Genomic DNA, 46,704 nt, shown 5'->3' with positions numbered 1-46,704 from the left:
ATCAATTTAGGTGCAGGGTTTACCTATAGCGGTCTATTGGATGACAGGCTGACACTTGGTGGGAATTATCAATTCTCCAACTCCGCAAGCGATACCTTAATCACCTATAACGAGGTCCAGCCATACGGTGATTACTACTCCTATAACCACAGTGTCGAGCTCTATGGTCGCTACGCTCTGAGTGAGCGTATGGGGCTCAAGTTAAGTTATCAGTACGAGCGTTATTACGACACTGACTATAGCCAATCCGCAGTCAATAGCATTCCTGGGTTAATCACCCTAGGCGACTTAAACCATAACTACAACGCGCACTTGCTGATGTTTACCTTCAGCTACCTGCTGCCTTGATTGATAAGAGGTAAAGACAATGGAACGCAGAAGTTTTCTAAAAATGAGTGCAGCCATGGGCTGTGCAGCAACGGTCACTGGCTGTAACTCGGGTTCAAGTGATGTGAATGTGGTGCCACCTAAGCCACCAGTAGGCGATGAAGTACAAACTTGGTCATCTTGTTTGGTTAACTGTGGTTCAAATTGCCCCATCAAAGTATTTAGTCGTGATGGCATCATTACCCGTATTGAAGCTGATCATGAAACTAGCGATGAATACGGCAACCACCAGATCCGAGCGTGTGCCCGAGGACGTTCGCTGCGTAGCCGTACTTATGCTCCTGATCGTTTACGTACACCTATGAAGCGTGTTGGTAAGCGTGGGGAAGCGAAGTTTGTGCCAATATCATGGGATGAGGCTGCTTCAACGATTGCGAGTGAAATTCAACGTATCGCCAGTAGTTACGGTAATAAGTCGATTTTAAAGATATATGGAACAGGGGCTTATTATGGGTTTGCTAGCTCAGCGTGTTTTGATCGTGTGCTCAATCTGAACGGTGGATTTCTTCAGTTTTATAACAACTACTCTTGGGCACAACAAATTGATGCAGCAGCTGCGACAGGTTTTAGCAGTACATCGGGTTCTTCTTTAACGGCGTTATACGATAGTGACCTGTTCCTCGGTATTGGCTACAACCCAAGTGAAATGCGTCAAAGTGGGTCGGGTGAAGGATATGATTTCTTAAAAGCACTTGAGGCGAATGCTAACCTTGAAGTGATTATGGTGGACCCACGTTATACGGACTCAATGGCGGGTAAAGAAAGCCAATGGTTACCGATTAGACCAGGAACCGATGCGGCATTTGCAGAAGCGATTGCCTATGAAATGATTAGCTCTGGATGGGTTGATACGCATTCCAAGGCATTTTTAGATAAGTACTGCGTTGGATTTGACAAGGCCTCTCTTGAAAAGCTTGTCGCTGAATTTACCGCAAGTGGCGATCCTAAAAAGACTCAATATTTGCCTTATATCGACGTTGAAGACAACTATCGCAACTACATTCTTGGTGAAGGTAAGTTTGTCGATAATGGCCCAAGAACCCCCGCCTGGGCAGCTAAAATCTGCGGAATATCAGAAGCAAATATTAAATCTGTCGCTAGCAAGATTATGAATGCTAAAGCACCGTTTATTGTGACTGGTGCTGCGATAAATCGTCACGCTAATGGTGAACAAGCCATGCGTGCTTGCTATATGCTTTCATTCCTAACCGGAAAAGTAGGGCAGTCAGGCGTAAGCAACGGCGCACTACCTTATCAAGGCAGTTTAAACCGTGCAGGTATGAGCGGCGGTAGTAATCCTGTTAAAGAATCTATTTCGTGCTTTATGTGGTCAGAAGCGATTGAGCGTGGCCATGAAATGACCGCCCGTAAAGATGGACTTCGTGGTACCGCAGATCTAGATACTCCGCTTGGCGCGGATACTAAAGCAGTATTTGCGCTTAATAGTAATATTTTAATTAATCAACATTCCGACTGTAACGGTACCGCTAAAATCCTCGAAGATGACAGCAAATGTGAGCTTATTGTCGTGTGTGATTGCTGGATGACACCGAGCGCACGTTATGCAGACATCTTACTGCCCGATACCACTTGGTTAGAGTCGAATGACCTCCACAAACAGCGCAAATACCAATGCTCAACCTACCTTCCCTAATAGTTACGCTGAAGCACAAAAGATTGGTGTGTTCCGTGCGTTTAGTAAGACGCCAGTACTTGCACTCGATAGCTATATCAATGGTGGTAAAGCGGTGAGCACACCATCCGGTAAGATAGAGATTTACTCACTGTCGATGGCGCAAAAGGGTAAAGACTGGATCTTTAATCCTAATGTTAAAGGCGATTACATCACTGCAATCCCTATGTATCAACCCACATGGGATGGTTATGAGGATGAAGATACTAAGGATGATTATCCTCTGCAGCTTGCGGGTTATCACACCAAGGGGCGTACACACTCAAGTTATCATAACGTGCCGTGGCTGCGCGAAGCCGCAGAAGATGCAGTATGGATGAACCCAACTGATGCCTTAGGTCGTGGTTTAAGAAGCGGCGATAAAGTACAGATGTGGAACGAGCGTGGCACAGTTGAATTACCTGTACGCATTACCCCAAGGGTTGCTCCAGGTGTTGTGGCTTTAGGCCAGGGCGCTTGGTATCAACCTGATATCGCCCGGATTGGAAGGAGCGGACACCCAATCGATGTTGGTGGCTGTATTAATACGTTAACTCGTTACCAGCCAAGCCCTTTAGCAAAGGGAAACCCACAACACACCAATCGTGTGCAGATCGTCAAGGCATAAGGGGTAGATGAAAATGACTCAACAAACACAATATGGTTTCTATTTCGATAGCAGCAAATGTACTGGCTGTAAAACTTGTCATATTGCCTGTAAGGACCGCATGACGGGCTTGGTTCGCGCGAAAGATGATGTGATGAATAATGGTGTCGCTAATTTGCCCGGTATTATTTGGCGCCGTGTTTATGAATATGGTGGTGGCAATTGGTCGCAAAACGTCGATGGTAGTTTTGAACAAAATGTCTTTGCCTACTACATGTCTATTGGTTGTAACCATTGCAGCGAGCCTGTGTGTGTTAAAGCCTGTCCAACAGGTGCAATGCATAAGCGCCGTGAAGATGGCTTAGTCCAAGTTGCCACTGAACTTTGTATTGGTTGTGAAAGCTGCGCGAGAGCCTGCCCATATGATGCACCACAGCTGGATATCGAGCGAAAGGTGATGACCAAATGTGATGGTTGCAGCGATAGACTCGCGGAAGGTAAAAAGCCTATTTGCGTTGATTCGTGTCCTTTACGGGCACTCGACTTTGACACTATGGATAATTTACGAGCGAAATATGGAGAGGGTGATGGTCATATTGCACCCTTACCATCGCCCTCAATTACTTCACCAAATTTGATTATCAAGGCCAATCGAAATGGTCAACCAGTTGGTGGTAGTGGGCAATTATTAAACCCTGCTGAAGTGTAATAATAAGAATGGGGGGGCTTAGGCTTAGCCCCCTCATTTTTCTTCGTTTGTAAAGGAACACTATGCCAACAATCAACACGGGTGATTACCAAACTTGGGGTGCAATCGCCAAAGTGCTGCATAACATCCTGTACTCGTATCCTAACATGCCGTTACTGACACAATTTAAGCGAGATGAGTTAGCCACACAGTGGCCAGAGCTTGAACTCTCGCCAGGTGAGCAATCAGGAAAAGCTTTGCTAAGTAGCTATTTGGCTCAATGGCAGGACGATGAATCGCAATTAATCGAGCTTCAATTAGATTATGGGCAGTTATTTTTTGGCCCTGGCGATCCTAAAGCTGCCCCCTGGGGATCGGTATACACCAGTGAGGGCCAGTTATTGAATGAAGCTTCGACTCAAAATCTGGTTAGCTTTTATAACACCCATGATATCGAATTATCTCTGAAGCGAAATGAACCCGTAGACCATTTAGGTTTGATTTTATTAGTGTTGCAATACTTGTTTGATGAATTAGCGTTAAATCCCAATGACACACAAAAGGTGCGAGTCTGCACGCTATTGTTGCAACAACATACTTTACCTTGGGCGGGACGCTGTTTGGCGTTAGCTGAACTTCATGCAAATACTGATTTTTATCGTGGCATATCGATGCTTGCTCAAGTGTTTTTTGCACATTTAGGTACGAAGTTTAACGTGATACCTCAACCAGTAAAGCTCTATCGCTAAAGGTTCGCTCATGACGTTTGTGACAGCAGTGAGTCATCAATGGTTAAAAGCCCAGCTTGCCTATCGACTTCAATTGAGTTTGGCTGCTTGTGAAAATATTCACGACTTATGTTGTGGCGGTACGTCATTAGCGTCAGTCACTAATATGATGTCTGCGGTTATTTTTATTGAAGGTCAGCCACAATGGCTAGTTCTCGATAAAGCAATGAGTGAGCAGAAATTGCCTGATAATATGGTGCTGCATTGTTTTTTTGAGTGCTGTAGAGTTCTATTTATCAGAGAATTATCACATCAATCTCTAAGTCAATCTGAACAACTTATTTTTGCCTTAGCTGAGGTTTGGTGAAAAAAACACATGGATAATCAAGAGCTTAGTAATATTTCTAAATCAATTTGTTCAATGATCGAGCGTTTATCTAAACAGCTAATTATGCATCGTTTACAGTTGCGTACAAATACACGAAATATCGGTAATTAATTTATGAATTGGTAACACGCCTTGTTAATGTATCTTCATATGTTTTAAGGTTTTAACCAAGACAGATTCCGTATGTTGTTGAGACATTTGTTTTGAATAATGTTTGCACAAAAACAATACTTCTTATTCACTACAAAAAGTATAAATGATTACAGATTTCCATGACATGTTTAAGAAGTAATAAAAAAGTCATCAAGCGATATGTACATCATCAAGATAAACAAAATCTTGAACATGAAGCGCTATTATCATAACAAATGAGATGAATGTATAAAAACTCCAAAATTCTAGAGAAAAACCAAGTTGCTTTCTATGAAAACGGATTGTTTACTTTTTTGATATATTGTCTTGCTCTTTGTTTGATTCAGTAATTAAAATCAATTTGAATACATGCACTGAATAATTAAAAATTTAATCATTGCAAGTGGTTATATGTATTGCAAGCTACATGTCTTCAAGCAGAATTAGCGACGTGTATTTTAGGCTTTTAAAATAAATATTTTCTAGAAAACCATATAATTTAATATTTAACAAGGAGATATCATGAAACTTTCTGTTTCCATTCTGTTTCTATTCTGTTTTTTACAGAGTGATATGCTAATGGCTAGAACTATTGATGATTTATTTATAAAAAAACTATCACAAGCTCAATACTCCAAAAAAGGTGCACAAACTTGTGTTCAGTGTCATGAAAAGGCGATGCAAGGATTTTTAAGTTCTGTTCATGGAAATAAATCTATAATTGGCACTCCTGCTACTGGGATTGAATGTGAAGCTTGTCATGGTCCGTTAGGGTTGCATGCCGAAAACCCAAAAAACAACCCGATGTTACGTTTAGGCGACATGAAAATTGCTAATGCTAGTGCTAAGTTACAGAATCAAATGTGCTTGCGCTGCCATGGTGATCAATTCCCTCTAGAAACAACGCCTTGTGCAGCATGCCATACCAATATCCATACCGACAATGCAATCCCTGACACTCAAAAGCAAACATTGTCTTGTCTTGAATGTCATCCACAATTACAAAAACAAGTTCGGATGAAATACAATCATGGTCTTGTTGATGATAAAGGTACTGATATTCTCCAAGGATGTTCAACTTATTGTCATGCTGCTCATGGTAGTAAATGGGCTCCAGCATATAAAACACCAGCATTAAACACACCATGTTTCAAATGTCATATTGAAAAACAAGGACCATTTAAAAAAGAACATACAGGCTTTAAAGGGGATTGCATAAAATGCCATGACCCACACGGAACAGAAAGTGCAAGTTTACTTAAACCTAATATTAAAGATATTTGTGCGGAATGTCATGTTGAAAAAATGATGTTTGAAAACATTAGTTCGGAACAAGTTCACGGACATAACTGATATTTAAACTAATAAACATTATTATCTATCATAACTTTCGACATTATTAAAATTATGTTGATGGTTATGTTAGGTATAAATTAAGGTTACTGATAATGCAAAAATCGACTCGGTTTATGTTGTCCATGGTGGCAACGGCTATCGCACTATCTCAAACTAGCGCCTTTGCCGCAGAGCAAGAAGATGGCATCAATGTTGGCGGTGCCGTACGCGTCAACTATGGCTATCGCGATTATGATGAAAAATCGAAAGATAAAGGCGGTGACTTTAACTTCGATATGGCCGCGATTAAATTCGATGGTAAAAAAGGCGATTTCGGTTTAGCGGCGGAATACCGTTTTACCTCAGGCACTAACTATATCAAGTATGGTTATGGCTACTACAACATTGACCCAGATTGGCAACTGCAATTTGGTATCAACAAAGTGCCCTTTGGTAACCGCGAGTTCATCTCTAACAGTTGGTGGTTTGGCCTGCCTTACTATTTAGGCTTTGAAGATGACCATGATATCGGCTTAAAAGCGACCTATGAGAAAAACGGCTGGCACACAGATTTAGCGTTTTATAAAAACGCCGAATACGGCCCAACCGAAAACAAGCGTTATTCGACCGACTTGTATACCGGCACCATCAACGGCACGGAATACAATAACGAAGAAACCAACCAACTTAACGTACGCCAAACCTACACCGCCGAATACGAAGGTGGCGCAACCACTTTTGGTGGCTCAGTACAGGTCGGCCAAATCTACAACAGCAAAACTGGCAATAATGGCGACCGCTATGCTGTAGCACTGCATTTAGACAGCAGCTACAACGGCTGGAACCTACAAATGCAAGCCATGCAGTATGAATACAACGCTGCAGATGCTATCGACGACAACAAAATTGGCGTATCGGTAGTGAGCTGGCAGTACGAAATCGCCTCAAAAGGCCAAGCCTATAACATCAACATTGCCAAAACCGTTAACACGGATTGGGGCAGCATTAAGTTTTATAACGACTTTGGTTTAATGACGCCTGATGTTGATGACGATAGCTACGACAACAGTATGCAAAACGTCACCGGTATGGCGATTTCAGCTGGCCCAACTTACACCATGATTGACTTTGTCATGGGTAAAAACATGACCTTCTCGACCGCCAATAACGACCACGTTGGCCTACCAGAAGTCGGTAACGATTGGGATAAACGTATCAACATCAACTTTGGTTACTACTTCTAATATTTGTGCAGTTTAGGATGCTCTGTTGCAAAGTTAATGAAGTGACGGCTAGTGGTTTAGTGCCGCTTTGCAGTTACTTTGTCAGCCTCAAAAGTGAATCCACTGGCATCGAATTTGTCGATTCAACTAGCATCAAAGTGTGTCATAACTTACGTATTCATCGCCATAAAACCTTAGCGGGGTTGGCGTGCAGAGGTGGCACCATGGGTTGGTTCTATGACTTTAAGCTGCATTTGATTGTGAATCATCAAGGTGGAATAGTGGCGGCAAAAGTGGAGTGACGCTAGTGAATGTACATGACACAAAACCGGTGAACGAGATGGTGCACCGTGATATGGATAAACTCTATGCAGATGAGGCTATATCCGTCACTGTCCAGCGAATTGCTAGATTAGGCAACAACTTAAGTAAATGACACAGAAATTTGAATACTACCGTTAATCGTAGAAATTTTAATTCAACATTTACTAATTTGAGTTAAAAGTTTAACTCTGAAATACTCAAAAGTGAACAAATGAATCACTCTAGGATGACTGATTCACTTAAGCCCCTAAAACCCGTTCTATAGTCTCATTTGCAACTATTCTGGGGCGGTTTTTCTCTTAAGATGAATCAATCAAATCCCCAGAGAACGGATTGAAGTCTATGCAAAACTCTGATAATGCCTCTGAAATGCGCCTGTTCACGCCTGATGGTGACCGGTTGTATTTAACCGCGGAAGAGCGGCGGCGCTTCCTTGATGCCAGTGCCTTAGAATCGCCAAGCAATAGGATGTTTTGCCATGTGCTGCATTACAGCGGTTGCCGTCCGTCTGAAGCTTTGGCTATGACGCCCAGGCGCGTGATGATCAATGATAGTACAATTATGATCCACAGCTTAAAGAAATACAAAACCGACCAACAAAGTGGGTTGAAGCAAGCTCAGTTCCGGAGCATCCCTGTGCCCTCTTCCTTAATTGAACACTTGGATCTGGTGTTTGGTTTACGCTCACAATTGCGCCGTGATTTTGTTATAGATGTACCTTTGTGGTCAATGAGTCTGCCCACGGCCTACCGCTTGATTAAACGGGTGATGGATAGAGCGGGAATTGTGGGGGCGCAAGCGACAGATAAGGGGCTACGCCATGGTTTTGCCGTTGCGCTGGTGACAGCTAATCCTCCAGTACCATTGCATGTGATAAACCAACTGATGGGGCACAGAGACAGCAAAACCACAGAAATTTATCTGCAGGTTCTGAGTGAGTAACGACACAGCTTAATGACGAATGCCTAGACGTGATTATTTCAATAGTATGGCCGTGGCTTCATAGAGTGTAAAAAGAACTGTGTAAGTGGCATTCTATCCATGTATTTGAAAGGAATAAAAGAATGCCAGTATCAGACCAGCTTATCGATCAGTTATTAGCTGATTACGAATCCCCACAAGACCTGCTTGGTGAGCAAGGAATCCTTAGGTGTAGCAGCTTGCACACATAATCCCTTCGGCGCGATTACATCCGTCAAACTGGGCTCACATTAATTGACAATAAGCAGATCCGCCGACTCAGATTAACTGCTAATGGGCGCAGATTAACTAACAACGGGCTTGCATTTATCTTGGTGGACTCACATTAATTGCCAATAAGCCAAATTCCCCTTAATCAGAAGATTTCTATGATGACTGACAATAATAGGCGCTGCTATCGGTGTATTTCAAATTCATCGACTATGTTTTCAGCGCCATTTATATCACAAAATGCGGTTGAAGCAGTATATAGGCAATTCAGAAAGTTAACCCAAAAAAAGGGCTGTTTTGCTAACGAGAACAGATTACTCAACCTGCTTTACGAGAGTATATTGAAGGCTTCTGAGAGCTGGAGGCATCTCATCCAAAACTGGAATTTGACGCTATCACAGCTCTCAATCCATTGTGAGGGGCACTTAGAAAACCATATCGTTCTGTGAAATTAACCTGACATAGAATTATGAACAACCTAAATTGCAATGTTTCGTTTTCTTTCCTTTTATTTGACAGTAACGGAATAAGAGTAATTAGTGATGAATGTTTTCTTGAAAACGCTATTACTTGTCACTCCATAAGCGTAATCTGATGCAGCAGTGACTCCTTCTAGAAAACCTAGCCCATAAAGAGATTTAAATAGTTCCATCTTATTTATGTCTTTAAAAGCACAAATTGCAATTTCTGCATCTCTATCACCATATACAGCCCAATCACATTTTTTTGACAAAAACATTAATAAATCAGCGTTATAAGCGATTGCATCTGCTTTACTATCTTTTGGATAATGATGTAATCCAGCTAAGTAATCTTTGTGAGTGTCTGTGTTCAAAAACTCAATTGTTCCAAAAAAATTAAAGTAGTGTCCATAATATTTTTTAGGGTCAGGGGCTAGAGAGGTTATCCAAAATCCATTCTCACCAATTTTTAACGAATACTGTTGAAGATACTCAAAAAATATAGGCATTAATAATTCATCAAACGTAATAAATGAAAAGAACTTAAAAGATGGGTCGAAAACGTTATCTGGTAACGTCCTTGTTCTATTGATAACTTTCTCAATATACGTGTAAATTAAATCATAATCACTTTCATTTGTTATTGCTTTCATCTTCTAATCCTCTTCACCCAAGCGTATTTTGGCTACAGGCTCTTCCTTCTTAAATACTTCTGCAGCAGGTCCTTTGGTTGATTTGGAATAGTCTCTCGTTGAATATCTATCATCACCTTTAGTAAAATTATTTACCCTCCCATCTTTTGATGTTGATTGACTAAAACCATTATCTTTGAGATTTTTTTCAAATGCGCTTTTTGGAACATCTGTTTTAAAGTTTGGTAATTTAGATCCAGACTTTGTAATGTTCTCATACTTAGAAACATTCGTTGGCGATCCAGCAGAACCATCACTAGTTGGTACCGAGGCAGTATCCATTACAACTAGAGATGTTGCAACCAATGGAGAAACCTCAGCAGCTACAGCGGTCAATACAACAGCACCAATAATTGCGGCACCAGTGTGGGCATCTTGGTGTTGTTGGATACTTACGCCATCTGGTCTGTTCAACCAACTATCTGCAGCTTTCCCATCAGGGTCAGTGTATCTATAAGGATTATTATTCCCATAGGCATAGCGGTTAAAGTTATGGACATCCTTAAACCCCATCGGGTCATTGGCATAAAATCTACCAATCAGCGGGTCATAGTAGCGGGCCTGCATATAGGTCAGACCTAAGTCTTTATCTTGCAGATGACCGGTATAACCAATCCCTTCCTTATCACCGCCCAAGCGTTTACCAAAGGGCTCATACTGGCTGCGGCTAATAATATTGCCCGAGGCATCCGATTCCGCCACCACTGAGCCAAGCATATCCGTGTGCTGGTAACGCACCGTTGCGGCTTGAATTGAAGCACTGATAAAAAGCAATGATAAAAAGCTTAAAAGCGCCCACGTCCTCATGAGTAATCCTTTATTTCTATTCATCACATATCACTCCCACCACCAATTCCACTTGCTGTTGCCTGTACTGTTTTTTCACCGCCGCCTCCGGTGCATGTCATTGTTATTTGATAAACAGTACCATCACCTGCAAGCAATCGATTGCCACTAACTCCAGATAATGACTCACTCCCGCGATATACACCGTTCATGCTTTTCTCGACAGTTCCTGAGCATGAAGTAGCATTAGTACTACTCCAAGTCACTTGATGTACCCAAGTATCAACAACCTCAGGACACTGCATTCGAGGAGGACATGGAGTGCTCGATAATACCCATTGAACACTTAAACTAATATCCACAAGGTTGGAGTTATCCACCTCAGCCACTAACTGCTTACCAAGATAGATACCATCCGTTTTTGTGCCATTAGCCGCTAAACGGTATAACAACTGTCCCGCTTGGCTGTATACACTGTAATGCGCGCCATCGGCTTTGGTTTGTTTAACTCTACGATTATGCCCATCATACTCATAGCTCATTCCCTTCGCCGCGGTCATTTGCTGACCGAGGTTATAGTCCAAGCTATAGCGACCATTGTGGGTCACATTGCCGCGCGCATCGTATTGGTAACCATAGGCATAGGCACCGGTAAGATTGTTTAAGCGATTAAGCGCATTGTAATGGTAGTGAATGGTGGAATTATTCAGGCTACGGCTAAGCACGTTACCCAGTCCATCATAGTCGTAACGGCCAGTGCCCCACTTACCATCGGCAGACTTAAGCCGGTCTACCCCATCATAACTCAGGTTATTGATGTTATTGCTGGAATTGACGCCATCAATCAAGCGAACAAGGTTGTCGTTATAGTCATAGCTGGGGTCTAGGCTATTTTTCAATGAGCCCCATTTGCTATCCGTTAGGACATCTATTCGACCGGTGCTATCTAATGCCACATCACGAATGATGCCGTTACCATAGGTAAATCGCTTAATTTGACCATTGGGGTGGTAACTCACCCCCGTCGCATAGCTGGCGGCTTTGGTCGCTTGACCCAAAGCATTGGGCGCATAGTTAATCACTGCCCCGGATGGGTATGTGAGGGAGCTTAATCCTCCAAGATGGTTATATTCCCAGTCCAGCACAAATTGCTTACCATCAATGGCAAGGGTTTCTTTCTCAATCGTATTTAAACTATTGTACAAATAGCTCCAGTTTGCAGTCCCTGCCAGCAAGGTCGCTAAGTTACCATTAGCATCATAACTGTAAGTTTTATCTGGGGTACTATCGGGGAAGTTCTCGGTTCGTAACTGCCCTAAATTATCATAAGCAAGCAATGTCTTATGTGTTGCTGGTACGGCAGCCGCATCACAGTCTAAGGTTGAACCAACAGTCCCTTCTGCACGCCATATCTGTTGGCGCTGTCCATTGTAACCAAATGCCGAAATTCCCGTTTCAGGGCGGATTTGTTTACACAACTGCTGATAGGCATCGTAAATCCGCGTTTCGACAACACTACCTTGACGAATACGGGTTATCTGCTCAAACACGTTATAGTCAATGGCGATATCATCCGTATCCGGCGCTTCGATTAACGTCGGCTTATCATAGGCAGGCTCACCAAAGGCAAGATAGGTTGTAGTGGTGGTGTTATTTTCACCATCCGTCACCACCACTTTATTACCTGAGAGGTATTCACGCCGACTAACACTGCCATCACTGGTGCGCGTTTGGCTAATAATGCGGCCCAGCGCGTCATACTCGGTTTCCATGCCAATACGGTTGCCAGCGTCCGAACTGGGGAAGCTGGATAAGGTCTGTCTATTGTCATGGTCATAGGCCATGACTTGGTATCGTATTGTTGAAGCATTCGCGGTATCAAGTTCGCGGGTCAATATAGGTCGCAGTAAACTATCATGATAAATACGTTTTTCGTAATTACCTTGGGAAATGGTCTGGCGTAGGCTGCCCGCTGTTACGTTAGTCGCGCCGATGTCATCCCCTAGGCTGGTCACCATCGCATAACTGATGACTTTGTCAGTCCATTTGGGGTCAGCGTAATCAATCTTGGTTAGCCAACCGACAGGGTTATAACTGTATGAGGTTTTATTGCCATTAAAGTCAGTGACGCTGCCGGTTGTGCCGTCAGCATTCACCTCTAGTAATGCCACGATAGTATTGGCCGTACTGCCATTTGCGGTATTACAACCATTAGTGGTGGCACAAGGAAGGGTAATTTTACGTGCTTTACCACGGTAATAGCTTTCTTGTCGCGTATATTTGTTAGAATCAGCAAATGTAGTTAATAACACATTACCATCAGAATGATAAGTATAGCTTTTGACTAATTTTCCATAATTTAATTCATCACTTACCTGAGGTATACTTTGGGGGCCTACCTCTTTAAATATATAACTAACAATAGATTTGCTAGTGTTAGAGTCTGCAATTTTTATGTTTGAAATTTGATTGAGATGCCAATTCTTTAAATCATGGAAATAATCAGTAATCTTTACCTTTTCAAAATTAGAAGGGCCATACTCTCTTTCGTTTATTACAGCATCAAACTGATTGTATGTGTGATTTTTCACATAAGAAGATTGATTTTCAGTAACAGTTTCCGATTTTACCAATGGATAGTATTTTAACAAATCTTCATGTTTTGAATAGTCTTTTTGAACTCCTTTGAAGCTACTACGATCATAGGTGTAAAATATTGTTCTATTTGGTTCAGCTGTGTTTTTATCATACACTTCTATCGCTGAAACACTTCCAAAGAGGTAAGTTCTTGATTTTCTGCTTATAAAATATTTTAATGAACTATTATCAGGATTGTTTACTGTAACTGTTTTTGTATGTTGACGATTGACTCCACTTGGAACGGAACCAGTTAAATAACTCTCATTTGGTCCATAATTATCTTCTATATCAAAAGCACCTAATGTGTTAGAATAATCATAAGACCATACATCACTGTTGTTATCTGATGTGATCGTTTTTTTCACTAGTGCATAAGTATAATGACACCTTCTCTCATCAAGCTTTATACCTTTTGAGGTATGTATATTTGATTCATCACTCCTTATATATTTATAAGTAAGCTCCATTTTTAAACCATATGGACTTTTAATTACCATAGGTATAAGTCGAGATTCATCAGGATTAAAAGCTCTACTACAAGTGTATCGTCCACTTGAATCACCAACATGCTCAACATCTGTTGAATGTAAATCGTATGTCCAGGTTTTTCCATCAGGCTGTATCACTACTAAGTTAGTATATCTTTGCAACTCTCTATGATTTGGGTTTAAGATAGTGTTTGTATATTTCCAAATACGCCCTGCAGAGTTAATAATTGTATCGTTCCCCATTCTAGATACACTTAACTCCCTACCGTCACTACTAATAATCTTTCTTAATGATAAATAGTTATATGTGTCACGATCAATATCTGATGGCTGTGTATGGTCGTATTCATATTTTACCCAATTACCAAACTTATCCTCTATCTTACTAACAAATAGAGAGTATTCTGCATACTTCATATCGAAGGGATTTATAGGTTTACCAAAAAAATATTGGCTTGTCGTAGTTTGTCCAAGAAAATAACTCAAAAGTGGTAAGTCATCCCCTCCTTTTATTGTGCTTGGGAAACTACCTATTTGGTCAAAATAGTATATTAACCCCTCTGGTGAAATAGCTTTAAAACCATTAACACCATTTTCTGAAGAAAAACACTCAACTTTCCAATTTGATTTAGTTATATATTTTGCAGAAGAGTATAAACTGTTATTTATATCTGGAGTTAGTAGTTCATCGTCACTCACTTTTCCAGGAACACTTATTTTTTTCTGGGAGAATGCCCAACCTCTATTCAGGCCTTGAATTGATGTATCTGATGTTAAATCTGCCGATTGTTCATTCCCACTACAATATTGACCAACCTTCCATGATAGAGGTAAGTTACTATCGTTTTCATTTGTATATGGATATGATGTATATAAAGATGATGTTCTTGCATAGCCTAACCATATTCTAGGCACATCCTCTAACCACCCATGAACAATGGGAAAGTTAGTGTTATACTTAAGCCTATAGCTTACTTCTATCGGAAAATTGCCAGGGATATCACCATCATTACGGGTAAAGCTTACTGAACCTGATGAAATATCAAACTTTTCTCCCATATTTCCTTGGAGATCAATTTTTTGACTATCAAAATTTTTTACTTGATCTGTTACTGAGTATTCTTCTGCTTCGGGATGAAAACAAGTAAAAAGTATCATTGATAATGTTATTATACGTAAAATCATCCTTATACAATCTCCTTTACATTAGTTTTTTGAATTTTGATGATACGAAAAACCCTTGTTACATAAAGGTTAAATTAATACAATTTACTAACACTTTGCGAAAGTGGTTAATTTTTCGTATCACTACAAACCTATGTCAATTAACTTTTAATTTACTTTTGTTTATACATTAACTAATTTTTTATATCAATCTATAAAGTTGTGGCCAAATTTAGTTGATCATATTCAGTGTTGAATTATTCCCCCATCAAGTTCAGACAAACGACCGTTTTATTGGACAATTTCAGCCGTACTTAACCGTTCGGTTTATTCCACCCAAATTCGTTCATCAAACTGGTTGATGAAATCAAAGTTCATAACCATACTTCTTCACAGTGTTAAGTGAACTATGGGTAGGTTGTATGAAAATAGGTTACTGCCGGATCAGTACAAAGAACCAGAGCTTCCATCTGCAGGAAGATGCATTGAAAGCGGAAGGATGCGAACGGCTGTTTAAAGATATTGTCTCTGGCGTAAAATCATCACGCCCTGGATTGGACGACATGTTGGCTCAGCTTCGCCCCGGGGACGTGATTGTGGTGTACAAACTAGATCGTCTTGGTCGATCACTCAAGCACCTCGTTGAACTGATCAACGAGTTATCTCAGCGTCAGGTCGGCCTTAAAAGTTTAAACGACCCAGTGGACACCACCACGGCACAGGGACGTTTGATCACCAACGTGTTTGCCTCTATTGCTGAATTTGAGCGAGATTTGATCCGCGAACGAACTCGAGCAGGTCTGGCTGCGGCAAAGGCCCGCGGACGCCGTGGCGGACGTCCATCTGGTTTGAAAAAAGAAGCCGAAGCACTCACCATCGCGGCTGAAGCACTCTATAAACAGGACAGTCTCAGCGCACAACAGATTGCAGATAAATTAAGCATATCTAAAACAACACTCTATAAATACTTGCGTCATCGAGGCGTGGAGATAGGCAGCTACAGTAGAAGGTAACGCGTGGGCCCGGCTAAACGAACCATCGCTCAGGAAGTGTTAATCGATCTCCATCGTCGATTGGAGGGATTACCTGCGCGTTGTAAAGAACGCCGTGATGTCGTGGAACAGGCTGCTCAATTGTACGGAGTCTCCGAAAGCACGTTATATCGTTATCTGCGAACTTTGTATCAACCTAAACCTGTCAGGCGTAGCGACTTAGGCAAACCTCGGATCATGGCATCGGGTCAGATGGAGCGGTACTGTGAAATTATTGCGGCCCTGAAGATCCGTACCCTCAATAAGAACGGCAGACACATATCAACGCTAGGGGCGATCCAGTTGTTGGAAACCTCAGGCATAGACTCCGATTATGGTTTTATAAAGTTGACACCCGGGCAGTTGAATAAAGCCACAGTGAACCGCTATTTACAGCAATGGAATTTCACCCTCAAAAGTGTCTTGAAAGATTCGCCTGCGGTCAGGTTTCAGGCCAAACACAGTAATGACTGTTGGCAGTTTGATTTAAGTCCATCAGATCTCAAGCATCTGCAGGAGCCCATTTGGTACGACAAACAGCGCGGGCGGCCTCTATTGATGCTCTATAGCGTGGTAGATGACCGAAGTGGCGCATGTTATCAGGAGTATCGCAATGTGTATGGTGAGGATGCCGCCAGTGCACTGTTGTTTCTCTTTAATGCTATGACGGCTAAGGCAGATCCTGAGTTTCCATTTCGAGGATTGCCGGACATGATTTATATGGACAATGGCCCGATAGCGAAAAGCCGAGTCTTTCGAAATGTTATGGCCTACCTTGGGATTGAGATAAAAATCCATGAACCGGCGAGTAAAACCAATCGACGCAAAACCGCTCGGTCGAAAGGAAAAGTTGAACGGGCATTTCGCACCGTCAAAGAATGCCACGAAGTCCTGTATCACCTACGTGAACCCAAGAATGAAGAAGACGCGAATAACAAGCTGTTGGAATACTTGAAGCAATACAACGACCACCGACATCGGCACGAAGAACACTCCAGGATGGAAGATTGGCAACAGAACCTGTCAGCCAAGGGCATCAGGGAAATGTGTTCGTGGGAGCGTTTCTGTGCTTTTGCCAGAGAGCCGGAGCAACGTACGGTCGGAGTGGATGCCCGCATTCCGGTGGACGGTACCGTTTATGAAATTCATCCCGATTTAGCCGCTGAGCGCGTGGTGTTGTGGTGGGGCCTATTTGATGACGAGCTTTTTGTTGAACATGAATCGCAGCGCTATGGGCCTTACTACCCCGTGAGTGGGCCAGTGCCATTGTATCGCTACCGAAAGTTCAAGAAAACCCGGGCCGAAAAAACACTGGATAAGCTAGAAGCACTGGCAAAATCTTTGGCGTTAAGAGATGAAGGCGATCCTGAAGGCCAGCGCATTATTAAAGATATGATGAAAACGGTTGGGGTGCTGCCAGTGACACCCTTTGTCGATCCTGATCCCTTCAATGAACTCACCTTTCCCAGCATCCTCAAAGGAAAGGTTGCGATTGCCGCCTATCTGGGGAAGCCGTTAGCCCTGTTACCGCAAGCAGACAAAGACGTTATCGATGCCATATTGGACGAGACCCTTGATAAGACAGTTGTTATGGCCAGAGTGAAAGACTACTTCTATCCAAAAGAGGACAGCAACCATGCAACTTGAAGCAATGGAACATTACGGCCTGACAAAATCATTTAGTCACGCTGATTTTTTTGAAACCGAAAACCAACGCCGAATTTTCAGTCAACTAAAGAAAATGATCCCAGAGGGTCAGCTGATCGCGCTATCCGGCGTTGTCGGCAGTGGTAAAACAACCACGCTGTCTAGACTGCAGGAGCAATTGGTCAAAGAGAAAAAAGTGATTGTGGCTAAGTCATTGTCGGTAGAGAAAAACAAAGCCAACTTGAGCACCTTGATCACGGCACTTTTTTATGATGTCAGTAATGATAAAAACTATCGGGTACCAAAACAGGGGGAAAAACGTGAGCGAGAACTCAGAGACCTGATCCAAGATGCGAAGAAGCCGGTCGTCTTGTTTGTGGATGAAGCTCATGATCTGCATCACCGCACCTTAACGGGGCTAAAACGATTGATGGAAGTGATCCGTGATGGTGGTGGAAAGCTGTCGATTATCCTCGCTGGCCATCCAAAACTTCGAAATGATCTCAAAGGGCCGACAATGGAAGAGGTCGGATACCGAACCACCCTCATATCCCTCGATAGCCTACAAGGTAGTTTACGGGAGTATGTGTTGTGGCTGTTAGACAACTGCAGCAGTGACAAAGTGAAGCCAACCGACATTCTGGAAGAACAGGCCATTGATTACCTGGCTGAACGACTGACTACACCGCTGCAAATTGAGCAACATCTGACGATGGCACTGATGGAGGGGTTTACCACTGGCACCAAACCTATCACGGTCGAAATTTTAGAAGCCACCCTATCCAAGCGTATCGATGATATTGAGCCCCGGCTCATTCGGCACGGGTACTCAGATAAAGTGTTGGTAGAACAGTTCAATTACAAGCTTGCAGAGGTTCGGCGATTTTTCAAAGGCGAATTGGATGCCAATAGAGCGAAAGACATTACCCAGGATTTAAGAGAAGCAGGCCTACCGATATAAGGCAGAGATGTTACGTCAATGATAGAAGATGTTCATCGAAGCACATATCAACCAAGGTACTGAAGCCTGTGGCTTGAAACCACGGCAAGGCTGTTTGAGCAGAATACGATGACTAGGGATGTCCTAGCCCAGCTCAAGGTTTTTATTGGCAATTAATGTGAGTCCGGCAAGATGAATGCAAGCCCGTTGTTAGTTAATCTGCGCCCATTGGCAGTTAATCTGAGTCGGCGATCCCGCTTATTGTCAATTAATGTGAGCCCAGTTTGACGGATGTAATCGCGCCGAAGGGATTATGTGTGCAAGCTGCTACACTTAGGTAGTTGACTAAAAAACTTGCTGAGCGTGCTCTTGAAGCCGAGATGGAACTGCATCTTGGTTATGCCAAACATGATGCGGCAGGTTTTAACACCGGTAACTCCCGCAACGGTAAAAGCCGTAAATCAGTGCGCAGCATTCACGGCGACATTGAGCTTGAAACACCGCGAGACCGTAATGGCAGCTTCAAGCCAAAACTGATTAAGAAAGGCGAGAAACAGCTCGGTGGCTTTGATGAGCGAATAGTCTTGCTTTACGCCAGAGGCATGTCTACCCGTGATATCCAAGCCCACTTTGAAGAAACCTATGGTGTTGAAGTCTCGCCGACGTTTATCTCTCTGGTCACCAATGCCGTATTGGATGAGGTCAAAGCCTAGCAACTGCGGCCATTATCACCGGTATACCCGATAGTGTATTTGGACTGTTTGGTCGTGCGTAGCCGTGATTCTGGCAGCATCCAGAACAAATCCGTCTACCTTGCCCTTGGTGTGAACACCGATGGTGAGAAAGAGCTGCTGGGCTTATGGATAGCACAAACCGAAGACGCTAAGTTCTGGCTGTCGGTGATGAACGAGCTGAAAAACCGCGGTGTAGAAGATATCTTCATCGCCTGTGTTGATGGACTAAAGGGCTTCCCCGATGCGATAGAAGCGGTTTACCCTAAAACGCAGGTACAGCTATGCATTGTGCATCAAATCCGCAACAGCCTGCGGTTTGTCAGTAGGAAAGAGCGTAAAGCCGTTGCAGCAGATCTTAAAACGATTCATGGCGCAGCCACGTTGCAGCAAGCCGAACTGGCGCTGGAGCAATTTGCAAAGATGTGGGATAAGCAGCATCCAAGCATTAGCAAATCTTGGCGTGAAAACTGGACCAGGCTTAGCGTGTTCTTCAACTATCCCCCGGAAATCCGCAAGGTGATTTACACCACCAACGCCATCGAATCACTCAATGCCAGCCTACGTCAGGTGACCAAGACCAGACGGTCATTTCCGAGCGATGACGCGGTGCTGAAGTTACTGTATCTGGCTTTACACCAGATTGCTAAAAAGTGGACAATGCCATTACGAGATTGGAAGCCTGCCATGACGCAGTTTATGATCATGTACAGTGACCGTGTGTCGTTATGATCAACAGCCACTTACACAGAAAATTTTATAGTCTCAGTACTGACGATTCTTGTTCATAACTGAAAAACTGCCGTTTGGCTTTGAAATAGCCCAGTTGCAATACTAAATGGGCTGCCACAGAAAACGTTCGGGTATTGTCGAATAGTTCGCGCTCTTTAGCACTTAAGTCAAAATATAATCGACGATCATCATCTGAGAAATGAGGTAATCCAAACAGTTCATCTATTTCATCAGTTGACAAAATAGATAGCCGCCGAACGTCATTTTTCATGGTGCCCCCCTATTTCACTACATCAAATAATTTCCCGCTCCGCGAGATGTGCAAGTGGAACCATACTTTTATGTAAGATCCCAAATACAACGAATTGATGCTCATGTTGGATGTAATAGATGACATGACTTGAATAAGGGAAGCTAAACACATTCATGCGTACCTCGGGTCTATTTTTCCCAAGGGTGGGTGTTTCAGCCAGCAGCTGAATCGTTTGTCTAAGTCCGGATAAATATGTCTTCGACTGAGTCGTTCCCCATTGGGCTAACGTAAAGCGGTGAATACCTATCAGATCAGATTGTGCATCGGGCGTTAAATGATAAGTTACCGGCATTAGTCATACTGCCCTGCGGCCAGCTCATCAAAAAAGGTATTACCATCAACCAAATTGTCCATTTTGATGTCAGTCATGGCTTTCACCGCTTTGGATTGAAGCAAATGTAATTTTAGTGTCTCGATACTTTGGTATGCATCAGCTGAAATAACAACGGCCACAGGCTTGCCATTTTTATTAATTTGGATTGGAGCTTGTTGAGCTTTGAGCAACAAATCTCCAAAGTGAATTTTTGCTTCATTGGCTGAAAGAGTGTTCATTTATCACCTTTAAACGAATCGTTCGATTCGCTCAATTTACACCAGTTGGGCGATAAAAGTCAAAAATGCACATTATCAAAATGTATACTATTTGATAGCTCTGGTTATTGCCTATCAAAACTACTATCATAAGTGTATTATCAAAACCTTTAAAGAGATATGGTAATTTATGTCCAAAGTTGGTTATGCTCGAGTGAGTTCCACGGGTCAAAGCTTAGAAGTGCAACTGGGCAAGTTACATCGAGCTGAGTGCAATAAGATATATCAAGAAAAACGTAGTGGGAGGACGGCTGAACGGTCTGAATTTCAATCTTGCATGAGTTATTTACGTGAAGGGGATACCCTAGTGGTAACCCGACTCGATCGTCTTGCTCGCTCAGTCGTCCACTTAGCCCAGATTGCTTCGCGTTTTCAAAGTGAAGGTATTGATTTGCTCGTTATCGATCAGAACATCGATACGAGCACTTCGACAGGGCGACTCATGTTCAATATGTTGGCAGCTATTGCTGAGTTTGAAAATGACTTGCGGACAGAGAGACAAGCTGAAGGTATCGCAAAAGCACATGAAAATGGAGTTAAATTTGGTAGGCCTGTAAAACTTACAGACACCTTAAAACAAGCTATTTATGATAAAAGAGCTGAGGGGGCCACTATTGGTCAGCTTGCCAAGGAGTATCACCTTGGAGAAGCTTCTATTTATCGGGCTATAAATTCAGTTAAGCAATCAATTGTTTCCCCTACTCGATAGATATTAAAGAGCTGCGAGATTATGGAAAATACTAAGCGCCAAATCCCTATTGTTATAGATACCGAGCGTAATGAGCCCATTTGGGTTGAATCATTAAGTTGGATCTATGAGCAGCATGAACTACAAGAAATACGTCAAGCCAACATAAAACACCATCGTTTCGTCTGCCAAAACTGTAAACAACTGGTGTATCTTCATGCAAAACGAGATGACGATAGCCGGCACGGGCATCAATATTACTTTAGTCATCCAGAAGGGAGCGATTGCGATTGGAAGTCTGATAGTAAATCTCGTGCGGAAATTTACGCTGGAGTAAGTGAGGGAGATAAACATTGGCAAATGAAAGAGCTACTCGCTAAGACGCTTATTAACCTCCCCAATTGGGAAGTGGTGGATGTCGATACACAGTTTGTTTTTAGCCTAGACAAGCTCAAACGTGCAAAACCCGATCTCCATGCTCGTTATCTAGGTACAGATGTTGCGTTTGAAATCCAACTTCGTAGTGAATCCCCAAAAGTCATCCTTGACCGACAACATTTCTATCAGGAAAAAGAATGGCCATTGATTTGGCTAAGTGCCGAGAATGAAGATCAGATCCTTGATATTTTTGATAAAGAAAGAATTGCGGTAAAACAAGTCCAGAAGGATATTGCCTTTTGTAACCGAGGGAACTGGTTCATTTTCAATAAATTCTTAGCTTCCCAATCACTCGAAAAAAAACAGCTTACGATATTAACGAAAGTGTGGGAACCCAGCTTAGCTGGTAAAAAGATTTATTATGATTGGTGCCAATATAGTGTTACCTACGACCAACTCACCCATCACGATGGTGAAACTTTTTATAGGGACTTTTACGCTTTAGATCGTGCGCTAAAAGCTGATTTGGTTGAACAAGGGAAGTTAAGAGTTTTAGCAAATATTGACCATTTCAAAAACCAAGAATACCGCGATTGGAGCCAATTTTTAGTTGCTGCCAAGATATGCTGGCCAACTCTCGATATGAGCAGCGATGCTGATTGGCTGCATTCTGTGTTTAAAGAAGACTATTATCGACGTGTACTGCAAGTAAAAAGCACTGTGCTAACTATCATTCGATATTACTCATCAGACATGCCTAGTTCATATAAGCGTTGGGAACAATTTGCACTAAAGTTGAGTCATTTATACTTTGGTTTCCACAAAAATATGAGCTTAAGTGTGCTCGAAAAAATTATGTTAATCCTTGGGTATGATCTTTCAACTAAGCTGGGTAGAAGACAAAAATCCTATGCGCGAGCTGTTCATAACTTTTTCGACTATGAAGCATTTAAACCATACCAAGCACTTTGCTTACGTGCTATCGAACTTAGCGAACATAAAGAAGAGCTTATACATACACCTAATGTACTGGCACGATTAAACGATCCTATGAAAAAATCTATCGAAATAAATTCAAGTTTAGATGATTTTCTAGAATGGTTTGCTTCTGCTCCTATCTGTGAGCAAAGAGGGTTGTAGCGTAGTTTTGCTAACTTTACATTTTTGGCGCGTTGGGCAAATTTAGCCTATATAGGCAATTCAGGAAGTTAACCAAAACGAAGGGCGGTTTTGCTAACGAGAACAGTTTACTCAAGCTGCTTTACGCGGGTATATTGAAGGCCTCTGAGCGCTGGACCCATCCCATCCAAAACTGGAATTTGACGCTATCACAGCTCTCAATCCATTTTGAGGGGCGCTTAGAAAACCATATCGATCTGTGAAATTAACCTAACACAGAATTATGAACAGCCTCTGTCAACCAGCTCTCGGTGAACGGTCATCTAATAAATGCCTCGCCTAAAAATACTATTTATAGAATAAAAATTAATTTCAGGCTTCTGAGCTTTCAACGCTGACATAACTAATTTTTCAACTTGTTCCCAAGTCAACAAATCTGCATGCGAAGGAGAAAAAATATCATGACCAAAACCTCTAAGTTTAGGTAAATTCATCCAAATTAAATCCTCATTCGTTATCCCAAATGAATGATAAAAACGGATAAGATCAGCATCATAGCATTCATCAACTTTCCCACAAATACTACACAAGCCTTTATCTGATAGAAAATAATTATCAATGGGTATACAATTATCACAGACGTTTGGATTAAACATTTAAATCACACCCTATCCAATTTAACAGCAATTCAAGCTGTTAGTTACCATACATATAAAACACATCTATATTCCTTGATAATCAAAAAGACGACAACAGTTCTTGAACAAAAATTTAATATTTAATACCTTCACGTATCGCATGAGGAAAATTAATCATACTTTTATGTAACAAGCAAAGAGATATAAAAGCGCAATCATTTTGTAATATTTTTATATAAGTCGTTGTATTTATTCTCAATGAATGCATCAATGTTTTTCAAACTTAAAAATCAAGAATTTAATCTTTAAGTTTTGCAACACAGCCCCTTATGTGCCATTCCTGTTTTTGAATATTTTATTGAGATGACACAGCATTATGAAAACTACCATGATCATCTATGAATAACATACTTCATAATAAATATATTATTCAATATAGTAATATATTTTATTTGTATTTAAACCTGTTCCAACATTTATTGTGCCAGTATTTTCATTATTTTCATCTTTTTCACCTTTTCCAACACCAATAATATAGATATAGGGATCTTTACCCGTTTCAGGGGCTGGGATCACAATTTGCGGAGTGTCAGGAACTCTTTCTCCAAGTTCGTAATATAATTGAGAAAAAGATCTGGTTCCTTTATGTAAATCAAATGCATAAAGTTTACCAACACCAGAAACCAAACAAACGTTATCAGCAACAGAATCAGCTGGCGGTGAATAGGAGGTAAAATATACTTTTCCTTGAATAATAATTGCTGCTGCCAAACTTTTTTCTCCGATCCCAGAGAAACGATAAAACCAACCAAATTTAGTCCCAAAATTAATATTATCCGTCCTTGATATAGGTATTTTTGATGTAACATCATATAACTTATCAATAGTTATAGTAGAAGGCACATTACTTCCAGCAAAAGTCTTAGTGACGACGTTACGATCTTGAAGCATAAAAAACATATCATTAACGTTAGTGCTTAAAGGATTTGGCCTCATTCCACTGCCTATAGCGATAGCATCATAGGGAACATTTTGGGATGTTTTCGTTGTTACAGTTTTCGTTCCGGTTGTCACCGATACTTCGGACAAATTGGTAAACATTGTTTGCGCAACCACGGGTTCTGCAAAGAAGCGTCTATTATCGCTATTGGAACCGCCCAATGAAGCAAACTTAAAAGCGGTCCACGTACTTGAACTTGCTGTAGGTAAATCCATACGCCATATATTGCCAGTAACATCAGAAGCATAGATACGGTCAGTATAACCATCATTGTTACTATCTAATATAGCCACTGAATTAGGAATGCTGCCTTGGATACCAGGAAGCACTGTTGCCCCACTAGCCGAACCGCCAAAAGAATGGATCAGTGTTCCATTTTGTGCATCAACAATATAAATAGCGCGACCTCGTGGTGAAGAGCTTGGCGCCGCATCAAAGCTCACGTCATAACCACCACCAAAAATTAATACTGGTTTATCGTAACCCACGATTTTAGTCACTATAGGTTTAGACCATGTCTGACCTAGATCAGCAAAACCATCACTAGAAGGATTAATAGTCCACATAAGAGAGGGGCTATCAGGATTAGACACATCTAGAGCATAATAAGATGATCCACCACGTCGCATACCTACAAAAACCCAAGCCTTGTTTACTTTACCAGTAGAATCAGTTTCGGTATAAGCAACGGGAGATGAATCCATTCCATATACAGAGTGGACTCCTGATGGGACATTTTTTCTAAGCTCTATTAGATTTGGTAAAAGTTCATAAGGTATAAATCCCCATACTTCAGATACCGACTCACCAGCATCTTTGAACATATGTAAAACGCCTTGGTTTGTACCCAAAATAATTCGAATGTCTGTGGTTGTTTTATTGCCAAAATTTAATGCTAGAGGCTTCGAATGTAAGGGATCGCCCATTACATCACTGCGTTTGTCTGTTGTACTACCGTTTTTATTGTCATCATCAACATCAATACCTTTAAGCCAATCTAAAGTATTAGCCACTTCATCAATGTCGGTTCTCATGAAGGTCGCTAATGCTTGCTCTCCTCCAGCAGCACTTTGGGCATTTAATAATGTAAGTGGCGACAAACTACTCGTCCCCCCAAAATTACTTAAAATGGTGCGATTCAACTGACTTCTAATTTGCGCAGCTGCACCACCAACCTCAACTTTATTACCATCTTTTTGAGTTGTACAATCAGTCCAAATCGTGCAGGCAGTCTCTTTAATATTACCATTATCAGCTATGGCTGCATTACCCTGACCATCAACTAAAGTGCCATCAGCTGTTACTCTTAGTTTCTTAAGATTTCCACTCCATCGTGGCCCTTTGCCTGGTAAGAACATCGCATAATAAGCGGCATCAAAGGTCTGAGTTCTATCAAAGTTATTACTAGCAATACTGGGAGATGTAAAACTGGAGTCTATATTTAAAATATTAGATAAGGCGTCATTAAGTGCATTTTGTAGCTCTAAGCTATTCTGTGCAGCAAAATATAATCCACCGCCACGTTTAGCCGTTTCAGCTAATAATGGCGCAGCATCATCAGCACCTTTACTAAAACCAATAGTATAAGTCCGTACATTTTGCATTTGCTCAGTATTTGAACTATCAGGTTTGTTAATCAAATCATTATTAAACATATAACTTGCTAATGCAGGTAAATAACTTGGTGTATTTAATCCTTGCGAAAAATATGAATAATCTCCACTTTTATTTGCAGAGGCTGTCAAGTTAATAATACGATTATTTGCGTTTGTATCTTCTGTTGGCGAGCCATCGGTAACATAAATCACATAGGCAATATCAGTACAAACTTTAAATGGGCTAACGTAAGTACCATTAGTTTCTACCGAATTATCATATGGAGGACGATTGCCTACATAAGAGCCATAATCGGTATCCGCGTGTCCAAAAACGACACCTTTACCGGCAAAATAACGATAGGCTTCATACATAGTCTCACACAAAGGTGTATTTGTTTTAGCAGGCAAACCATCAATAGTTGAGAGTAAACTGGCTCGGGAGGTATCCGTCATTTGAGTAATACCAGAAACAATCCTGCCTCCATCCCGATTACCCTCATTAGGGTAATTGTAATTAAAAACAGCCAATCCAAAATCAACAGTTGGTGTAGATCTAATAATGTTAGAAATCGCTTTCTTCGCGATATCTATCCTAGGAACTTTTATAGTTGGTAATCTTCCTTCTTTTGATAACCAATACCATCTCAAATAGTTGTCTGTATAAAAAGTGACGGGTTGACCAACACCAAAGCCGGTATTCTTGGCGGCAGCTAACGCATTAGCCCAAGTAGTTCCAGGTGATGAAGAAGTATTATATGGAAACGCTTTCTTATTTTTACCTGAACCTGTCGTTAATCCATTAGCAGGGAAACCGTTAGAGTAAGAAGATGAGTTTTGAGGATCAACTGTTGAGATATCTTCCCAACAATCAACCACCTTAATATTACTGCCATCAGTCTCAGAAAGTTCTTTCCACACACCTGTTGTTCCACTTGAAGTGAACTCGCGAATATAACCGGTAAAACGTCCATACTGAGATAAAGCCGTTTTACTTTGATTACAAGCATTTATATTAGCATTAAAATATCGCCTATCAGAACTCTTATCCGGATTTGGTAATATTCCACCACCAATAGTGTAATAAATTCGAGTATCATTATTACCAGAACTATTGATAGATGGATATTTATAATTAGGGTCGTAGTCAATTACTTGAGTAATTTCTTCAGTAGACATACTTCCAGAGTTATCAAAAATAACCAAGACTTTAGGTCTAGCACCTGTACGTATAGACGATTCTTTTACATATAATTCTGTATCATCGCCAAACGATGAGATTGACGTTGAAGCCAATGCAAGCAATGTACAAAAAGTGAGTTTTTTGATTAGCATATCTTAACTCCCTGTTAAAACTTCTTGCTCTACACCTGCGACAACGGTGAGCTGCCCCAAGTTATCGCGACCAAAATTAGCTGTACTACTAATTTCTACCCGCCGACAACTGATGATATTACCGCTAGTTGGCCTAGTGCTCCGTTGACAACCAACATCTTTTGAACCAATAACCACATTACCACTGCTATCCAGTTCAAATGGGATTGGTGTTAAAGTCTGTTTTGCACCGAACTCTGTTCTTGTGGTCACATTGGCTAAAGTTGCTAAATTAGGCCCCCGGTTAGCAGCTATCGCAGCTTCTAGGCCACCATCAGCAATTGATTTTGCTTCGATTCGTTCAGACCCCGCTCCAGACATACGCATAGATTGGGTTGAATTGACGGCCAACGCGACACCAATAATTGTCATCAAAAGCAACACAATAAGTGCGAAAAATAGTACTATACCTTTCTGCTTTTTCATCTCTTTGCCCTCTAATTCCGAATTAACACAGGATTGGCAAGCACCATCGTTGTTGAAACCACTTTTCGTCTAAAATGGTCGTTTAATCCTTTTATTTCCTTGTCACCTAAAGTGTAAGTCGTATCATTTTTATAGTTTTTATCTTCATCGATTGCCCTAACTAATAAATAAACTCTGACAGCAACTAAACGTTGAAATAATTCGTTATCCCACATTAGAGGGATTACATTTTCTGCTGGCATAAAACTATCTGCAGTATCATCACCATCATTATCAAAACCATAGAGAATACGCATATTCTCAATGCCTTCGACTAATTGTTCTTCATTGTTCATACCATTGTTTTTATTTAAAGTTTTACGTCTTAATACCGGTACAGAACCATCATTCTTTATAAAATAAACATGATGTTGATATTCCCAAAATCGAGCATTTTCAAGCGCAGGATTTGGGGGATTGCCGCCTTTAAACAGCACGGCTTGGCTCGAGGTCGCCGCCATATAATAACGCTCACCGTTTGGATTGGTGACAAGCGGTCCAACCAACCTTTTTATTTGGATCACATCGGTGTTGGCATTCACTCCATTAATCCCATTCAAACAACTCAAACTCTCAACACTTTTACCAGCTTCATATCCCCATAACCGCCTAAAATGCGCAGGTTCCGTATTTGGTAATGTACCGTTGTTAACACCAGCACCGATACAGTCATTTGCAATGCCATCCCTTAAGGTCATATTGGTGCCTAGCACAAAGTCGGTTCCAGTGATATCGCCCATAAAACCAAGCTGGGTAATATCCTTTTCCATAAGGGCAAGAGCTATGCGGCCATTCTCTTGCAGTTGATTGAATTGGCTGGTCGTCACAACATTAGAAGATGACATACTAAACATGGCAAAAAGCCCAAGCGTTAGAAACAGTCCGATAAGCATCGAAACCATTAACTCAACTAAAGACATCCCCTTCTGACAATTTTTCATCTATTCACTAACCTAAATAATCACTGTAGATAATACAAAAATACGCCTACGCAAACCAAGATCATCCTTACCGCATTCATTGTCCGAGTAAGTCGTTCCAGCGCCCTCACGAATACCTCTCCACGCCACGGCAACAGTGACTGTATTACCATCAATATCAATACAAGCCGTTGGAGAATCTAACCCTCCAATATTCTGCCCACCAACAGTTTCAGCTGCTCCGATAAAACTTTGCTCCCATTGATAAAGATCCCAAGCTTGAGTTTCGACAGGTGAACACAAACTGACTGCGCCAACTGCAACATCACACCCTTTACTCGGTTTACTTAACCTCCCAGTATAGTCACCGCTATAATTGGTTAATCGGGTTCGATTAAGCTTCATCCGGTTAATGATGTCATTAGCATAGTATGAAGCTTGAGTTTGCTGAAAAGACTCAAAGCTTCCACGTTTAGCAACAATATGTAGATTAAAAATACCAATCAAACCAATTACAAGGATAACTAATGCAACAAGTACTTCAATTAATGAGAAGCCTTGTTGAAATCTCTGATATGTTAATTGTTTTAATTTACATATACTTTTTTTATAATCTATACACTCATTGAACGCAGACAATAAATACAATTTAACTCTCGCAGTACCATGTGAATAGTTAGTTGAATAACTAGTTACTATGTAATCTTATATTGATTTAGTTTGAATCTGTTCAGAACTTTGTGTCAAGCAAATATAACGGAACGGCGTATCGTTATTCATAATTCTGTGCCTGATTAATTTTACAAATCAATATGAATAGTCACAATTTCACTAGATAACTTTGAGCTTAATTAAAATACTGGCGTTTAAACTCTAATGGTGATAGGCCATGATTGGAACTATGCTGCTGTTTAGGGTTATAAAACATCTCAATATAGTTAGAATATCAAATTTTGCCGCTTCTCTTGTCGAATAGATCTTCCGCTTGGTCGGCTCACGTTTTTTGGTCTGATCCAATACTTTTGGACACCACGCTAAGTGTACTGGTCAACCCAAACTAGACACTTTTACTTGAGAATTTTCAAACTCTACAGGTGACAGATCGTCATTAGCAGAATGCAGCCGCTCCAAGTTGTAATATTTCATGTAAGCCGTCACATCTTGCTTCATAAACTCCCTTGTTGGTTGATTAACTTTAAAAATCCAATCGTGTTTTAAGCTGCCAAAGAATCGCTCAACAACGGCATTATCCCAACACGCTCCCACATCACCCATGCAGGCTCGGATACCATAGCTCACTAGCAGCCTACCGAATTGCTTACTGGTATATTGCGAGCCTCGGTCACTGTGAAATACCAGCCCTCTCGCTGGTTTTAGGCTTTTATTAATGCCTTAGATATCAAATCTGTGGTCATGCGTTTATCTATGTGCAATCCCACAATCCGGCGTGAATATAAATCCATCACCACTGCCAAATACATCCAGCCTTCATTCGTCTTTAAATAGGTCACGTCACCCGCCCAAACCTGATTAGCCGATACTGGATTAAAGTTCATGTTTAACAGATTATCAGCCACTGCATCTGAGTGTTTGCGCTGCGTAGTCACCTTGTAAGCGCGTCGCTGGGTTGCTTTAAGTCGAAGGCGGTGCATAATTTTACGAACGAGATAGCGACCAACCTGGTAGCCTTCCTTGCGCAATTTCTTCACCATTGCACGATTTCCTAAGCTGCCTCGACTTTGCTTAAATAGCTGTCGAACAAGGTGATAAAGCTTCAGTGTTTCAAGGCTTATCACGTTTGCAGGGCGTTTATGCCAATCGTAATAATCTGATTTACTTACACTCATTACTCGACATAACAGTGCTATGTAGTGGTCAACTAAATTTGGCCACAGCTTTAGAATCTTCCCAAAATCTTCGCTCTGATTCATTTGGGCTCAATCCTGCATTGTAATGATGTGGCCTGACTTCACAGTAATAACCAATGATGTAGTCAGTCACATCTTGTTTGGCTTCCCTAAAACTCATATAGCCTTGTGTCGGGAGCCATTCCGTTTTTAAACTTCTGAAAAACCGCTCCATTGGCGCATTGACGCTCCTATGTCAAGCCAATCTCGCTAGATCTTTCAGGATTAGCGGGAATAGCTCTCTCGCTATATAACGCTTTAAGTTACGAGCTATTTCTTTGGTTGATAACCCTTCAGCTGTTCGTCGAGCAATATAGTCTTTCGTTCTGGGATCACTGCGCATTCTTACCATCGCGACAGTCCAGAGTGCGTTATTAGCACTGCGACAGCCTCCACGATTTAATCTATGACGAGTAGTTTTTCCTGATGAAGCTGGAATTGGGTTAACACCACACAATGCAGCAAATGATGACTCCTTCTTTAGTCGGTTAGCGTTGTCTCCCGCTGTAACCAGGAGTGTTGCTGCTACATTCACACCGACTCCAAACCTTGATACAAGGCTCTGAGCCGTATTCAACGTTAGCCTTTTTAAAGCCTGATCAAGTGTTTTTACTTGATCATTTAGGAAGCTCCAACGTTGTGCCAACAACACAAGTGAGATCATTAATGGCTCGCAGCTATCGGAGCATTGATCTAAACATGCAGACGCGCAGGCACTCGGCTTTGGTAGATACAGGGATTGCTTGAGCTCATCAGGGCCTGAAACAAGAAGCGCTCGAATTTGGTTCATTGCCTGAGTCCTTGCTTTTACAGCACTATTTCGACAAATCAGTAGGCTCCGCAATGACTCAACTGGCCCTGAATGGCTTTTCGGAATAACTTTTGCCTCACCAGACAATACGCTTCTAGCCGCATTCTCTGAATCCATACCGTCTGTTTTGCCTTTCAGCCGCCTCTTCATTCTATTTGGCCGCATAACTTCATACACACTAACGCCGTTCTTGATCAAGTATTTTGTCAGTGCAGCGCCATAGCTTCCTGTACCTTCGATGCCAGCTTTTTGTATATACCCATAAGACTTACACCATGCCAAAAGTTCACGATAGCCCGAAAGCTTGGCACTAAATTCTTTATTTTTAACAACTTGCCCTAGTTCATTGATAAGTGTTGCGACATGAAGTTCCAAGTGAGTATCTACACCCAAATACAATTTATAGCGAGGATCATTATTGTTCATGAGCCATTCTCCTGTCTGAATCGCTCAGCAGGACGGGACACTGGAGGTGCAATACAAAGCTCCTATTAGGTCACAACTGAGTCGATAGAATTGAACAGACTCTTTGAACGACAGGTCAACACAAAGACATTTCAGCCAATCCCAGCACGGGTCAGTACAAACAGTCTGTATTTAAATTCTAACCTCAGTATCCCAGCAGTTACCACGACGACTCATACTCTGGGTGATTTGATATTTCCACAGCCGCTGACGGTATTTCAGGCTGGTATAATGGCAACCTTGATCTGAATGAAATATCAGGTTTTTAGGCTTACCACGAGATTCAAAGGCCATATCTAAGGCCTTCACCGTTAACTCAGTATCCGGTGAAAATGACATCGCCCAACCAATGGCTTTTCTCGAAAATAAATCCAGCACAACCGCTAAATAACACCAACGATTACCAGCCCAAATATACGTCACATCGCCACACCAAACGGTGTTTGGTTCGACAACTGCAAATTGTCTCTTGAGTAAATTAGGGATGGTCACATGCTCATTTTCAGCCCTTTTATAGCGGTGCTTGGGTTGTTGGCAGCTCACTAACCCAAGCTTTTTCATTAACCGAGTAGCCCTATAACGACTTAACGTAAAGCCTCGTTCAGAGGCGATTGTGGCAATACTTCTCGCACCCGCAGACTGTTTGCTTTCAGCATGTATCGCTTTGATTTCACATTCTAAAAATCGCTGATCTGGTGTTACACAAAGCTCGCGGCTTATCCAATAACGGTAACTGCTCCGGTTCACGTTGAATACATGGCATAACACTGAAATAGGGTATTTGTTGCTCTGATTGAGTTTCTCGATTATCGAGAATTGTTCAGCGAGTCCGACATCAATAGAGCGGTAGCCTTTTTTAGGATTTCTTTCTCGAGATTAATTCGTTCAATTTCGCGTTTTAGCGCCCTGATTTCAATCTGCTCAGGTGTCATGGGGGAGGCTTTAGGAGCAAGCCCTTGGCGCTCAACCTGAAGCTGTGTTACCCACTTACTGACCGTCGATTTCCCCACGTTCATGGCTTTTGCAGCCGCTTCTTGTGTGTAACCTTGATCAACGACTAATTGAGCTGTTTCGAGCTTAATGGCTGCGCTATATCGAGCACGTTTACTTTTATTCATGTTATCACCTAAATGGGTTATGAGTGAGATCATAACATTTCTTATTAGGTGGCCAAATTCAGTGTGCCACTACACTATGGGAAACAGGTGAGATTGCAGTTTGATGAAACGAAATTTTACTTCATTTGTTTCGCAAAGAAGGCGCTGGCCTCGGCGTGCCCCATGGGTATTTTTAGAATTTCTTTCTCCATTCGTAATTCTTTGTTGTCTTTACGTAATCGTTTTAGCTCATCACGCTCAGACTCTTCTAAGGTGACACCTTGTTTCAGGGCTTGGTGTTTTTCCTTCCAGTTGTAAAGCAAGCTCGTGCTAACTCCAAGAGACTTTGCCGCATCGGCAACACTATAACCTTGTTCTAGCACCATCAAGACAGCTTCATCTTTAAATGTCTGGGGATAACTCTTATGTGATTTCTTCAGACTCATATAGACCTCTTAATTTATTGACCATACTGTCTCAAAATTAAGTGTCCGATGGGATTAGACCAGAACAGAGGTCTTTTCCTTCTCGTAGCGCTTGAATGGCCGCATTGATATCAAAAATAGGAGTTGTCATTAATCATCTCTTTTGGGTATAGCTTAAAGAAATGACACAGAAATTTGTACACTACCATCCCTGCAGGGAAAGGCATTGCTAAGATTGATTTAGGCAACAACGTCCATATTCTGATAAGATCTGCAAGGACGGTTTTAATTCAATAGATTTAGGAAACAAAACCTCAAATAAGCGGTGTTGGCTTTCCAAAAAAATATCCTTGAGCCAAATCAATATTAAGATTTTTTATTATAGTCAGTTGGTTAGCATTCTCGACGCCTTCGGCTAAAACCATCCCCCCATATTTGTGCACATTTTCAACAAGTTGCGATATATCTTTTATTAAAGATTCATCGAAATTTAACTTGCTAATTATTTTAATACATAACTTTACCACATCAGGTTTAATTTCATTTACTAAAGATAAATCAAAGTAACCACAACCAACATCATCAAGCCAAAAGTCATATCCATAACACTTTAGCTTTTCTATGTGTTTATTTATAGGCTTCCAATCTTCAATATTTAAATGTTCTGTAAATTCTATCTTTATTTTATGAGGAAACTTATAATTGATGAGTATATTTTGTACCTCTTCATCAAGTAATAGAGTTGGCGTCAGGTTAATTGTGAAGCATCCATTTAAACTTGAGTTGCTAGCATTATTTAGATGTAAATTTATGGAAGCGATCTCGAGATTTCTTTGTAACCCCAGCTCCTTAGCAAAATAAAACAACTTATCAGCCGCATGTAGTCTTGAATTTACAGGGCCTCTAATTAAAAATTCATATCCAAAATTAGTACAACTCTTTAAATCTACAATTAATTGAACATAAGAAAATAAATGATTATTATTTAAAATTTTTTTAAACTCTATATTTTCAACAACTTTAAATTTAGACTGGTTATCTTTATCATTTATCATTTTTACACCTCAAAAAATATTAATAAATACATCCTTAACTATGACTTACCTGAGATAAATTTTGTTTACAACTAATTTCAACAAAAAGAACGTAAATTAAATATTTATATTCGTTGAATCCATTAATCATAAATAACACTTCAAATCATCACTGCATTTAAAGTCAAGTTATCCCTTGTATACATGATATTAACCACTGTTGTTAAATTTTCTAAACCACAAGTCAAAATTAACTAGCAAAAATCTGAAAAATAACAGTTTATTTTTATAACCAATTTATATCAAGAAGACTAAATTATGCCGTCTTAAACTGTTTTACATTCCGCTCTAAGGTTTTTGCTAAAACTTCAAGCTTCTGGCTTGCAATAGTAATTTTACTTGCTTGTTCCTCTGCTAGCGTTGCTGAATGAGTAATTTGGCTGAAGTTACTATTTATTTCTGAAGCTACAACTGACTGTTCTTCTGCAGCCGTTGCAATTTGGGTGTTCATATCACTTATTTTTGTGACAGATAAGTTGATTACACTTAGTGACTCACCCGCTGATTTTGCTTGTTTGACACTGATTTCAGCCTGAACTCTACCTTCATTCATTACTGAAACAGCACTCATTGAGTTACCTTGCATCTTTTCTATGACGGTTTGGACTTGTTTTGTGGATTCTTGAGTACGACGAGCAAGATTACGAACTTCGTCAGCAACAACAGCAAACCCACGACCTTGTTCACCAGCTCTTGCTGCTTCGATAGCTGCATTAAGAGCAAGTAAATTGGTTTGCTCTGCAATACTTTGAATAACTTCCAAGACTGAACCTATCTGACGACTATCTTCTGACAAATTATTTATAACAATGGCGGCTTCACTAACTTTCTCAGCAAGTTCATTAATGCTTGATTGAGTTTTGCCAACTTCATGTTGTCCTAAATTAAATTCATTCATTGCGGTTAGTGCTAATTCTGCGGCAGTAGTTGTGTGGTTTGCTACATCAGAAACAGTTGATGACATCTGGTTTATTGCTGTTGCACCTTGCTCAGTAGCTATCTTTTGGTTGTTAATTAATTTTTCGTTGTATTTTGCAGTCAGTAGTAATTCGTTTGATGCCATAAGTAATTCGGTGGCGGCATTCATTGAACTTTTAGTAATCCCCGACATATGCTCAGTTAAACCTTGAAGGGCACTTAAAATACTATCAGAAGAGTGAAATTTAACTTGAGTAGTAAGGTCTCCCGATGCGATTTCTTTTATCACCCAAGCGGCATACTCTAGCTCACCCCCAATAAGCCTCTTTAATCTATTAACCGTACTCATAGAGACAATAATGCCAATAATAACTGCGATTGTTGTGACAATAAGCATCGTCCATTGGAAACTATTTGTTTGCTCTCGTGCAGCAGAAACTTGATGCTGTATTACTACCTCTTGGTAGTCAATTAATTTATTAATCCGCTTCAGCCATTCGCTGTATGCTGGTGAAACTTTAGTAATCAAATAATTGGTTGCTTCGGCTTGACGACCATCATTGACCATACTGACTAAGTCATTTGTTAAAATCAACGTGATTTTTTCTATATCTTTGATTAACATTAACATTTTTTCTTCATCAGGACTATGAGTCGCCTTTGCGTACATATGATCTAATGTAATAGCCGCTTTCTGGTAAAACTCATTCAATTGGATAATGTCGTTTTGGAGTAATTTTGCGTTGTCGAGATCTTTGGTTAATACAATATCTCTTATAGTAATAGCTCTGTCATGAACGCTACCACGGAAATTGATAGCTTGACGTTGTTCGACGGCTGTTTGCTCAGATAATTGTGTTAAATTCTGTTCAGCAATACTGATCTTAAACAAACCAAAACATGTGATACCAATCATTATTAATAGTAATGTAGCAAAGCCAAAGTACAGACGTTTAATAATTTTCATTAATGACACCTTAAATATTAGAAATCTAAATAAATTCTTTAGCTAGAAACTACTATAATTTGACGAAATATTTGTGGATAAAAGAATGTTCTATCAAAACGACTATCACTTACTCATGCTGTAACTAGTATATACTCTTAAAGATGATTGGTGTAGGGCTTTGTTTCCTAAATCGGTTGAACTAAAGCAGTAGGCGCTGACCTGATCGACACAGTCTATCAACTAACCCCTCAACCGTGCCAAAACTTAGTTATAAAACAACCAACTGGAAGCAATACAATCAAGCTTTAATTAATCGTGGCTCACTTACCTTCTGGATTGATAAAGGCGCTATTGCCCATTGGAAAACCAATGCAGAGCAACCTAGGAAAGGTCGCCCTCGCGTGTTTAGCGACTTAGCCATTACCACTGCGCTGATGGTTAAACGTGTTTTCTCTATGCCACTGCGAGCGCTGCAAGGCTTCATTAACTCGGTGTTTAAATTGGGTGGCATTCCACTAATGTGTCCACATTACACTTGCATCAGTAAACGCGCAAAAACGGTCAATATTGCTTTTAAAATCAATACTCGTGGCATCATCGAGCACTTGGCAATTGACTCCACAGGCTTAAAGGTTTACGGTGAAGGTGAGTGAAAAATGAAGAAACATGGTACAGATGGCAAACGCCGAGTGTGGCGTAAACTACACATTGCCGTTGGTACACATACTCACGAGATCATAGGTACAGAATTCAGCTTATCAAATGTGACCGACGCTGAAGTCATGCCGAATTTGCTCAAACAAACCCATCGAAAAATCTGCAATATCTCAGTTGATGGTGCTTACGACACAAGAGCCTGTCATGATGCTGTTCGTAGAAAACGCGCTTTAGTGCTCATCTCGCCTCGGGAAGGTACAGCGCTCTGGAAACCAGGACATTCACGTAACTTAGCGGTCAGTTGGCAACAACTTCATGGTTCAAATAAACAATGGAAGAAGCGCTATGGGTATCATCGTCGGTCAATCTCAGAAACTGCCATGTATATCCCAGGCAAACTAACTTCATCCCACTGCCAATTGGTTCGCTATATGTTAATTTTCAATCCTACTCGCACTAGTATCATAAACTGCACCCTACACCAAATGAGGCAAAATGTTTATTCGAACCTACCTGCGCGCATCGACAGATGAACAAGATGCTAATCGAACCAGAAATGAGTTGGTTCAGTTTTAAGATAGTAAAAATGTTCGTATAGCTAGTTTTTATACCGAGACACAATCTGGGGCGAAAATTGAACGGCCTGAACTTGGGCGCTTGATCATGAACTCTCACCCAGGTGATGCTTTACTCATAGAAAAAGTCGATAGATTATCTCGCCTCCCCTTCGAGCAATGGTCAGTCCTAAAAAATAAGTTGGTAAAAGCCAATATTCATATTGTCGTTGTTGACCAACCAATGACACATGGGATCTTAAGTGGCACAGAAGAACACACCATGATCGCAAAAGTGCTGACGGAGTTCATGATTGATTTGGCCGCCGCAATGGCTAGAGATGATTACGAGATAAGAAGAAAGCGACAAGCGCAAGGCATCGAAAAGGCCAAAGCCTTAGGGAAATACCTTGGCCGTCAGCCTGACCATGGATTAAGGCAAAATATTCGGTTACTACTCGATGAAGGGAAAAGCTGGTCACAGGTGCAAAGTCTACTTAAATGCTGTCGTTCGACTATTGCTAAAACGGCCAAGTTGAGCGAGCTAAAAACTAATGAATCAAATCTCTAGAGAATTGATTCATTCTAAGGCAAAAAACAAGCTCCGTTGGACGGAAGATACGGGGCAAAATGGGTCTGTTTTAAGGCTAGCGTGAATAAGTCTGTCCTAGAGTGATTCAGATAGGGGTAATTCAAAGGCCCAAGAAGAGCCTTTGAATAATTTTAGTGAGCAGCAAGGGCTGCGTAGATTTTAGGATCTTGCTGAATAGTCGCAAGCACTTTAGCTGCTAATCCTGCAGGATTGCGGCGTTTACCTTCCCAACTTTTAACGGTGTCTACACTGACACCCATCGTGGCAGCAAATTCGGCCTGCGTCACTTTAAGCAGATCTTCACGGATTGACTTAACGTCGGCAACTTCATAACGAGTTACTCGAGCGGGCTTTTTGAGACCATGATGAATTTCTACCGCTTCTTCAAGGGAGGCTTGAAGTTCGTTAAATATACTCATTTGCTCTCTCCTTTAAGTGATTGAACGATTAGTTTTAATTTGGCCTTTTCTTCCGCAGTTAGGCTATCTTTAACTGCTTTTGGATAAGCGAGTACCAAGTAAATTTTATCTGCCAGAGCAAGGACATAGAGCACTCGTATACAGCCACTCTTCCCTTTGTTGCCTACAGCCATTCTAACCTTTCGTAGGCCACCTGTACCTTTGATAATATCGCCTTTATCCGGCTGAGCAATAAGCTCTGCTTGCAAATCCTTTAGTTCGTCATCTGTTGCAAGTTCCTTGATCTGTCTTGTAAAGATCGAGGTTTCGACAAACTCAATAGCATGGCTCACTAATTAAAATCCTTATACCACATCCTTAAGGTGTACATTGTACACCTTAAGGATGTGGTAATCAACACAGGGTCATTTGCCATTGTGTTGATACCACACAGTCGTCAAGACTGCTTTATTGAATCAGTCTGGTGTAGAGTGATTCACGGGCTCAGTTTTAGACTGAAACGTGCTAGATTATTTGCTCTAATTCGGATGGTTCAGATGAGAAAAATATAGGGCAAAAATTTAAGACTACCGTCACTAATGCGAACTAAACAGTCCTTTGTGCAATATCGGATATCATAGAATAAAAAATTCTACATGGCTAAATTCAACGTCATAAGGGCAGTAGCTACCACATTCAAGACATTAACCATTTATATGAAATAGTACATTAGGATTAGATTTTTAATCGATAAGCCAGCTTTAAACAGAGAGTAATAATTCGATAAAATGAAAAACAAGCCAATGATGAACACAAATAGTTAAATTTCTACCCTTACCAATAAATTTCTTTACTGTTTTTAAATTTTTAAGTCTATGTTTTAGTAAAAAAGTGGTTATTATAATGGTGAATAAACAACTTAAACCATTACAAAGGGTATACATATGTTCATTAAACCAGGACCGAAAAGAGAAAATGATGATGGAACGCCGGATAAAAGACAACGAACTAACACACCAAGTAAACATAAGCCGTTAAAACCACATGATCACAAACCAGGTGATTAACTTAGACCTAAATTTTTTAAAGTTAAAAAAATTCGTTCCCCATTTTATGGGAAAATAAAACCCAAGTTTTCTTGGTTTTTTTTCCCCTTTATTTTTCCACTTTACTATCCAGCTCATTGCGGGGCATAAACGTGCCAGAACTGATCGGCCTGACACGTGTTGGGACAAAGGTGTGTCAGTGACCTTGCTAATTTAGTAATCCGCAAATTACTTTAGGTATGGGAAATTTGAAAAAAGTGACTACGAATCTTCGGTATCATCAACTCTATGAACTAGAGAATGTACTACTAGTTTAAGAGATCTCCACCACCAATATATAGCGGAATAACTGCATACTCTGTCATCGTCTAGAAGACCATGGGCTAGTTCATTTCTGAGATTAGGACCACGTTTATGTGTTAAAAAAGCTGTCATCTCAAACAGTAAATTGTCATCGAATATTTCTTCTGCTTCCTTTTTCTCCAATAAAGTGGACAATCCATACTCCATGTCTATGCCATCCGCATCAAGCATGGTTGTATGAACATTACTCTCTTTAAGAATAGTTCTGACTATATGCTCCCATTGAGGAACAAGTAGATGGATTGCAGAGGCAAAGTCATATTCAAAACCAAAATACAATCCCTTAGCAAATAATTTTGCTCTTTGTTCAGGGATGATTGGACAGACGGAGCATACAGTTTCCAATCCATGTAAAGTTATATCATGCTCCTCTAGAATGGTTGCAAGGCTTGGTAGTATTTGTGTTTTTACAACGAAGTCAGCTTCCATAATCGCATTATCAATAGCTTGTGCTTTGGGTGTATCCTCAGGTATTCCTTGTTCTGACAGCATAAGCGGAGCTTCTTTACCTATTTTTCGCCCATCGCCAGATAATTGCACCATGCCAAAAAGATGAGAAACAACACCTACTTTTAAATTCTCAATTGCTGACTCAATAGATTGTGATTTTGATATACCCGAATAAAGCCCGCAGAAATACAATAAAGCTATATCTAGAGTCTCTTTACCTGAAACGTGCTTTATAGACTCTTCTATAATATCTGATACATCAGGGCTTTTGACTGAGATTGTGATCATTTCATCTACAGCTGCTTTTCCTGCATCACGGAGCTTCAGCCTTAGGTCACTAATTATTTCATCAATACCATATGTGCTTCTATCTGCATTAGGTATCATTCGATAGGATTGAATCGCATTTTCAAAAAAAGTCATTTTGACCAATGCTTGGTCTCGGATAGAGGCTTCTCTTTCCCAAGAGCTTGCTATACGAATCCTTGTTTCAAGCCAGTTTACATCATCTTCAATTTTTCTATATTTAGTTGATACATGCTCTAAATATAGTCGAGCAGAATAATAGTCATCTTGCTCGCTCAGTTCCTGCGCGATTGATGTGAAACGTTCCGCGATTTCTCTAATTTCATCTTCATCTTGGGAAAATAATTCCAACAGTTCAGCTATCCAAAGTTTCATAAACTTGCTTTCGGGGTAATCAGGTTCAAGCGCTGAAACTAAACTGGTTTTTATATTATCTAATTTGTCAGCGCACCCCTTACCAAGCTGTAAACCTAGCCTTATAGCTCTCTCATAGTAATACTTTATGCTGTCTAGCCAATTGTCCTGACAAATATCATAGCTCGTATATAATTCTATTACAGTGTGTGCATCGCTGATCGACTTAGGTCTGTGGTATAGCCATCTTAAATCACTAAGTCTGGCAATAAAGGCTTTGCATGAGGTATGTTTTCGTGTCTCATCAAGAATTTGAAAATCATTATTAGTAAATAGTCCTGAGATAGACTCTTTCCCATAACATTCATAAGGCTCTAGCCTATTGCCCGATTTCAATCGTAACTCACACGCTTTTCTAAGAACTTTATATAGTTTTGCTAATTGCTCACTCCCATCTTCCTCAGCTCTTGCGATAAGAGAAGCTAATCGGTAACCCGAACCATATTTTAGTAAATCTTCGTCTATCTCATCAAATCTGCATTTATGAAAGATGGCTTGTTCTATTTGAAGTGTATCATCATAATCGCACATTCTAGGATCTCTAACTAAATAACCACTGAATCGGTAGATACATATGTATCACATGGATAGTCAACGTTAGGCATAATGATCCATTAGCAGAATTTGGTCAAATGTGATGATGGTGACAGACCTGATTGATAACTCTAAATGGGAAAGGGGCATAAACGTGCCAGAACTGATCGGCCTGACACGAATTTGAACAAAAGCGAGTTACAACCAATATGATACTTTAATACTCTCCAACAAGAAGGTTAGCGTACGTTTTCGTTCTATTGAGCTTCAAACCCCGAAAAATTTAAAAATCAGATGTTGTGTTAAATTTATTCTTTTTCAAAACATCTGCAATTGCTACATCTAACTGCTGTTGAATATCTAAAGACAGTCGACCAAATTCATAAGCGAAGTTGCGCCCTTTAATGCGCTTTCTTGCGTAAATGCCAGAGCTATCAAATGTCGCAAGATTAGTAACACTAACCTGTGCTTTACTCTTCATATCCTTAGCGATCTGAAGTTCTGATTTAATCGCTTTGATGATAGCCGATTTACGTTCTACCCTTGAATATTCAGCCTGAATAATGACAACTTTCTGAGTTAAATTATTAATAAACTCTATTAATTCATCTTCAAATTCATATACTTCCATAACTTTATTCAGCAAAACGTAGTCAGTATGTGACAAGTCATTAGCCACAGGAAAAAGCTTCACCAAACGTTCATCGACCTTAGCGGCTTTTAAAGCTTTACTCACACCAGCCTGACTCATTCCAAGTTGAGCAGCTACTTCAGCCTGTGTAATCTTAGGATTAGCTTTTTCCAAAGATAAACATTGTTGGCCAATTTCACGTAAGTTATGTTCTTTTGCGGTTTGGAGTTGCTTAGCTAATGCTTTAGCGTCAGAAAGTGAAATATCATCTTTAGTTACCAATATACGAAAGATATCAACTTTACCATTTTGCAATAAAAACCAAGCTCTGCGTCGAGAACCATCTAACACATCGAGTTTACCATTCACTTCTCTAGCGACTGCTGGATAAAATTGCTGGAAGGCTAATGAATCAAGGTCTTGTAGAGAATCAGCATTTAATAATGCCTGGTCACGCCCGTTAACATCAAAAGTCACATAGGTACTATCGCGAACTTGTTCATATGATAATGTTGCTTCAGTAAATGTAGCAGTAGCACCCGAAGCTAATTGCCATAGGAAGCTTTTACCTACAGATTCAAGACCAAATAGATTTTGAAGAGATAACGTTACGTCTTCACTTACTTTTTCTATTTCAGTTGTAATTTGGCGTTTTAAAGACTCAATATTAGCTTTGGCTGCATTTATTTGTGCTTCTTCGGCACCAACAGCATTGCCTAGAGGGCTCATTACCCCACGTTTTTTAGCCATTATGCTTGCTCCTGTTCACGCCAGACGTTCACAATATCTCTTAGGACTTGGCTGGTTACTTCATAACAATTTTGCTGTGCACTTTGGAATGTCGCTTTACTCTTAGGGTATTCGCTCTTAGACATATCAAACACGGTAGAAAGCAACGAAGATGACTGACGAATAGCTTCACTATGTTTAAATTCATTTGAGTACATATAAGGCGCAAAATGATCGTATAACGTATTCATTAGATCGGTTGTTGTTGCACTATCACGATGATTTGTAATTAAAATCTTCATGAAATCATAACCACGATGATTAGCATTCGCCAGTAAAGCCCAAACTTGAGGGATATAGCTAAAATAGGAACATGTTGCATCAATATCGTTTTCAGTGATGGACAACGGAAAAACTACACTGGTAGCGGCAAAATATGCATTATAAGTTGCATACCCTAGTGAAGGAGGGGTATCGATAATGATGATATCGAATTCATCTTGAACAGCATTGATAATCGTGTTCAAAAGAGAGTAAGGGGAGGTTAACTTTTGACCAAATACTTGTTCATGAAACCAACCTTCAATAGCTCTATCACTTTGTGATGCAGGCAAAATACGGAGATTAGGTATAGTTGTAGGTAAGAATGCGTTTGAAACGACTTGTTCAAGAGTCTCACCTTCATCTAGATCAAAATTATTCATCATGAGATCGCCAACAGATAAACAACCTTCTAGATCCGCTTCTGGTGCGTAATACATGGACAAAGTAGCTTGACCATCCATATCGATAAGGCCTACCCGATACTCTTGATGAAACTCAGTAGCCAAGCCTGAAGCAATTGTTGCAGCAGAAACGGTTTTACCAACACCACCTTTTTGATTTTGTATAACAATAACCTGCATTTTCTGGTTATCACTGCGCTTAAATTTAGATGCTTTACGTAAGTTTTCTGGCAGCAAATCTCGTAACTGATACATTTCTTCTATGTTGATTAGCCATTGAGAATCTTCATGCCGCCTTGGATCAAAATCCGCTGTAGATACATATTTATCAAGTGTTTTTGCATCAATGTCCAAATAGGTAAAGGCTTCTGCACGCGTAAATTTTCGCAACTCTTTCCTGTGATTAGACAATAACCGTTGGTTACGGCGCTTAATATAGGCATCAGCCCCCATTTTAAGCACTTGAAAAGTCTCTGTAGTCTGCATGCTATCCATGAAATTCTCCTCAAATAATTAAATATAAGTGTATACCTTAATATTTAAAGTGTATACTTATATTCGATGGAATTACTATTTTAAAGTTAAAAGTACCCGAATTTGGTCAGACTGTTAATGTGGCCAAACAACAAAATACGGAAGTTGAGGGTATTGAAATGAGAAATGATGGATAAAAATACGGCCAATGATGATGGTCAAGATCATCACTGGCCTGTGCCACAACCTAGGATAAAGGTAACTAAACTTATGTCACAATTTCAGTATAACCAAATTGAAAAAGCGCGTCTAATCGACTTACCAATGATCCCATCGGGATTGTTGATTCAATGGTTAGTCACAAAACCTGATTGGTTACGACAGCGAGTATTAAAGCAGTTAACACTTCAGCATTAATAACAATGATATTGTGCAGGGGTCTATCTCCTGCCTTTTATTGGCTAAACTCCCCACCTACTGAAATTAAAATTAACATAAAATCAATCAGTTAAAATCATTCATACTGAAAAATTTTAAAATTGATTCTAATTCATACGCATATCAGAGGGTCCGCCGGGATTCTGGAAATTTCCGCCAAATCTAACTTAATTAATTGTTATTATTAAACATAGACTAACTTTACATTTTTGGCGCGTTGGGCAAATTTAGCCTAATTGGTCAGAATTGCCCATTGTCTGGTACACAATTCTATCACTCTTGCTTTCTTCTCAATGAGGGTATTCCATGCGATAGAGCACTGTTCGACAATATCGTCGTAGCCCTTAAAGCTGCGATTTGCCAGTACATGTTGACGCAACCATTGCCAGACTTGCTCTACTGGATTGAGTTCAGGTGAATATGGGGGGAGTTTGACGATACTGAGGTTATCAAAGTCATCGGCCAAATCTTGTTGATGCCAGCCCGCACCGTCCATGATGACCAGTGCATGCCGTCCAAATTGTGTTGCGGCCGAGATCAATTTTAAGTGTTCATGCATATAATCGCTGTTGGCAAACGGGGCGAGAATGGCTTCCGTGGCGCCTGTTGCCGGACACACGGCGCCATATAGATACGCATGTTCAAATTATTGCTGCTTGACGGCCCGTGGACGGGCGCCTTTCTCAGCCCAAATACGGGTGGTAGTATTCTGTTGGCCAAAGCGGGCTTCATCTTGAAACCAAACGTCAATGCGATCGAGTGCAACGTGCCCAGGTGTGTTAAGGATCGTTGCCATCCGGAAGTTTTTTAAAAGCCTCTTGTATAGCCTCAGATTGTTTCGGATGGCGAGAGCGAGTGGTAATCCATGAGAAGCCAAGTTGATGTAACAAGCGGTAGATATTCGCTTGCTTGAACGTCACGCCAAATTCAGACTGAATAAACAGGCCAACATCCTTGGCCATCAACCTGCCACCTTGTGCAGATAGACTTCTGTGCTGTACAAACGCGTTAAGCTTAGCGAGCTGTGGGCTGGAGAGTGTCGCAGGACGGCCCGGATTGGGCGTATCGTCAAGGCCAGTCAGTCCATGGGTTAAATAGGCGGTGACCCAGCGATTGATACTGGTTCTACTGACCTTAAGCATGCTCGCGATGGCGGTACGAGAATAACCTTCAGTGAAATGGAGTAATGCAAGATAGCGCATACGTTTGCGTACACTTTCCTCCGATTTAACTAAGGCTGCGATGTGGGGATGATTCATATTTTGTATGATTAAAAACTGATGACCAATTAGATCACATAATTAATATAATTGGTATTACGTACGAATTCTTACACTTAGCCATTTTCCAATATCCTCCTCAACGTAAAAATCATGCATTGGCATCATACTTGCAGATACTCCCTGCTAGACAGCTTTTGATCTTTAGCGATAGTTTAGCACGTTTGAAGTTTAACGGTCGTATGACAAAAGGAATGTGCAGCGGTGCTTTTGCTGTTAGATCTCGCCCCTGGCGTAAGCCAGGAATTGGCGAGGCATCTTCTATAGGTGGATTTATCCACCGTTTTCTATGCCTTTTAATAATTTATCTTTTATTAATACATAAGTTTTACTTAAAAAGAAAAAAGCTTTTGGACTCTCGTTTTTTACTCCTTTTTCT

Annotated in this window: 31 protein-coding genes and 14 pseudogenes; 20 read left to right on the top strand and 25 right to left on the bottom strand. The window is 40.7% G+C overall.

Annotated elements, in window-relative coordinates; genetic code table 11:
- The 10 genes and pseudogenes from H9J30_RS19585 to H9J30_RS19540 form a co-directional block, all read left to right on the top strand.
- A partial coding sequence (locus tag H9J30_RS19585) for an MtrB/PioB family outer membrane beta-barrel protein (protein ID WP_240132527.1) occupies positions 1 to 348 on the top strand: 348 nt, incomplete at its 5' end.
- A gap of 19 nt (positions 349 to 367) precedes the next feature.
- Positions 368 to 2,687 (top strand): annotated as a pseudogene (locus H9J30_RS19580) (DMSO/selenate family reductase complex A subunit).
- A gap of 13 nt (positions 2,688 to 2,700) precedes the next feature.
- Entirely contained in the window at positions 2,701 to 3,375 is a 675-nt protein-coding gene (locus tag H9J30_RS19575; protein ID WP_037425569.1) for a DMSO/selenate family reductase complex B subunit, read from the top strand.
- A gap of 62 nt (positions 3,376 to 3,437) precedes the next feature.
- Entirely contained in the window at positions 3,438 to 4,103 is a 666-nt protein-coding gene (locus H9J30_RS19570; protein WP_240132526.1) for a TorD/DmsD family molecular chaperone, read from the top strand.
- Positions 4,104 to 4,113: 10 nt separating this feature from the next.
- Positions 4,114 to 4,449, top strand: coding sequence for a hypothetical protein (locus tag H9J30_RS19565; protein ID WP_240132525.1), 336 nt, complete (start codon positions 4,114 to 4,116; stop codon positions 4,447 to 4,449).
- A gap of 675 nt (positions 4,450 to 5,124) precedes the next feature.
- Positions 5,125 to 5,955: a cytochrome c3 family protein gene (locus tag H9J30_RS19560; protein WP_240132524.1), complete on the top strand. Its 831-nt coding sequence runs from the start codon at positions 5,125 to 5,127 to the stop codon at positions 5,953 to 5,955.
- Positions 5,956 to 6,047: 92 nt separating this feature from the next.
- Positions 6,048 to 7,181 (top strand): porin family protein, encoded by a 1,134-nt coding sequence (locus tag H9J30_RS19555; RefSeq protein ID WP_240132531.1) that lies wholly within the window; start codon positions 6,048 to 6,050, stop codon positions 7,179 to 7,181.
- A 38-nt stretch (positions 7,182 to 7,219) separates the two neighbouring features.
- Positions 7,220 to 7,539 (top strand): annotated as a pseudogene (locus tag H9J30_RS19550) (transposase); the annotation flags it as partial.
- Positions 7,540 to 7,826: 287 nt separating this feature from the next.
- Positions 7,827 to 8,426: a tyrosine-type recombinase/integrase gene (locus H9J30_RS19545; protein WP_240132523.1), complete on the top strand. Its 600-nt coding sequence runs from the start codon at positions 7,827 to 7,829 to the stop codon at positions 8,424 to 8,426.
- Positions 8,427 to 8,853: 427 nt separating this feature from the next.
- Positions 8,854 to 9,124: pseudogene (locus H9J30_RS19540) on the top strand (IS256 family transposase); the annotation flags it as partial.
- A 59-nt stretch (positions 9,125 to 9,183) separates the two neighbouring features.
- Here H9J30_RS19540 and H9J30_RS19535 read toward each other — a convergent pair.
- Genes H9J30_RS19535 through H9J30_RS19525 form a run of 3 tightly spaced genes read right to left on the bottom strand, consistent with a single transcriptional unit; the run spans position 9,184 to position 14,927 of the window.
- Positions 9,184 to 9,789, bottom strand: a complete 606-nt coding sequence (locus H9J30_RS19535; RefSeq protein ID WP_240132522.1) for a hypothetical protein — start codon at positions 9,787 to 9,789, stop codon at positions 9,184 to 9,186.
- Positions 9,790 to 9,792: 3 nt separating this feature from the next.
- The gene (locus tag H9J30_RS19530; RefSeq protein WP_240132521.1) at positions 9,793 to 10,659 is read right to left on the bottom strand and encodes an RHS repeat-associated core domain-containing protein; all 867 of its coding nucleotides are present in this window, start codon (positions 10,657 to 10,659) and stop codon (positions 9,793 to 9,795) included.
- The gene (locus tag H9J30_RS19525) at positions 10,659 to 14,927 is read right to left on the bottom strand and encodes an RHS repeat domain-containing protein (RefSeq protein WP_240132520.1); all 4,269 of its coding nucleotides are present in this window, start codon (positions 14,925 to 14,927) and stop codon (positions 10,659 to 10,661) included. The genes H9J30_RS19530 and H9J30_RS19525 overlap by 1 nt, the downstream gene beginning before the upstream one ends.
- A gap of 401 nt (positions 14,928 to 15,328) precedes the next feature.
- Between H9J30_RS19525 and H9J30_RS19520 the strand changes: the two genes are divergently transcribed.
- The 4 genes and pseudogenes from H9J30_RS19520 to H9J30_RS19505 form a co-directional block, all read left to right on the top strand.
- Positions 15,329 to 15,919, top strand: a complete 591-nt coding sequence (locus tag H9J30_RS19520) for a recombinase family protein (protein ID WP_240132519.1) — start codon at positions 15,329 to 15,331, stop codon at positions 15,917 to 15,919.
- A 24-nt stretch (positions 15,920 to 15,943) separates the two neighbouring features.
- Positions 15,944 to 17,584, top strand: a complete 1,641-nt coding sequence (locus tag H9J30_RS19515; protein WP_240132530.1) for a helix-turn-helix domain-containing protein — start codon at positions 15,944 to 15,946, stop codon at positions 17,582 to 17,584.
- Complete coding sequence (locus H9J30_RS19510; RefSeq protein WP_240132518.1) at positions 17,574 to 18,545, top strand: ExeA family protein; 972 nt, start codon at positions 17,574 to 17,576, stop codon at positions 18,543 to 18,545. Before H9J30_RS19515 ends, H9J30_RS19510 begins: the two co-directional genes overlap by 11 nt.
- A 320-nt stretch (positions 18,546 to 18,865) precedes the next feature.
- A pseudogene (locus H9J30_RS19505) lies at positions 18,866 to 19,987 on the top strand (IS256 family transposase); the annotation flags it as partial.
- Positions 19,988 to 20,021: 34 nt separating this feature from the next.
- Here the strand turns inward: H9J30_RS19505 and H9J30_RS19500 are convergent.
- The 3 genes and pseudogenes from H9J30_RS19500 to H9J30_RS19490 form a co-directional block, all read right to left on the bottom strand.
- Positions 20,022 to 20,258: pseudogene (locus H9J30_RS19500) on the bottom strand (DUF4158 domain-containing protein); the annotation flags it as partial.
- A gap of 22 nt (positions 20,259 to 20,280) precedes the next feature.
- Positions 20,281 to 20,592, bottom strand: a complete 312-nt coding sequence (locus H9J30_RS19495; RefSeq protein ID WP_011918375.1) for a type II toxin-antitoxin system RelE/ParE family toxin — start codon at positions 20,590 to 20,592, stop codon at positions 20,281 to 20,283.
- Positions 20,592 to 20,852, bottom strand: coding sequence for a type II toxin-antitoxin system Phd/YefM family antitoxin (locus tag H9J30_RS19490; protein ID WP_240132516.1), 261 nt, complete (start codon positions 20,850 to 20,852; stop codon positions 20,592 to 20,594). The genes H9J30_RS19495 and H9J30_RS19490 overlap by 1 nt, the downstream gene beginning before the upstream one ends.
- A 169-nt stretch (positions 20,853 to 21,021) precedes the next feature.
- On the opposite strand from H9J30_RS19490, the gene H9J30_RS19485 reads away from it, so the two are divergent.
- The 3 genes and pseudogenes from H9J30_RS19485 to H9J30_RS19475 form a co-directional block, all read left to right on the top strand.
- Complete coding sequence (locus H9J30_RS19485) at positions 21,022 to 21,600, top strand: recombinase family protein (RefSeq protein WP_107881344.1); 579 nt, start codon at positions 21,022 to 21,024, stop codon at positions 21,598 to 21,600.
- Positions 21,601 to 21,621: 21 nt separating this feature from the next.
- Positions 21,622 to 23,097, top strand: coding sequence for a DUF6035 family protein (locus H9J30_RS19480; RefSeq protein WP_240132515.1), 1,476 nt, complete (start codon positions 21,622 to 21,624; stop codon positions 23,095 to 23,097).
- A gap of 44 nt (positions 23,098 to 23,141) precedes the next feature.
- Positions 23,142 to 23,339 (top strand): annotated as a pseudogene (locus H9J30_RS19475) (IS256 family transposase); the annotation flags it as partial.
- 60 nt (positions 23,340 to 23,399) lie between these two features.
- Here H9J30_RS19475 and H9J30_RS19470 read toward each other — a convergent pair.
- The 13 genes and pseudogenes from H9J30_RS19470 to H9J30_RS19410 all read right to left on the bottom strand — a co-directional run bounded on the left by H9J30_RS19470 (position 23,400) and on the right by H9J30_RS19410 (position 36,752).
- Positions 23,400 to 23,732, bottom strand: coding sequence for a hypothetical protein (locus tag H9J30_RS19470; protein WP_240132514.1), 333 nt, complete (start codon positions 23,730 to 23,732; stop codon positions 23,400 to 23,402).
- A gap of 408 nt (positions 23,733 to 24,140) precedes the next feature.
- A complete protein-coding gene (locus tag H9J30_RS19465) occupies positions 24,141 to 27,644 on the bottom strand; it encodes a pilus assembly protein (protein ID WP_240132513.1) in 3,504 nt (1,167 codons plus the stop codon).
- Between the two features lie 3 nt (positions 27,645 to 27,647).
- Positions 27,648 to 28,109: a pilus assembly PilX family protein gene (locus H9J30_RS19460; RefSeq protein WP_240132512.1), complete on the bottom strand. Its 462-nt coding sequence runs from the start codon at positions 28,107 to 28,109 to the stop codon at positions 27,648 to 27,650.
- Positions 28,110 to 28,120: 11 nt separating this feature from the next.
- Entirely contained in the window at positions 28,121 to 29,089 is a 969-nt protein-coding gene (locus tag H9J30_RS19455; RefSeq protein WP_240132511.1) for a PilW family protein, read from the bottom strand.
- Positions 29,090 to 29,101: 12 nt separating this feature from the next.
- Positions 29,102 to 29,668 carry a type IV pilus modification protein PilV gene (pilV, locus tag H9J30_RS19450; protein ID WP_240132529.1) on the bottom strand — a complete coding sequence of 189 codons (567 nt, stop codon included), beginning with the start codon at positions 29,666 to 29,668 and terminating at the stop codon, positions 29,102 to 29,104.
- A 247-nt stretch (positions 29,669 to 29,915) separates the two neighbouring features.
- Positions 29,916 to 30,079, bottom strand: a pseudogene (locus H9J30_RS19445) (IS3 family transposase); the annotation flags it as partial.
- A 36-nt stretch (positions 30,080 to 30,115) separates the two neighbouring features.
- Positions 30,116 to 30,936: pseudogene (locus tag H9J30_RS19440) on the bottom strand (IS3 family transposase); the annotation flags it as partial.
- 7 nt (positions 30,937 to 30,943) lie between these two features.
- Positions 30,944 to 31,159: pseudogene (locus tag H9J30_RS19435) on the bottom strand (IS3 family transposase); the annotation flags it as partial.
- A 12-nt stretch (positions 31,160 to 31,171) separates the two neighbouring features.
- Entirely contained in the window at positions 31,172 to 32,212 is a 1,041-nt protein-coding gene (locus tag H9J30_RS19430) for an IS110 family RNA-guided transposase (RefSeq protein ID WP_240132510.1), read from the bottom strand.
- Between the two features lie 189 nt (positions 32,213 to 32,401).
- Positions 32,402 to 33,369: pseudogene (locus H9J30_RS19425) on the bottom strand (IS3 family transposase); the annotation flags it as partial.
- Positions 33,370 to 33,444: 75 nt separating this feature from the next.
- Positions 33,445 to 33,794: pseudogene (locus H9J30_RS19420) on the bottom strand (transposase); the annotation flags it as partial.
- A 293-nt stretch (positions 33,795 to 34,087) separates the two neighbouring features.
- Positions 34,088 to 34,828 carry an EAL domain-containing protein gene (locus tag H9J30_RS19415; RefSeq protein WP_240132509.1) on the bottom strand — a complete coding sequence of 247 codons (741 nt, stop codon included), beginning with the start codon at positions 34,826 to 34,828 and terminating at the stop codon, positions 34,088 to 34,090.
- Between the two features lie 295 nt (positions 34,829 to 35,123).
- Positions 35,124 to 36,752 (bottom strand): methyl-accepting chemotaxis protein, encoded by a 1,629-nt coding sequence (locus H9J30_RS19410; RefSeq protein ID WP_240132508.1) that lies wholly within the window; start codon positions 36,750 to 36,752, stop codon positions 35,124 to 35,126.
- A gap of 236 nt (positions 36,753 to 36,988) precedes the next feature.
- Here H9J30_RS19410 and H9J30_RS19405 point away from each other — a divergent pair.
- Positions 36,989 to 37,822, top strand: a pseudogene (locus H9J30_RS19405) (IS5 family transposase); the annotation flags it as partial.
- A 64-nt stretch (positions 37,823 to 37,886) separates the two neighbouring features.
- Positions 37,887 to 38,516 (top strand): annotated as a pseudogene (locus tag H9J30_RS19400) (recombinase family protein).
- Positions 38,517 to 38,668: 152 nt separating this feature from the next.
- Here the strand turns inward: H9J30_RS19400 and nadS are convergent.
- The 5 genes from nadS to H9J30_RS19375 form a co-directional block, all read right to left on the bottom strand.
- On the bottom strand, positions 38,669 to 38,956 hold the full coding sequence (nadS, locus tag H9J30_RS19395; protein ID WP_011074394.1) for a NadS family protein: 288 nt from the start codon (positions 38,954 to 38,956) through the stop codon (positions 38,669 to 38,671).
- Entirely contained in the window at positions 38,953 to 39,288 is a 336-nt protein-coding gene (locus tag H9J30_RS19390) for a type II toxin-antitoxin system RelE/ParE family toxin (protein WP_427915940.1), read from the bottom strand. Before H9J30_RS19390 ends, nadS begins: the two co-directional genes overlap by 4 nt.
- A gap of 954 nt (positions 39,289 to 40,242) precedes the next feature.
- Positions 40,243 to 42,045 carry a DUF4209 domain-containing protein gene (locus H9J30_RS19385; RefSeq protein ID WP_240132507.1) on the bottom strand — a complete coding sequence of 601 codons (1,803 nt, stop codon included), beginning with the start codon at positions 42,043 to 42,045 and terminating at the stop codon, positions 40,243 to 40,245.
- Positions 42,046 to 42,331: 286 nt separating this feature from the next.
- Positions 42,332 to 43,429 (bottom strand): ParB family protein, encoded by a 1,098-nt coding sequence (locus tag H9J30_RS19380; protein WP_240132506.1) that lies wholly within the window; start codon positions 43,427 to 43,429, stop codon positions 42,332 to 42,334.
- On the bottom strand, positions 43,429 to 44,628 hold the full coding sequence (locus H9J30_RS19375) for a ParA family protein (protein WP_240132505.1): 1,200 nt from the start codon (positions 44,626 to 44,628) through the stop codon (positions 43,429 to 43,431). Before H9J30_RS19375 ends, H9J30_RS19380 begins: the two co-directional genes overlap by 1 nt.
- Before the next feature lie 165 nt (positions 44,629 to 44,793).
- Here H9J30_RS19375 and H9J30_RS19370 point away from each other — a divergent pair, with 165 nt between their 5' ends.
- Positions 44,794 to 45,024 (top strand): hypothetical protein, encoded by a 231-nt coding sequence (locus H9J30_RS19370; RefSeq protein WP_240132504.1) that lies wholly within the window; start codon positions 44,794 to 44,796, stop codon positions 45,022 to 45,024.
- Between the two features lie 253 nt (positions 45,025 to 45,277).
- Here the strand turns inward: H9J30_RS19370 and H9J30_RS19365 are convergent.
- Positions 45,278 to 46,304 (bottom strand): annotated as a pseudogene (locus tag H9J30_RS19365) (IS630 family transposase).
- Positions 46,305 to 46,704 lie beyond the last annotated feature (400 nt).

The organism is Shewanella cutis, assembly GCF_022410515.1.
GTDB lineage: Bacteria > Pseudomonadota > Gammaproteobacteria > Enterobacterales > Shewanellaceae > Shewanella > Shewanella cutis.
This window is presented reverse-complemented; position numbering and strand designations above follow the sequence as displayed.

Bases quoted from the DNA above. Each gene is read 5' to 3' on its own strand.
- H9J30_RS19575 (WP_037425569.1), top strand. From the start codon at position 2,701: ATGACTCAACAAACACAATATGGTTTCTATTTCGATAGCAGCAAATGT.
- H9J30_RS19570 (WP_240132526.1), top strand. From the start codon at position 3,438: ATGCCAACAATCAACACGGGTGATTACCAAACTTGGGGTGCAATCGCC.
- H9J30_RS19565 (WP_240132525.1), top strand. From the start codon at position 4,114: ATGACGTTTGTGACAGCAGTGAGTCATCAATGGTTAAAAGCCCAGCTT.
- H9J30_RS19560 (WP_240132524.1), top strand. From the start codon at position 5,125: ATGAAACTTTCTGTTTCCATTCTGTTTCTATTCTGTTTTTTACAGAGT.
- H9J30_RS19545 (WP_240132523.1), top strand. From the start codon at position 7,827: ATGCAAAACTCTGATAATGCCTCTGAAATGCGCCTGTTCACGCCTGAT.
- H9J30_RS19535 (WP_240132522.1), bottom strand. From the start codon at position 9,789: ATGAAAGCAATAACAAATGAAAGTGATTATGATTTAATTTACACGTAT.
- H9J30_RS19530 (WP_240132521.1), bottom strand. From the start codon at position 10,659: ATGAATAGAAATAAAGGATTACTCATGAGGACGTGGGCGCTTTTAAGC.
- H9J30_RS19525 (WP_240132520.1), bottom strand. From the start codon at position 14,927: ATGATTTTACGTATAATAACATTATCAATGATACTTTTTACTTGTTTT.
- H9J30_RS19520 (WP_240132519.1), top strand. From the start codon at position 15,329: ATGAAAATAGGTTACTGCCGGATCAGTACAAAGAACCAGAGCTTCCAT.
- H9J30_RS19510 (WP_240132518.1), top strand. From the start codon at position 17,574: ATGCAACTTGAAGCAATGGAACATTACGGCCTGACAAAATCATTTAGT.
- H9J30_RS19495 (WP_011918375.1), bottom strand. From the start codon at position 20,592: ATGCCGGTAACTTATCATTTAACGCCCGATGCACAATCTGATCTGATA.
- H9J30_RS19490 (WP_240132516.1), bottom strand. From the start codon at position 20,852: ATGAACACTCTTTCAGCCAATGAAGCAAAAATTCACTTTGGAGATTTG.
- H9J30_RS19485 (WP_107881344.1), top strand. From the start codon at position 21,022: ATGTCCAAAGTTGGTTATGCTCGAGTGAGTTCCACGGGTCAAAGCTTA.
- H9J30_RS19480 (WP_240132515.1), top strand. From the start codon at position 21,622: ATGGAAAATACTAAGCGCCAAATCCCTATTGTTATAGATACCGAGCGT.
- H9J30_RS19470 (WP_240132514.1), bottom strand. From the start codon at position 23,732: ATGTTTAATCCAAACGTCTGTGATAATTGTATACCCATTGATAATTAT.
- H9J30_RS19465 (WP_240132513.1), bottom strand. From the start codon at position 27,644: ATGCTAATCAAAAAACTCACTTTTTGTACATTGCTTGCATTGGCTTCA.
- H9J30_RS19460 (WP_240132512.1), bottom strand. From the start codon at position 28,109: ATGAAAAAGCAGAAAGGTATAGTACTATTTTTCGCACTTATTGTGTTG.
- H9J30_RS19455 (WP_240132511.1), bottom strand. From the start codon at position 29,089: ATGAAAAATTGTCAGAAGGGGATGTCTTTAGTTGAGTTAATGGTTTCG.
- H9J30_RS19430 (WP_240132510.1), bottom strand. From the start codon at position 32,212: ATGAACAATAATGATCCTCGCTATAAATTGTATTTGGGTGTAGATACT.
- H9J30_RS19415 (WP_240132509.1), bottom strand. From the start codon at position 34,828: ATGATAAATGATAAAGATAACCAGTCTAAATTTAAAGTTGTTGAAAAT.
- H9J30_RS19410 (WP_240132508.1), bottom strand. From the start codon at position 36,752: ATGAAAATTATTAAACGTCTGTACTTTGGCTTTGCTACATTACTATTA.
- nadS (WP_011074394.1), bottom strand. From the start codon at position 38,956: ATGAGTATATTTAACGAACTTCAAGCCTCCCTTGAAGAAGCGGTAGAA.
- H9J30_RS19385 (WP_240132507.1), bottom strand. From the start codon at position 42,045: ATGTGCGATTATGATGATACACTTCAAATAGAACAAGCCATCTTTCAT.
- H9J30_RS19380 (WP_240132506.1), bottom strand. From the start codon at position 43,429: ATGGCTAAAAAACGTGGGGTAATGAGCCCTCTAGGCAATGCTGTTGGT.
- H9J30_RS19375 (WP_240132505.1), bottom strand. From the start codon at position 44,628: ATGGATAGCATGCAGACTACAGAGACTTTTCAAGTGCTTAAAATGGGG.
- H9J30_RS19370 (WP_240132504.1), top strand. From the start codon at position 44,794: ATGATGGATAAAAATACGGCCAATGATGATGGTCAAGATCATCACTGG.